Origin of the sequence: Desulfosarcina variabilis str. Montpellier, from assembly GCF_048565275.1 — a bacterium.
Taxonomy (GTDB): Bacteria; Desulfobacterota; Desulfobacteria; order Desulfobacterales; family Desulfosarcinaceae; genus Desulfosarcina; species Desulfosarcina variabilis.
Map to the genome: position 1 here is coordinate 5362733 of NZ_CP159846.1, position 57671 is coordinate 5420403.

Sequence of the window (57671 nt, forward strand, 5' to 3'; positions counted from 1 at the left end):
CAGCCTCTTGCGCAAACACAGGCCAACTGCCACCGGTGCCAAGTACCAAACACCCCCAAACCACGACTGCCCAAGTACGAATCCATCTCATCTTCCTGTTCTCCCCTCGTAAATTGTTGCAAGATTTTAATGGTCCCAACCGGCAAGACGGCATCTTAAATTGACGACGGGGCAGTTTCGATGTAAAAATAAAGAAGCTGCCCCACTACCGGGGACGCTATCCTAAAGGCAGCCTAAACGTCCTGGCGGGGATGCGGCTGCCTTTTTTCTGCCGGCCATATTCTCATCTTCAGATCCGGCTTAAATGCGATAAAAAACAGGATTGTGCTCAAAAATAAAAAAGCCACAAAACAGGACACCAATCCCTGGCCTTCGGGGGTCCCTAGCCTTCGTGGCTCATTAAGTGTAATATTCTTTAATAATAGGTTAAAACGTTATTGAATACCTATCGGGTGCTGTCGCCTTCTTGGCAAAATTTTCTTTTTCCACCTGACAGGATGTGGGATATAGCCCATATTCACTTCCGGGTCAAGCGTGTAATAGCTTACTGGATAATAGATCTTAAATCACCTTTTTTTCTCTTCTCCGGTTAAACTGCAGCCACAAAGAAAGAAAGTCTCGTTGACTGCCAAAATCGGTCTCAACTCTTGGGAACTTCAAACGTAAAGGCCATATTGTACATATACTCGTCGCAGGTTTCCGCGTCCGTGTAAGGGCAGCGGTATGACAGCACAATCATCCAGTAACCGGGATTTTTCAATGGCAACACCGCCTTGCCTTGGCCATCGGTTTGGGTTTGCAAGGGAAAATGGCGATGATGTCCTTTTTTATCCCCTTTTTTCTCTTTAGGGGCCTGCTTGTGGGGGGCAATATCTTTGGCTTCAAACCCGGCGAAGGTGGCGTTGACCTTTGCATTGGGAAGCGGTTTTCCATCAAACAGCAACTTGATAGTCAGCGGATCACCGGGCTTCAACTGCTCGAGATTGCTCAGCGGGATGATCTCAAGGGGTTGCCCGGCCACACCAGCAAGGTTCTTGTCTTTCCCACCGGCGATGAGCACGGTTTTGGCCTGGATATGGAAATTGGTGCACTTGATGGGGCTGGCAATCTCTTTCTTATTGCCCCACTTTCGGCCTTGCGGTGTGGTTGTGAAAAAACCCGACTTGATTTTGGCGGAAATCAAATACGCCCCCGGCTTGTCGACTTTAAGCTGATATCGGTCGGTCGACACCTTCGTCAAATCAATGGTCTTACCATCGGGATCCTTGGTCGTGATTTCCTCCACCCGGTCTTCCTTTATCTCCTGGTCAACCCGACTGGCCGGATACTTGTGTCCCCAGCCGATACCAATGTCAACGGTCGCGCCGACCTCAGGGAAGTGATCGCTTGGATTGAGCCATAGGTTGTGGGCCAGGACAGGCGGGCAGATTATCATCATCAAAACAGTGGCAAACAGCAGAATGATAGGGCATTTGGTTTTCATTTTTTTCTCCACGGGGTGTTGGTCTTTTGTCGGGTTTCGCGCTGCTCTACCCGACCTACGACTAAATCGCTATCGCAATCGATTTATTACGATACCGATTGCGATAGTATCCTAATTGACCTGTTGGTCACCTTTCCCATCCAGAAAATCGCCCACATAAAGCAAATACTCAAAGGGCAGTCGGTCCGGACCGACTTCTTCGAGAACCGTTCCCAGGGTACTATGCAGCACCCGCTCGCGTTCGGCATAACCGGCACTGAATACGATGGCTACCGGCGTATCCGCGGCATAATAGGCGGAAAGGCCGTCGATGAATTTCTTGAACTGCGTACGCATGGTGAAAAGCACCATGGTGCTCTGGTGCGGCGCCATTTCCGCCACCGACCATCCGGAGGCCAGGATCACCGAATGAGATGTCTTGCCTTCGGTAACACCGGCCTTCAGGGCCGCATTGGCCGCGTTGAAACAGCTGAGGCCCGGTACGACTTCGGTATCCAGGTCACTGAGCTCGGTCAGAGACCATGAGCAGGGACCGTAGACCAAAGGATCACCACTGTCGAGCATGACCACGGTCTTGCCTTCAGATACGGCTGCCCGGGTGAGCGCGGCAAACTCGGCCTGCTTTTGATGATATTCCTCACAGCTCATCCGCTCCCGGGACTTGTCAGCGGGTGAAACATCGGCGCACGACTTCCCGTAAAATGGAAACAGCCGATGATATCCGGTGATGACATCTTTACCGTCCAGGTACTCCTGAAATTTATCCTTGAGCCGCTTGTGGGCAAATATCATGTCCGCCGATTCGATGATTTTCTTTCCCCGAAGGGTAATCAGGTCCGGATCACCCGGGCCTACCCCCACCAGGTAAAATTTGCCTTTGCCGGCGCTGGCCAAGGGCACTGCCTTGCATTGCGCACGTTCCAGGCTCTGGCCCACATACACAATCGAGCGCCTGCGATCGATGCCCGACAAATCGGTGTTGAACGTTTCAACCGTTCCCAGCTTCACTGTCTGTTGGCCCGCCATGCCGGCATTGCCCACGATGGCCACCGGGGTGTCGGCATGATAAGCCTGCGCAAGCCTGGCAAACAGATCCTTCATATCCCGCGGCATGAAAATCACCATGGTGGATCGCTCATGACCAGCTAGCTGTTCGATCGTATCCTTGCTGCCTTCTTTTTTGAAAGGCGCCGTGAGAATCACTTCTCCCAGGCCGACCTCGAGGGCTGCGTTGGCTGCGTTAAAGGCACTAAGACCAGGAACGATCTTGGGCCCTAAGTCACCCAGTTCCTCAAGGCTCCAGATGTCCGGCCCATAGATGGTGGGATCGCCGCTGCTGAGCATGACCACGTGCTTGCCGGCAGCGACGAAATTTCTCACCAGTTGGGTGTATTCAGCCTGCTTTTGATGATATTCCTCGCAGCTCATGCGTGCTCTGGATGAAGTCTGTTCTTTTACCTGGCTGCAATCCTTGCCATAGTAGCGAAACAGGACCCGGTACCCGTCAATGACTTCCTTGCCGCCAAAATCTACGTAAGGGGACAGTTTTTCCCGGGTTTTCGCACTGCAGAAAACCACATCCGCATTGGTGATGGCCGTAACGGCCCGGACAGTCATCAGATCCCCATCCCCAGGCCCGATGCCCACCACCTGATAGCTTCCCGCAGGCGTGGCCGTTGACGCGTCCTGGCTGTTGGTTGCAGGCGGGGTGTGGGCTGTGCAGCCGATCATCATGCCCAACACCAGGATCAAAAGCAAACTGACACGCAACTTCTTTTTTCTCATTCGTTTGACCTTCATGTGTCTTTCTCCATTATTCGTTTAACCATCATCCGGCTAAAAGCTCAGGCGCAATGTCGCGCCCACCGTGCGATCAGCAGCCGGAAAACCGGAGGTTTCGTAATAGGTCGCATTGAGCAGGTTTTTTACATAAAGATTCAAGCTGGCCTCTTCAATCGGCCCTTTTTGCTTCCACAGGACCTGCTCGATGCCGGCATCAAAGGTATGGTAGGCATCAATTTCCACCTCTTGAAAATAATATTCATCGTTTTCAAGTTCTGTGTAGTCCTGTGTGACTTCGTCGCTTTGATAGCGGTAGTCCAGCATCAGCTTGGTATTTTCGAAAAGCTCGTATCGCAGACCGGCGCTTAATCGGTGTTTGGCCCGCTGGTCTAGCTCGGTTTGAGCCGCTTTTTCATCTCCCTGGTTGTCAAAATCCTGCCACGAGTAGGCCAGATAAAAGGAAAGTTTGTCCATGAGGTGACCATTTAACTCAACATCCACCCCATAGCGGTAAACCTCGTCCAAATTGATCTTGTAATCACTGTAATCGGAGGCTGTGTCATAAGCGCTGTTGGTGGCAATAAAGTCATTGATATCGTAAAAGGAGAAGTCAATGGAGAACTGGATGTCATTGAACAGGCGGCGGTTGAAAATCAGATCGTAGCCCATCCCGTGCTCCGGTTCCAGAAACGCACCAGCCGGTCGGCCCTGGGGATTGTAATCACCATGGTAATCCGGAGCGCGCCAGATCTTGCTGATGCCAGCCGAAAGCGAGCTGTCACGCAGCCAGGCGGCCATGTCGTCCATTCGCCAGGTGGAGAAGAATTTCGGCACAAACTCATCCCATTCACGCTCGATGTAGCGATCGAAGCTGCTATTGTGAAGCTCTCCTCGGGATTCATTGCTAACCCAGATCTTGACGGCTTCGTAGCGCCCTCCTAAGGTCAGGTCGACATTGTCCAGGATCCCCCAGCGATGTTGAAGGTAACCGCCCTTTTTGTTGATGCGTTCCGTCTTGTCATCATCGAGCCCCTCATCATAGAGTTTTGCCATGTCGAAACCAATGGTGGTCTTGTGATGCTCCGACCACTCGATCTCATCCTGAAGTTTGCCGCCTTTTTGCCACCAGTCCGTATTCATCAGGCTGGGCTCGGTGTCCCCCATGTCTTCATAGTAGGCCCGTTGGCGATTGTCTTTGCCAGTGTAGGCGCCTATTTTAAATTTGCCGATGGGGGTGGGCTGCTCAAGGTCCATTCGGTAGTGGTAGGACTCCCCATTCCAGGTCGGCTCCTGATACGGGTCAAAGGCACCATCTTCCGTGGCCGGATAGCTGCTGTCATAATCGCCATATTCTCCCCCAGGATTGTTGACCGCCACATGCCTGTCGGTATCACTACTAGACGCGCTGACGGTCACAAACCCATTGGCGGGCAAGAGATAGCCCACACGGCCGTATACGGTTTCAATATCAGTTTCGCTGTGTCGCAGGTAACCGTTGGTCTGATAGTGGCGGTAGGCGGCATCATAGGTAAAATTCTTTATGGAACCGCTCCCGGTGCCAACCATATTGACCGTCGCATAGGAACTATAGCTTGAAGTCAGAGACACATCGGGTTTCGCGGTCTCGTGGCGCTCGGGCCGTCGGGTGACCATGTTGATCACCCCGCCGATACTCTTGCTGTCAAATAAGGCTGAGTGAGGGCCGGGAAGGATTTCGATCTCTTTGATCATAAACGTGGGCAGCAGTGCATAATCGACAATATTGCTCGATTTTCGCCCGCCTGTTTTTTGAACCGTTACCGAGTCGATGGCGGCCACAAAACGCTTGGCATCAAAGCCCCGCAGAAAAATTGAATCAACCCCGGGATCCTGGTCCGTTCCGCGAAAATCCACGGCGGCCTGGGTCTTGAGCAGATCCTGAATATTGCTTTTATCGCCACCGATAGACGAAAAGTCATCGACGTCAATAACGGTTTTTTGGGGGCGAATCTCGAACCCCGGCATTCCGCTTTTTCCCGTGACTACAATATCTTCCAGTTTCTTGACCGACTCCGAATCAGTTTTCTCATCCTTTTCCAATTGTCTGGCGGTTTCGGAATCCGCATCCGCCTGCTGAGACCACGCGGGGCTGCCGCCAATCACACCAATTACAAAAACAACACTGACCCACATTGCACATGCACCTAACCATCTCATTTTTCAACTCTCCCCCTCGTCAATGGTTCACACTCAAGGTTAATGAACAACCGGCAAAACAGCATCTTGAATTGACGCCGGGGCAGCTTCGGTGTAAAAAAAAAGAAGCAGCCCCCGTTTGCCGGGGACGCTATCCGAAAGGCAGCCAAAACGTCCTGGCCGGGATGCGGCTGCCTTTTTTACTCCTCATTTCGGGTCCAGCTTAAATACAGTACAAAAACAAATAGCCACAAAAACTGAGCACCGGCACCCATCCCATACTTCCCTGGCACCAGCCTTCGTGGCATAGTGAGTGTAAAGTCTTTAATGATTAAATAAAGCGCGACTGAGAATCTATCCGGTGGTGTTGTCGCCTTCGTGGCGAATTCGTTTTTTCACCAAACAGATTGCGCGATATAACGCATATCCACTGAGGGGTCAAGCTCACAATGAAGTACAAAATCGTCGACATCGATTGTGGTTTGGGTGGGCTTGACATCAAGCCCCTGCATCCCGCTTTTCCCCGTAACGAGAATATCTTCCAACTTCTTAACCGACCCTGCATCAGAATCCGATACGGGTTCCTATTGCTCGGTTGTCCCGGATTCTGACGCGTCTTGTTGCGCATAAACAGGTTCTCTCCGTCGGCCGCAGCGTTTACGATCCATAAAAACAAAAAAGCCACAAAAAACAGGGGCACCCTTTTTCTTACCTTCGTGGCCCCCCAGCCTTCGTGGCTTAGTGAACAATCTATTTGGATAATAATTTTCTAAAACGGTACTGGCTGTCTATCGGGTACTGTCGCCTTCTTGGCAGACAGGTTCGATTTTACCCGATAAAGAACGAGATATAGCTCATATTCACTGCCGGGTCAAGTGCGTAATGGGTTACTTAACAACGGCCGGAACAGATCATTTTTTTCCTATTTGACGGTTTGTTTCTCGAGTAGTACAAAAGAATTGACAAACTAAAAAAGATCATCTAGTAGAATGCTCGTCTTTTCCCTCTCCCCGGCTGATTGACGGACAACAAAGAAAGACGCGATTGGAAAAATCATTCTTCTTTATACGATTGCGTGTGATAGATTTCAGGTCTTTGCATTGGCAGATGAGAAATTGTCATCAACGCTTTTCAAAACCCTTATTGATAATCATTGTCATCTTTTTGCTGATGGGCGGTTGTGCTGTCGTGGGACCGGACTATTTGCCGCCCGACATTTGTACACCGGATAGCTGGCAGGCGGATTTTGGCGGCGCTGAGGACGTCACGGCGCCGGATCCGTCTCGTCTGGAATCCTGGTGGGCCAATCTGCACGACCCGATCCTCTCTGATTTGATTGACCAGGCATTGGACCAGAGCCTAGACTTCAAACAGGCTGTCTCACGGGTGCGCGAAGCCCGCGCCCGCCGCGGCGTGAGTGATGCCGACGGGTTTCCCATACTGGACCTGTCCGCCGACGGCACCTGGAGCCGCAGCGGCACCCAGGCGGTGCGGCAATCCTTTGGCGGCGCCTTTGATGCCGGATGGGAGCTGGATCTTTTTGGCGGTGTCCACCGTGCCAAGGAGGCAACCCTGGCAGACCTGCAAGCCGAGGTGGCCAATCTGGCCGATGTGATGGTCTCGTTGACGGCCGAAATCGGTCTTAACTACATTGATATGCGGACCTATCAGTCACGCCTGGCCGTGGCCAAGGCCAACCTGGCCACGCAGCAGGAAACCTATGAGCTTATCCAGGGACGCTATGCTGTTGGCCTGAGCAATGAACTGGCCCTCCAGCAGGCCCGCTACAACCTGGAAAGCACCCGCAGCCGAATTCCCAGCCTGGTGACCGGGGGAGCCGCCGCACTCAACCGCTTGACCGTGTTGACCGGCAAACCGCCGGGCACGCTCAATGCGCTGTTGACCCAGCCGCATCCCATTCCCACGGCCCCCATCACCATTGCCGTGGGCATTCCGGCCGAGGCCCTGCAACGCCGCCCCGACATCCGCAAAGCAGAACGGGATCTGGCCGCTCAAACCGCCCGCATCGGTGTGGCCGAGGCTGAGCGCTATCCAAAGATTCGCCTTTCCGGTTCCATCGGCCTTGAAGCCGGCAAGCTGGCGGACCTTTTAGATGGTTCGGCCCTGTTCTGGAATCATGGACCGCGCATTTCCTGGAATATTTTTGATGCCGGGGCCATCCGCAACACCATCAAGGTCCAGGAAGCATTACAGGAACAAGCCCTGATCGCTTATGAAACAACCGTGCTGGAGGCATTGGAAGATGTTGAAAACGCCATGACCGCCTTTGCTCAGGAGCAATTGCGGCGCATGCGACTGATGCGTGCAGTGCAGTCCGCCCAGATCGCCGAAAAACTCTCGCGTGATAAATTGTCGGCCGGGCTGATCAATTTTTCCGATGTTCTGGATGTTCAACGCACCCTGCTTTCCTTTCAAGATCAACTGGCCGAGAGTGACGGAAGCGTGACCGCCAACCTGATTCGGCTCTATAAAGCATTGGGCGGCGGTTGGTCGCCATCCATGCTGGATAAAGGAGCATCAACCCCGTGAACGATCTTCGCCCCGCCCCGGATTCCGAAATTACTGAAACCCTGGCCCTTGATAAAAAATCGGGTCATCGCCGCCTTGTCGTATTTGGCTTGGTACTTCTTCTTCTCATTCTTGCCGGTGTGGGATTCTGGATCTGGCGTGACCGGAACATGCCGGATGTTCGCACCCGGTATAAAACCGAGGTGGTCAAACGCGGCGCACTGACGGTCACCGTGTCCGCCACCGGCAATCTGGCGCCCATCAACCAGGTTGAGGTGGGCAGTGAACTGTCCGGTATCGTAGAAAAAGTTGTTGTGGATTTCAATGACCGGGTCAAGATCGGGCAGCCCCTGGCCATCCTGGACACCAGTAAACTCAAGGCCAAGGTCCTGCAATCCAAAGCGTCGCTGGCATCGGCACGGGCCAGGGTACTCTCGGCCCAGGCCACGGTCGAAGAAGCCCGCAACCAGGAACAGCGTCTGCGCCGTTTTCGTGAAATCAGCGGGGACAAGGCGGTTTCACAAAACGACATCGATGCCGCGGTGGCGGCCATGCACCGTGCCCTGGCGGACAAGGCCATGGCCGAGGCGTCCGTCCAGCTGGCCCAGGCCACCCTGGAAGAGGACGAAACCGATCTTTCCAAGGCGGTGATCGTTTCTCCGGTAAACGGCATTGTTCTCACGCGGGATGTTGAACCCGGACAAACCGTGGCCGCGTCGCTGCAAGCACCGGTCCTGTTCACCCTGGCCGAGGATCTGGCCCGTATGGAACTGATCGTTGACGTGGATGAAGCGGATGTGGGCGCGGTCAAGGAAGGGCAACCCGCCCAGTTCACCGTAGATGCTTACCCCAATCGTCGTTTTCCGGCGCATATCACCCAGGTACGCTATGGCGCCAACGCCCTTGAGGGGGTGGTCACCTACGCCACGGTGCTCAATGTGGACAACTCGGATTTGACCCTGCGGCCCGGCATGACCGCCACCGCGTCGATCACGGTTCATCAGATCGACGATGCCCTGCTCATCCCCAATGCCGCACTGCGCTTTTCTCCGCCGACCGACCAGCGCGCCGGCACCAGACAACGGGGCAGCCTGATTCAAAAACTCCTCCCCCGTCCTCCTCATCGTAGGCCCAGCCGCCGACCGGCACGCAAAACAGAACAAAAGCAAAACCGGGTCTGGACGCTGCAAGGCGGTCAACTCACGCCGGTGATGATCACCATCGGCGCCACGGACGGATCCAAAACGGTCGTCACGGGAGGGAATCTGCAAACCGATAATCGGGTGGTCGTCGAGCAGGTCAGGGTAACCCGATGACCGCCACACCACTCATCCGCCTGGACAAAGTCACCAAACAGTACGGCCGTGGCCAAGCGGCCATGCTGGCCCTTAAGGGCATTGATCTTGACATTCAGGCCGGTGAATTTGTTACCGTGATGGGCCCCAGTGGCTCGGGCAAGTCCACCTGCATGAACATTCTTGGATGCCTGGACACGCCCACCAGCGGAATTTTCTATTTCCAGGGGGTGGATGTCGGCAAACTATCGGCAGATCAACGCACCCTGCTGCGCCGGCATTACCTGGGATTCGTGTTTCAGGGCTTCAACCTGCTCAATCGCACCTCGGCTCTTGAAAATGTGGAACTGCCGCTGGTCTACCGCAGCATTCCAGCCGTTCAGCGGCACCGCCGGGCCCACAGTGCCCTTGCCGCCGTAGGGCTGTCCGGCTGGGAAACGCACACACCGTCGGAGCTGTCCGGCGGGCAGCAACAACGCGTCGCCATTGCCCGGGCTCTGGTAACCGATCCCAAGGTCATTCTGGCCGATGAACCCACGGGCAACCTTGATTCGGCCCGCAGCCGGGAAATCATGGAACTGCTCACGGACCTGAACCGAGAACGCGGCATCACGATTATCATGGTTACCCATGAATCGGAGATGGCTGCTTACGCCAACCGCCGGATTCATTTTGTGGATGGGCTGATTGAGGGGGGGGTAGTTGGTTAGTTAGTTAGTTAGTTAGTTAGTTAGTTAGTTAGTTAGTTAGTTGGTTAGTTGGTTAGTTGGTTAGTTGGTTAGTTGGTTAGTTGGTTAGTTGGTTAGTTGGTTGGTTGGTTGGTTGGTTGGGTTTGTTGAGTTCTTTGGGTTTGTTGGGTTCTTTGAGTTTGTTGAGTAGTTGGTTGTTGGTCGTTTATCAATGACAGAATCCCTTCAACCTTACACCTTAAGCCTATTTTCACCGATAACCGATAACTGATCACCGATCACCGATCACCAATAACCGATCACTGATAACCGATCACCGATCACTGATAACCGATCACCGATCACCGACTCGGAGGCCCCCATGCTATGGGAAACCATCCTGCTCGCCCAACGTGAAATCCGCCGCAATGCCTTGCGCTCATCATTGACCATCCTGGGCATTGTCATCGGGGTAGCGGCAGTCATCACCCTGGTAACCATCGGTGGGGGTGCCACGGCCAAAGTAACGGCCGATATTTCCAAGCTGGGCAGCAACCTGCTGCAGGTTCGGCCGGGACAGCACATCCGTGGTCCCGGCGGCACCCGCGTCAGCGCAGACAATTTTGAAATCGCCGATGCCATTGCCATCCGCGATGAAATTTCAGGACTCGCGGCCGTGGCACCGTCCGCCAATTCAAATACCCAGGCCATTTACCGGGGCCGGAACTGGTCCACATCCATCACCGGCAGCACCGATGCCTTTTTAAAGGTCCGCAACTGGACACTGGTTCTGGGACGCAACTTCACCGATCATGAATTGGGCGCCGGTGCAGCGGTTTGCATCATCGGCGCCACCGTGCGCAAGGAACTCTTTGGCGGTCAGGACCCCATCGATGAATCCATTCGTTTAAAAACGCTTTCATTCAGGGTTGTGGGTGTGCTTGGCGCCAAGGGCCAGTCCAGCTTTGGTACGGATCAGGACGATTTCATTCTCATCCCCTTGCACACCTTCCAACGCCGTATTTCCGGTAATCGAGAGGTCAGGGCCATCTACCTGTCCGCCCACGACGGCGTATCGACAAAGGCCGTCAAGGCCGATGTGGAGCGTTTGATGCGTCAACGGCGTCACCTCCCGGAAGACAAGGATGATGACTTCCATGTACGCGATATGCAGGAGCTCATGAGCACCCTCACCGGCACCACCCAGGTTCTGACGGCACTGTTGGGCGCCGTGGCGGCGGTGAGTCTATTGGTTGGCGGCATCGGCATCATGAACATCATGCTGGTTTCGGTGACCGAACGCACCCGTGAAATCGGCATCCGTTTAGCCATCGGCGCACTGGCCCGTGATGTGCTGCTGCAATTTCTCATTGAAGCGGTGGTCCTTTCCTCTTTTGGAGGGCTGGCGGGTATCCTTATAGGATTGACGGCGGCCGCCATTGGTGCGCATGTGCTGGGCGTGCCGTTTATTTTGAATAGCGGCATTATCATTGTTGCATTTCTCTTCTCAGCTGCCGTGGGTATACTATTCGGTTATTTCCCGGCCCGTCAGGCCGCGCGGCTGGATCCCATTGACGCGTTGCGCCACGAGTGATGAGTGCTGATCTCCTTCACCGCCGACAATACCCACTTGCCCGTGCCCGGACGCGTGGAGCTAAGGCTGAATTGGACAGCGGGTTGCCAGAACCAATCATCTTTGCTAATGACAACCCATTCAACTTTTCTGCAAATAAAAACATATGGCGACCACCAAAGCACAAAAAAAGAAAACCAAACGCAAGAATAAGCTTCAGGCCCGTAAAAAAGCCCAGCATGCCGAGGCACGCTCGGACAGGGCCGACTTTTTTTACGCCGAATCCCAATGGTATCAAGACCAGGGAAATTTAGACAAGGCACTGCATTTTATTAAAAAAACACTGAAACTGGCGCCGACTGACATCGACTCCATCAAAGCCCTGGCCAATTTGGGATTCTTAATGGATGACCCGGATGTGAAGCTCGATGGTCTGACCCGGTTGTACCGCAGCGGCCAGATGGAGGATCTCCTTTTACCGCAGTTTGCCAATCTCTTGGTCGATAAAGAAAAGTATGAACTGGCCATGGAAACGATTGATCTGCTGATCGATCGGATGCCGTCCCTGAAGGTCAAAAACCGGCGGCAACTCCGGTCCGATGCAGAGCAACTCAGGCGTTACTGCCAGTATCGATTGCAAACCCGACTGGAACGGTCGACCCCGACCTCCCAGAAGGCAGCCGCCCGCCCCACGCATAAAAAAAAGCCGCCGGCGGCAAAGAAAAAAGCGCCCCCGGCGAAGGAAAAAATACCGGCAGCGCCTCCCAATCCTACCACGCCGGAGCCCTCGCTGCCGGACATTCCTGTCACCGTCGTTATTGACCGGGCGTCCTTTGAAGCGCCCCTATCCGCCGGCTTGGCTTCAACTTACGAGCAATATCAGGTCGCCTTGGAATCCCAGCGCATTCGCTTCAGGGAATCCTTTGAAAACTTGATCTGCCTGCCCCACCTTACCGGTGTCCACTCCCTGTGGTACCAGGAAGAAACCGCCCGCAAGGTGATGAGAAGCCTTCGCGGACGCGCCCTGTTGTCCGACGAAGTAGGGCTGGGCAAAACCATCGAGGCCTGCGTGGTCCTGAAGGAGTATATCCAGCGCGGCATGGTTAAAAGTGCCCTGATCCTGACCCCCACACCGCTGGTCAGCCAGTGGCAGGAAGAACTGCAAGCCAAATTCGCCCTTGATTTTCCATCCACCGACGATCCTGATTTTCGCAAGTCCAATGGGACGTTCTGGGAGCAGCCGTTTATTCTGGCCTCCATCAATCAGGCCAAATCCAAGCGTAACGTCGATGCCGTGACCGCCCGCGAATATGACATGGTGATCGTCGATGAGGCCCATCACCTTAAAAATCGCAATACCCTCAACTGGAAGCTGGTCAATGCGCTCAAGAAACGGTTTCTGCTGCTGTTGACCGCCACGCCGGTGGAAAACAACCTCATGGAGCTGTACAACCTGATCACCTTGCTCAAGCCGGGCCAGCTCAAAACGGCGTCGGCCTTTCGGGAGCAGTTCATGACCAAGGGTGATCCGACCAGTCCGCAAAACCGCAGTCGCCTCAAGGAACTGCTCGGCCAGGTAATGATTCGCAATACCCGGGCGGTGGCCAAAATCAATATCCCCCCGCGTTTTGCCGAAACCGTACGGGTCGATCCCACCAGCGCGGAAAAAGAACTTTACGAACGCATCAACACCTTGGTTCAAGCCATCAACCAGGCCAACGGCACCGGGAACAAACTGTTGCTCAAACATCTGTTGGCCGAAGCCGGATCTTCTCCACAGGCAGTGGAATTGACACTTTCACGCATGCTGGGAAAAAAGGAACTGCTGCTGGATCATGAAAAACAGATAAGGGCCATCCGCAATCTGACCCGGTCCATGGGGGATACGCAGAAAAACAAAGTTCTGCTCAAGCTCATTCGCGGCACACCGGGCAAAATGATCATCTTTGTCAAATACATGGGCACCCTGGACCATATCTCTGATTTTCTCGCCTGGCAGAAAATACCCCATGCCGTGTTTCACGGTCAGATGAAAAACGCGGAAAAAGATGCACAGATCGAGCAATTCAAGGCGCAATCCGATATTCTGGTCACCACGGAAATCGGCGGCGAGGGGCGTAACCTGCAATTCTGCCATCAGATGATCAACTACGACCTGCCCTGGAACCCCATGAAAATCGAGCAGCGCATCGGCCGGATTCATCGTATTGGCCAGGAGAAGGAGGTACGTATTTTCAACCTTTGCGCGGCCAACAGCATCGAGGATTACATCCTGGAAATCCTGGATCGGAAAATCAACATGTTCGAGATGGTGATCGGTGAGATCGAAATGGTTCTCGGCCGCGTCCGGGGCGAGAAGGATTTTTCCGACCGTGTGTACGAAATCTGGATGGATGCGGCAGTGCCGGAAGCGCGTCAAAAGGGCTTCGACCAGTTGGCCACGCAGCTCAAGCGGTCCAAAACACGCTACCACACCACCAAGCAACTGGATGAGAACCTTTTCGGAGAGAATTATGAGCTCTGATTCGAACCACGCCATAGAATCGTTTGTGAGCCGTTTTTTTGCCTGCCGGGGGGCTGTGGTCGAAAAACGGGGGACCGGTTTGGATGTGCTCGCGCCTGGGGACCTGGCAAAGCAAATCGGCATCCCGGAGTATTGCCACCTGACCGTGGAAAGCGAGTCACCGGAAGACTACAGCGTCAACTACGGTTCCCCGTTGCTGGAAACCATCACTCAGGTCGCTGGAAAGCAGATCCCCTTGACCATCGTCCAGCTTGGCTTTCACTACCTCAAAAGCCAGGGATTTGACAGACTAATCCAGGAGGGGTTCACCTTTCACGGTGCCATTGGTCGCGTTGACAACACGGCCGAAATACGCACCGATTACCTGTTGCTGACCTGCCGTTTCCTGGCCCAGAGCGATGAACAAAAAGAGGGGTTGATTCCCCTGGCCTTTAATCTTGAAACCGGTGCACCGGTCGTCAACCTGGAAGAGATGCTGGACGCCGCTGAAAAAAAATTTGAGCCGGGTGGCCCCTGCAGCCCCCTTGAAGCCGAAAAAATCGAGTCCATCGTCCAATGGGTCAACCGCCAGGCACCCAATTGGGTTGATGCCCAGATCCAGTCTTTCCGTGACAGCATGAATCGCCGTTTCAAAAGGGATGTAACCAACCTTGAAGCCTATTACACCGAATTGAAGCAGGAGATGACCGAGAACTTGAAGCGCAGCGGCCTGTCCAAAGAGTTAATCAAGGACAGACAAGAAAAAATTGCGCTGATACCAGAGGAAATGGCCAAGAAAAAGGACGACCTGTTTAAAAAATACAGTATTAAGGTAAATATCAGGCTCAGCGGCGTTATGCTGATCCGCACGCCGGCCGTCAAGTTGTACTGCCAGGCCACCATTGGCCGCCGCAAAAAACCCTTCACCCTGTTTTATAATCCCATCAACAAATCCCTGGACCCCCTGGTTTGCGACGGTTGTGGGCAACCCGCGACCAGCATCCATTTCTGCGATAGGCTACATCTGCTGTGTCCCGGCTGCGCGCCAGCATGCCCTGTCTGTGCCGGCGGTTCAAAATAGCCGACGGTGAAAGCCGGATATAAGCAATATCGCAATCAATAAAGGGTAAAGGGGGCAAACAAACCAAAATGATCGGAATCCTTCTCATTGCCATTGGCAGCCTCGGTGCCGCCAGTTTTTATGTGCCTTTTAAAAGGGATTATTTTGGGGTATCGGCGGGCGTGTTACTGAACAATGTGGCCCTTACCTTTCTCGCCGGCGTACTGTGGTTCATCCAGTTTCACTTTTTTGGGATGGGCAAAAGCCTGCTGCCGGCATCGATGGATGCTTTTGCATGGAGCATCCTGATGGCCCTGAACATTGCCATGGCCAATATTTGGGGCCTTTTCCTGAAAGAATGGAAGGGTGTGGATCGCAAGACCATTGTCGTACTGATCGTCGGTATCTTGATCCTCATCGCTTCCACATTTATCGTCAAACTCACCTGATCCGGCATCAGAAAAGTAAGGGACAGCGCTAAATATCTCAATAAGTCGCATCAAATCTGATTTTGACAAACGGAGGTTGAAGGGTTTTTCTTCTTTAACCGCTGTTTCCTTTTTTGGGGTGGCGGGTGGGCACCGTTATGTGCGGGAGGTCTACCATATCACTTGAACTGGATACTGACTGAAGGCAGCATCGCTCGTGATCACCGGTAGTTGTTCGGTAAGCCCCTGGGCAATGATCATCCGGTCAAAAGGATCCCGATGGTGAAAAACCAGATCGATTAATTTGAATAGGTGCGTTTTCTCGATGGGCAAAACCGTTATAGCATTTTGTTCCAGATGTTCCGAGATGAGCCGATCGAACGGAAGCAAAAGCTCAAGCTTGCCGATGCTTGTTTTTATGGCAATTTCCCACAAGCTGGCTGCGCTGATAAAAATTTCATTGTCCAAGTCGGCGATATGGCGGCGGGCATCGACGCTTAGCTTGTCGCTACCGGAAATAAACCACAAAAACGTGCTGGTATCTATCAGAGCACGCATTACATATAATCCTTGAAATCGTTGAGTGGTTGGTCAAAATCGTCGGGCATTTTGATCAGGCCCTTGGCTGATCCGAATTTGCGTTCTTTTTTGGTTTTTACCAGCGGAACAATTTTAACAAAGGGTTGACCGTTCTTAGTGATAATGACCTCGCCATTGCTGACGGTTTTTTCGATCAGCTCCAGAAAGATTTGCTTGGCCTGGTTGATATCGATGTTAAGCATTTTATATGCTCCTGTTTTTGTTTGCGGCTACATTCGGTGGTAATTTCAATTTTGATTTTCTTGGCATAATGCATTTCATAACATGCCTTTTTGAAAATGGTTCATTTAACCTTTGACATTTGATGTATATTACATCATTTATGTTCAAAATAAAATACATCATAAATTGTCCCTATTTTTCTTGACAATTGCCATTCAGGTGTTTGGAACTGTCTGGGACAGTTCTAAATATCTCAACAAGTCGTATCAAATCTGATTTTGACAAACGGCGGTTGAAGGTGTTCGACTGGCGTGGTCATTGCCCCCTGAAAATATGATCCAATTTATCAGATGATGGTGCCGGTGAGAATAAAGATGTATTCCACTGTCGGATAAGTGAGGCTGGATTACGTCAGAAGCCGCAAGGACCATGACAGGTCCTTTGTTCGGACAGGTCTCAAGCGGCGGCACCCTTTCTTCATTCCCCTTTTACCTTTGGATGAAGGTGGTGGCGTCAATAATCTGGATGCCGTCAAATTGCTTCAGATTCCTTCGATGGTGGTACCGGGATAGGGGTCAAGTCTGCTTTTAGCTTTTTATTAATTCAATAAGAGTCAAAAGCAGACTTGACCCCTTTATGCGGAATCTCATGGACCAAATTACAACAATGCGATCTTCTAAAAAAATAAAATTGATCAAATTTTGAAGTGGTTAAGTATTTTTAAAATTGTGAATTGAAATTAGGGTTCGCGCAAAAATAAATTCACAAATTGTCAGTGTTCAGGCGCCCGCTCAGCAAGGCGCGAAGACAAAGGAATATCAGGCATATTCCGTGTTTTCGCAACGCCGCTGAGCGGGATGGATGGGCGCTGAAAATGTGAAATTATTTTTGTGCGAGCCCTTAGTATTTTGATCAAATAATATTTGTTAAATTCTATAGAACTTTTTAAAATAATTATTGCATATGTTCATAACATTTGATAATTGAGTACTTTTCAAACTTCCAGTCCTAAAAATATAGAAAGAACCTAAAGCAAAATAAGTTTATGCCTGAGTTATTTGAAGGATAATATGCTTGCCTTCTTTTTTCTTTTTAGTGTTGTTAAATAATTGGCAAAGCAGCTTCTACTATATAAAGCAGAAAATCTACCAAAACAACTTGCGTATTATATTTATGATATCATAATGTGTTAAGTTGCTGTATGTTAGCTAATTAATATTATTTAAATAAAATTTACTATTTAGTTCCCATCCATAAATTGCTGTTTTCAGCCGTGTGACGAGAAGTAAAATTGGGGCGAAGATTCTCCAAGGCAGCAGTAGACAACCAAGCCAGTCTCAATATGGGCAAATGCTCACAGATGCGCTTCCTCGGACGCAGCTATTTACTCGCTTTTGATACCCGGCTGTTTTCAGGCGTAGCCTAAGCCGCAGTTGCCAATTGCTTTCGGGCAATCGTTAGCAGGTTGGCTGCGACAACCGATGAAAGCACGTAGCTTTTGAATGAGCGAAATCCTTTCCAGGTGCAACGGGTCAAGCCGAAACTGCGTTTGAGCCAGGATATTCCCGATTCGATTCCGGCGCGGAACTGTCGAAGCTTTTTGTAAACATAGTGACTGCGACACATGTCAGTCTCTTCGTAACGACTCACACCCCCATAGAGAATGCAATGAGGAATAGCCTTTTAACAAGACAAATTGATTTCAATCTGATATTCTCACGTTGTGAAGAATAAGCGGAAAAATCGATTTAGCCCGGATGACCTGAATCAAATCAGTATAGAATCTTTAAACCGCCTGAATAAATCGGATTTAGTCTCGCTGACGTTGAGGCTTCGTGATTTCGGGATCGAATTGTATGAGAATTTAAACCAGGATTCCAGCAACAGCTCCAGGCCTCCGTCATCAGACGATCCTTTTAAGAAGAAAGATAAAGCAGATCCGTCCAAAGAATCCAAGACCGAGGATCAAGAAAAAGACGGTGATAACCCCGCAGTCGATGATCAACCCGTTGAAGATCGAAACGCTCCCACAGCATCCGATGACAGTCAAAAACGTAACGCAGGGCGTCAACCCGGCTCACAAGGCTTTTGGCGAGCACAAAAACCTAAAGCCGATTATATCGAACATCATCATCCGCAGCAGTGCATCATCTGCGAGAAAAAACTTGCCTTGAAGGTATCGCCGCACACCGGTTTTTATACCTATGAGCTGGAAAGAAATCCAAACGGCTTGGAAATCACCTGTACCCTTCATTATTATTATAGCGCCGTTTGTGAGTGCGGGCATGATAACATCGAGCAACCCGGTGAAGGATATGTATCGATTTTGGAAGGCCGCAAACGAAACATCAAATTGAGCGAGTATACGATGGTCGGTCCGATGCTCGCCACTTTCATAGCGGCATTGAATCGCCGCTGCGGTATGTCCCGCAACAAAATCAAGGAATTTCTTCAAAACTGGTTGAATTTTGAGCTGTCCATTGGTCTGATCTGCAAATCAATTCGAGAAGTCGGCATTGCCTGTAATCCCGTGGTGGATGAGTTGATAAAGGAATTACAAAAAGAAGAGCAAGTCCATCTGGACGAGACCCCCTGGTACCAGAAGGGCATCTTTTTATGGGTTTGGGTGGCAATCAGCAAGACAACGGCAATCTATCGAATCGGTACCCGTAAAAAAGAGGTACTGTTGGAATTGATCACCGAAGCCTTTTTCGGGTGGCTGATCACCGATGGTTATGGGGCTTATCGAAGCTACTCGAAAAGACAGCGCTGCCTGGCCCATTTAATCCGAAAAGCCGTTGCGTTAACGGGCGCGGTGAACGAGGATGCTCAGAAAGCCGGGGATTGGTTCTTGAGGAAACTGCGAGGGCTGATCAAGACAATGGCCCAGGGCGAGGATGGCAAGAAAAAATGCAACCCAATCCTCGCCCGCTTAAAAAGGGCTTGCAATCTGGGATCCAAATCAGATCATGCCAAATTAAAAGCTCTGGCAAAAGAGATTTTAAATGATTGCGATGCGGTGGTGGCGTTTGTTAAAAATCCCGGCTTGCCAGCCACGAACAATGAAGCCGAGCGTGCCCTGCGGTGGGTGGTTCTATTCCGAAAAATCACTTTTGGCACCCGTACAACCGAGGGCAGCCTCTCATTTTCGGCGACGCTAAGCATCATCGAAACATGCCGGCTAAGAAACATTGATCCCTGGAACTATATCGCGGAAGTTCTTGCGCAAGGGCGCAAAGGAATTGTCATTCCTATCCCAGCTGTATAAAATGCTGCCTTTTCTATGGGGATGTAAATCGTTACATTGCCCCCTACTGAGTCTTGAGATTATCAACGACCACATTGTGGCATTTTTTGATATGTGCCTCAAAGGAGCTTCAGAGAACACCATCGAGGCCCTTGATTATCCTGAGGCCGCCTTTGAAACAACCCGCCAGGTGAACGATGATGGTGATGATGGCGATAGGCGGTTGCTTTATTCCAAGCCTTACATTTTAGTATTATACAAAGGACTTAGTTTTATTGTGTCTGGGTCCAAAGCGACAAGTTGCAGATTTGAAAGTGATTCGGGGAAGGACTCGCGGGGTTTGAAACCGGAGAGATCAGGGATTTGATCATTCTTATTGGATGAATACATTTGCTTTGGATCGATTTTCGGCATGGTCAGCGAAAAAAGATCCCTTTGGTCTTGTAGCATGTCACTGTCGTTGTTTGAAAATGACCATGATTGGATTCCTTCAGTCGCCTTGGGCGTGATGCCAATGGGCAACGTATTGGGACGAAAGGCATTGATCTTGTTGTACTCGCTGATAAACGCAAACGCACTGAATTCCAATTCTTTATTGCCGTTACCCTTTTCAATTAATTCAAAATCACTCCCTGCATGATGGCTGCGAAGCGAATAAGTAGAAATTTGAAAAGTATTCATACTGACCCATCCCTTGGTGAAATCAGAGTTCCGGGTGCTGTCAAAAAATGTCAAAAAGGCCCCGACCAGGGATTGCAGAGCAAATCCGGCACGCCCAAAATTTCGGTACTGAGCATTTGAAAGGTGGGCATCCGTTTCAATGGCCAGGCCGGAAAACGCTGCCGAAAGCTCCCAATCTTTGTCCTGAGAGGTCAGATATAAGGCATGTCCCATTTCATGGACCAAAACAGAGCTTAACGCCCCCGCCGCCACTTCGATCCAATTGCTGTTTTTGAATGTCTTCATGTTGATGCCGAAGATATTTATTTCATAGTTCGACTCAGCATGGCAAACTGACAGCTGAAAAAGCATCACCAAAAAAACAAAGCCAAAAACACATTTTTTTATCATACCGTCTGACCCCTTTTACGAAATATCGCCCAAATGTGTTGGACGATGTCTTCGCAAAATTTATCGGGTCAGTAGTAAAAGCGCTTTAACTGGCTTCACTAGTTTTACATATTTTTCTTTTTTAGTTTTCTTTTATTATGAATATTATTAGAAAGTTAAAGAATTCTCTAAAATTTGTTTTTCTACATTCAGTCATTCATTAAACATCAAAAAAAGTATAATTATTTTCAACTAGTAGTATACAAAAAAGCAAACTTAAAGCGTTTGTTCAGGAATAATCGCCAGGGCATCGTGAATGTGCCGAACAAAGATGTCCACAACCGCAGGGTGTTTGCCAAGCCCGTTTTCCTTGACCGTCACCTTGCAACCGGCATCCAAAAACGCCTGTTTCCAGGAATCCTCGTCTCCGGCAATGTCCTCTTGAAGATGGACGCCTGCCACCAGCATCAGAGGCACCAGATGCACATGCTTGACGCCGGTTTGCATAACACGATCGACCGTCTGTTCCATCGCCGACTCGCCTTCGACAGTGGCCACATGGATGTTGACGCCGGAAACCTGAATGATTTGCTGCAACGCCGGATAGGCGGTCCATGCCGGGTGATCGGTGCCATGGCCGATCAACACCGTTGCCGTGCCATCGCCTGCCAAACCATTCCCCAATATCGCATCGGTAAGCTGTCGGTAGTCGACAGGGGACGTCAACAATGGGAGTCCCATGCTGGTACGTAGGCGACTTTCTCTCACCTCATCCAGCAACCGGTAGAACTCATGACCACAAATCAGGTGCATGCTTTGCACCACGGCCCAGCCATATCCCTGACCGGAAAGTTCATCCAGAACCTGAACCGGATCTTTCATATTAGCCTGATGCTTCTTTTTCATGTGCGATCGCACCATCCGGGAAGTGTAGGCCCAACGCACCGGATGGTTGGGAAAAGCGTTTTTAACGGCAGTGTCGATAAAGCTGTAGGTATCAAGCGCCCGTGATGTGGTACCGAAGGCGGCCAGGACAATCGGTGTGTTTTTTTGCATTGGGTATTCCTCCTTGGGAAACGATGACCGGTGATCGGTGATCGGTTGTCGGTTGCCGGTTGTTGGTGATCAGTGATCGGTTGCCGGTGAACTGTGAACCGTAAACTGTGAACTGTTTTTAGTTAGAACGTCAGATTCAGCCCGGTGAGAAATCTGAAACCATCATCCGGGTATCCGTGATGAACCTCGTATCGTTTATCAAAAAGGTTATCGAGATTGACAAACCACTCTACAGCCAGTTTCTTGATTTTAAACGGCTGGATGGCTTTAAAATCCACGGTGGTGTAATCATCGAGGCTCTGGTCCTCGCGGTTTTGAGACTCGCTATACTGTTTGCTGCGATAACGCACCGTTGTTTCCAGTCGGGTACCGACAGATTTAAGGGTGTATAGCAGTGCCAGCTTGAGTTTCACCCGCGGTGTATAGGTCAGTTCATTGCCGGTCTCTTCGATTTCCGAGTCCTGGACAACCGCACTGGCATCCATGGTCAGCCCCAAGTCAAGCGCGTATTTCCAGGCCGCCTCCACCCCTTGTCGCCAGCTGCGATTGGCGTTCACCGGCCGGTAGATCAGGTCATCACCACGCTCATAAGTGATGGGATCACTGACATCGGATCGAAACAAGGTGACCAGAAATGAGTGCGACTTCCCCTTGCGGAACTCGGTTGACAGGTCGTAGGACCAGATTTTCTCTTTGTCCAGGTCCGGGTTTCCACGAGACTGATCGATGCTGCCATGGCTGGGCTGATAAAGCTGGCCAAAGTTAGGAATATTCACCGTGTAACCGGCATTGGCCTTGATGGCCCAATGCTTGGCCAAACTATAGCGCAGGCCACCGGAAAACCCGGGATTTACGTCAAAGTCACTGGTGTAATCGCCGCGGGCACCAAGGGTCACAGAAAAGGCCTGCCAGTTGCGGTCCGCTTGAGCGCCGAGCCCGGCGGTGGTCCGATGGTGGGTGCCGGAAAGGGTATGGTCCACATCGTCACGCTCCAGGATGCCGGAGAGTTGCAGTCCCCATTTTTCTTCCGCATCGGTCCAATTGTTCTCAGCTTTCAGCCCGTATTTCTGGTTGTCCAGGGTGGACACCAATTCGGACTGACTTTCATCTTTCAAATCGATCAGGTCCCCGTACAGGTTCAAGGCATAATCACCCGTCGAACCGATAATTCCACTCAGCCGACTGTCCAGAGAGCCCTTTTGATAGGATTGGCGAGCATCCGGCGTGGGATTGTCCTCCGGGCCGGCAGAACCGTATTCCGACAGGTAATAGCGCCCGTTCAGTTCAACCCGCTTTCCTGCACCCAGTTCCCGGTCCCAATGCAAGGATAAGTCTCCGCTATCCCGATCGCTGTTGGTTCGCTTGCCGTCGCGATGCTTGCCGCTGGCCGTAACCATGGCACCGCCCTTTTTCATTGAATAGCGGTGACTTACCGTACCCTCTACCTGGCCATAGGAACCACCGGCGCCACGGATACGCGTAACGTGCTTGGATTCATCGTCACGGGCATCCACACTGTCCCGGGTTGTGATCACAATGGCCCCTTCGCTTGCCCCCGCTCCCAGCCAGACCGGCACCGGCGGTTTGAAAACGGTAATCGATTTAACGATATCGATGGGAATCGAGGAGATATCCGCGCCACCGTACTGGCTGCTGTTGAGCGGCCGGCCGTTGAGCAGCACCAGAACACCGCCGGCTTTTCCGGAGCCACGAATGGAAATCCGCGAGCCGATGCCCGAGCTTTTTTTCACGTCTACGCCGGCCATGGTATTCAGCGCCTCTTCCACACTGAGCAGATTCCGTTTTTCGATTTCCTCAAGCCCCAATATAACCACCTGCTGAGGATTCTTTTCGATGAAGGCATCGATCCGTTCAGCTGTCACCACGATGCTGTCCATCGCCGTTGCATCTTTCGATTGGGCGGCATGGCCATGTCCGTGACCGTGACTCTCCTGGGCGGCAGCCATGCTCCAGGGAAGCAATAGCATGACTAAAAACATCCACCCCATCGGTGTCAATAAAAAACGAAGACGCATCTTTTTCGTGTGTTGATCGACAAACTGCTTTTGTTTCACACTTTTTCTTTTCTCCACGATTCTCCTCTTTCTTCCCCCCGGAATTCCCAACGTGACCGCATTTGGTACCTATCGAATGAACTCATTGTCGCAGGCATGGCCAGCTCCTACAAAAAGCAGGCAATCAATAATTCTCAATTTTCCATCCACCACTCACCGATTACCGATCACCGCTCACCGCTCACGGAGCAAAACACCCGTAAAAACAGCATCAATGGCCATGGCCAGCGGTGTCGGCAGGTCCTTGATATCCACCTGGGTCTTTAATCGCTCGACCTTTTGTCCGGCGATGTCACCGGCGATCGCCAGGCACCACTTTCCATACCACTCGAAGTTGTTGATCGTTTGACGGTCGGCACCGTCACTGATGGCCATGGCCGCTTCAAGAAAGCCGGCGTAGGTAGGGTCCAGCAGGACCTGTTCCACCCTTCCCGCCAGGGTGGAATCTTCGTCCCGGCAGTTGCAGTCGATTCCATGGGCCAGCCGGGAAACACTGAGTTGCCGGTCGCGAAGCCGCTGAAACACATCCCGTTTACCAATAATACCGTTTTGTTTGGCAATCGCCTCCCTGACACCGGCATAGGCAGCCCTGGCGATCAATTCACCCATCTTGCAGTGGCCGCCGGCATTGTCCACAAAAGGGCCCTGTCCATCGACCACAATGATGTTATCCGTTCCCGTTCCGGTTGCTGCCGCAGTCAACGGATTAAAGGAACTTCGGATGTCCAGGTCCTGCAGGGCGGCGCTCTTGCCTTCGGTGGCGGAAATGATCGCCCGGGTCATGGCCCGTTTGCTGAGCCGCATATTGGTCAGAAAAATCATGTTGATCGTGCCCGGCTCGTAATAATTTCCGGTATCCGTACCCATTCTCACGGCATTGCCGCGCACCCCGGCCGTGACCAGGGCGTAGACGGTCATCGCTTTGAAAGTTTCTTTTTTCACGGCCAGTTTATCCATATCGGCGCCGGTAAAAAGAAACGAACTGGTGGAGGCCTGCCTGTCGATCACCGGGTAGACCATTTGATGAAGCGGTTCCAATCCCCCCATGGGCATTAGCGGCCAGCATGGCGGTGACGAATAATGGTTACCGATGGTGAGAAGCCCTTCCCGTTCTCCTTCCAGGGTCGAAACCGCCGACAGCGGGATTTTAAAATCAACAATCAAACTCTTGTTGGTAAAATCTTGAATCGTGCTGGTGGCAACGCATGCCTTTTTCACATAGGGCAGGTCAATGCTGATCGGCCGGGTGTGGACCACTTTGCGAGGCAACACCTCGCAGCCGGGATCGGAAAAATTTTCGGTATAGATCAGTGATGCCAGCCAGGCCACGAAGTCGCCCAGGTGAGCCCCGGCCCGGCAGGTCAGATCACAAGGCAGGGTATATATTTTATGATTTTTTACCGCATCCACGCCATTCCATCCATCGCGCTGCAAAAGGGCCTTGGCTGCTTTGCCATCCGTGCCGCATCCATAAACAACCTGCGGGTTGAAAGCCGCCCACTCCATGGGGGTTACCGGGACCACCGCGCCGCTTTTGCCCAGATCAGGCGGGATCCCGCCGGCGGCTTTGATCATCTCATTTTGAAATGAGTCGTTGCCCGGCGTCATGATTCGACCCGATCCCATCAGGCGCATGACTCGCTTACGTTGCGGCTGAGGAATCGCGGCGACCTTTTGGGCAATCAGGTCAAGCATCTGCCGGTTTTTGGTAATCAGGTGATCCGCTGCCACCGGCCGGTCAAAAAGCGTGCCCAACAGCTTGATATGCCGAAACGCATCGTCCATATGACGGGTTTGCATGACCATCAGCGGCACACCGGCATCCAGTTTTTTCACCAAGGCTGAATGCAATGAGGACACGATCACTAAATCGGGCCGGAGCGCCGTGATTCGATCGGCTGCGGGCGAGAAAAATCCGCCCACAAGAATTTTCTCACCTGCACCGCGTAGGCTGGCACTATGATAGGTTATGCCGCGCAAGGCGTCTTCAGCACCAATGGCGAAAATGATTTCCGTGGCTGACGGTACCAGCGACACCACACGTTTGGGGGCTTGTTCAAAATGGATTGCCTGTCCAGCGTCATCGGTAATATCAACCGGCGATGCCCAGACAATTGACCACCATCCCGACCAAAAGACCAGGACGAGTATCAACACCCACCATCGTTTATTGTTTATTTCAAAGTTCACGGCGCTCTCCAGGTTATTTTTTCGATACGGCAGCATCAGGGTTTTGTAAGCAGCACGTCATAATCAATATTCTCATGAAACATCTTTTTACGCGTTTTGGTGGTATCCAGCACATATGACAACACACCGGGATGGTTCAATTCTTCATGTTCCCAGTTAAAATGGTGATCGTGCACCCCGGTGATCTGCGCACCTTTGTTCGAACCGGCCACCACGGCGATACCGGCCAGGGCCTTGATTCGGCTGAGCAGATAATCATTGTCACTTATGTCATCACCGCAAACGACCACCAAATCACTGCCCAGTTTGGAAAGCGTGACGGCCAGCTCCGGATGTGCGAATGCGTCCACCGGTGCCATGGCAATGGCCGCCGGTCCGACATGCTGGATCTTGAAGGGGAATTCCTTGGCGCTGGTTTGTGTCTCGGCAACATCATGCATGAACGAGCGCACCCCATCAGCGGTGATCAACACCCGCTGCGACAAGCCGGTCGATCGGCTAAAAACGGTTGCCATGGCCACATGGTATTGTTCAGCAATGGCTGTCAGCTGCGCCTCATCCGCATCGTTCTCATTGATGGTCGGCAGCACCCACAGGGCCGGTCGCTTTTGCGTATGTGTTTCAATCTGTGAAGAAAGCGTGTCAGGTGTCAGCCCTTCGTCTGTTGGTACAAGACAATGGATATGCAAAAGCCCCGGTTCGGGAAGATGATGAAAGCCGGTAAAGTCCGCCATCCAGGGCTGGAGATAAATCGGCCGGTAGTAGCCCAAATCTCTCTTCTGCATTCTTGAAACACGTTGTACATCAGCCCATTTGCCGTATGCATCCAGAGGGATATCGGCCATAAACACCCGGGAGGTCTCGTGAGCCCCTGCAAATATGGCCCGTCCCATTGGATCCAGCACACAGGATACGGCCTGGGTACAATCCATGGTCAGGTCCTTGCCGGTCCGGTTACAAGCCGCCAGGTAAAAGCCGTTTTCAAGCACCCTGGCCCGCCAGACCGTCATCGGGTCAAGTCCGCCCACTGCCGGCCAGTTGGCCGGCACCCAAAGCAGATCCACGGATTTTAGGGCCATGGTCCGGGTGATCAGACCGCTGTAACTGTCCGCACAAATGGCAATCCCGACCCGTCCCCAAGGGGTATCGGCCATGCCCTGCTGAACTGGGCTGCCTGCCCGGGCCCAGCGTCTTTCGGCGAGTATTTTTCGATATTTGGTGATTGGCTGACCGTCGGGCCCCAAAAGGACCGCGGCATTATAGAAGATATCCGTGGCTGGATCACGCTCGGCAAAAGCGATGCCGATATACACATTGTAGTTGGCGGCCACCTCGCTCATGGCACGGATGGTCGGCCCCTGGTCGGTTTCCGCATACGGGGCGATATCCTGACGGGATTTAAACGAGTAGCCACTCACGGCCATTTCGGTGTTGAGGATCAGTGACGCGCCGGATTCCGCAGCCTGACGATTCAGACTGACCAACGCGGCGAGATTCTGATGAGGCTTTTTATGGTCTGCGGCAAAATGAATCAGAGCCAGTTTCATGCTGGCCGGTTGCTGGTCAGACGCTTGATCCACCATGGTAAAAAGACGGTTGGCGCATCCTTGGACCATTGTCCCGCCAAATAAAAAAATTAAAACCATCAGGAGTGTGCGGACGCCAACAGTTTGTGTTCTACCTTTCACAACGGCTCCTGTTAAGGGTGAAGAAATTGAATCCGAACGTTGAATAAAAAACCCCGAACCGACACACCTCTCGATCCGGGGATATCCCTTTTTTATCCTCAAAAATCATTCGCTTGCACCCTGTTTCGTGGATGATCTGCGATGCTGATCCGGCAGGTCTTCTGACTTTCGGATCACTCTACTCTCCGCACCTTCCCATTTTATCAGTCAAACAGTGGTGTATTACGGATTTCGTCCCCGATCACAGCAGCGGGCCTGTCTCCGATTTCAACGGAGTTCCCTTTTAAGCTCAAATGAGCACCTGGACACAAATGTAAAGTTTTTTGTCTAAGCCAAAATGGCATCAGCGGTCAAGGAAAATATAAAACCGTTCGCCTTAGTTTTTATTATCCGGCACGTAAACCATGGCGCCATCCTCCAGCCGGTAGGCCACCCCCAGACGCGCACCCATGCCCTTGGCCTTTTCTCCGCTTATGCGGGTGGCCTTGATTTTTGTACCTTGCTTGGTGATGATTTCCATTTCACCGGATGCCTTTTGCTTCATGATGGTCATCTGAGAGGTCTGATCAAACAAATCCTGAAGCCGATAGGCACTGAAAAGCGTCATCAGCAGCCCCACGATAAAAACCAGGCCGATGTCAAACAGGTTGGCCACGCCGGTCATGGGATCATCGTCCCGGAAGGCCGGATCGCCAAACCCCTTGCTGCGATTACTCATTCGCCGCTGTTTTAAGTATTTCATACCCGCCTCGTTTTTGGTCGTTCATGATCAGCTCGGTGGCCAGCTCCATGTTTTTTACATCCTCTTCGATCCAGCGTCGCCTGATCGTGTAGATGAAAAAAGCCAGGGTACCGATGGCCAGGCCGACAACCGTCGTCGTAAAAGCAATCACCAGATCCGTGGTCAGTTTGGTCATATCGCCCTGCCCCAACGCGGCCAGCCCCGTACCCATGGGAATCAGGGTCCCGATCAGGCCCAGGGACGGCGCCGCCCGGACCAGAATCCTCAGGCGGTCCATGGATCTCCAGAGTCTCAGGGAGGTCTCCTGCAACAGGTTCTCCACGATCGTATCGGTATCATCATCTTTTGTTCTGGCTTGCTTCAGATCCCCGAGATATCGGTTAACGCGATGGGAAACAACGTCTTTGCATGCGCCTGATTTAAGAAGCGCCGGAAGCGCTATCGGGGAGGCATCTTTCAGGCGGATGCGGGACAGCCATTCGGCAAAAAAAGATCCGCCATAGACGATGATCACCAGCGTCAACACCACGAGCAACAACAGCACCGGATAAAGCAGAGAAGAGGAAATCAGGTAGATAAAGGTTTTGAGCAGGGCGCCCAGGTCAATCATGTCAGTCTCCTTATCTTTTTTATTGTTACCCCGAAACCGGCACCAAAGGTCAGGGCAGCGACAGCGACCATCCCCATCAGATGGGATAGGCGCGTTGACGGTTCCTCACCCGGACAGCAGGCCAGGCGATAAACCTTATCCAGATCGCCAAATTGGGGCATGACCGTCACCGACACCAGAAAATAGGTTGCCACCAGCAGCATGGCTGAACCCAGAAAAGCCTCGGAGGACACCATTGCCCACGCTTGGAAGCGGCTGACCAGCACCATGCTGGCAAGGCCCACAACGAGAAAGGCCAGGTAAAGGCTAAATACGATAATCTTCGGATGATCCGGAAAACAGGTGATCAGAAAAGCCGATGAGATCAGGATCACCGTTATGCACACCGGGCAGGGCAGCGCCAGAATCAGCCAGGCCCGGCTGCGGCCCGAATCGATGACCGACGATGGTTTGTCACCTTTGAGCAATACCACCCCCCAGACCAGCATCACCGCGGCCAGGGCCAGATGAACGATCATCCCGGACCCAATAAAGGCCTGAATGGCGGCCAGGTGGCGAACCGGATCAATACGGGGCAGAAAGCGCGCGGCAATGCCGAAAACAACGCCATAGGCCAGGGCGTAAAGCAAGACAACCCAAAGGATCTCCCGTGCTCTTTTCTTCTGCCCGGCCACATAGGCAATCCCTACCCCGCTTTTAACGGCAAAGATACCGATGCTGAACAATACGCCTAATATGAGACTTTTATAGAGCACCTTTCCTCCTCACCCCCCACACAAACAACCCGATAATAAAAAGTACAAACACCGACGCGACCCACTGAACCCCCGATGATGTCAGGTCGGTGGTCTCATCCTGGGTCTTGACGTCTTCCATTTTGTATCCTTCAACGGTTTCAGCCTTGGCCGGTCCGTCTTTTCCCTCGGCGCTGTTTTTCTCCTTACCGGCCTTGCCCTGATCGGCCGCTTTTTCACGGCCCGGGCTTTCTTTCAATTTTTCGAGCAGGACTTTCCGATCGCTGGTCTGTTGTTCCAGTTTTTTGGCGGCCATCTGTTCGATGGCCAGCTTGAATTTTTCCACCATTTCTGGCGACAGGACACCGGGCAGGGAAATCAGGTTGACCACCATCTGGTTGAGCATGGGGTTGTTGCAGGTATGATCGCAGCAGGCCACGCCTTTTTCCACCACGTTAACGGCGTATTCGGCGGCCAGCTTGCGGGTCACCGTTTCTTCGGGCTGCCAGTACCCTTTGCGCACGGTTTCCAGCATACGGGCGGTCATGGACTGATAGGCCCAGGGATTATGCTGATTGAAGAATTCGTCCAGTTCCATGCCGTATTTGTCTTCCACGTAAACCTCGAATACCTGCTGCCATTTGTCCGCATCCACAGCCGTCGGCACGGTCACCTGCCAACCCCAGAGGTTTTCGGCAAAGTCCGCCATCTGGCGCGCACCGCCATAGTTGTCGCGTTGCATACCCTCGATCCACTGAGGATTGAGATAGCGGGTGCGCATCTCGCGGCCGATGGTTTTCTCGACATCTTCCACCATCAGCTCGTCCTTCTTGCGGTGCATGGTCACCATGGTGTCGGGCGCCGTGCCCCTGACATTTTTCACCGCCAGGCTCATTCCGCCCAGGTACATGAAAAAATCGTCCGTATCGATGATGCCGATCACGTTGGTAGAACGGGAGTGCACGGCCACATCCACATCGCGCAGGTTTTCCTTAAAGGCCGACTTTACCGGCACGGCCCAGCGCCCCTGGCCCACGGCAAACTGAGCGCGGTTGAGATAAACATTGCTGATGGCATCGTCCGCTTCCCACAGCCCTGACGCACCAACCATTTCCTCGACTCCATTGCCGTAAGAACCGGGCTTTTCAGTAAAAATCCGGAAACGCGATTGGGTGTCAGCCTCAGCAGGGTCCATACCCGAGGCGACCAGGGCATCTTTGATGCGCCGTTTATTGCCGGCCAGAAAATTCTCAATGTCGGTCTGGGCCATGGCTTTTTGCACGGCCTTGTCCAGAAAGACCAGCTTTTCCGGGAACATGTCCCGATACAGCCCGGACGGATTGATCAGTACATCGATGCGCGGACGCCCCAAGCTTCTGCCTGGAATCACCCTGCAGCCGGTCACCCGCTCGCTTTTGTCCCAGACCGGTTCGACGCCCATCAGCGATAAAATCGTGCTTTCGTTGACCCCTTCGTTGCGCGTGGTTTCCGTGGCCCAGAGCACCACACCCACCTTCTGGGGATAGCGTCCCTCTTTTTCCAGCTTGGCCTGGATCATCTGCTCAGCAGCCCGCTTGCCGATCTCCCAGGCGGCCCTGGACGGCACCTTGGCCGGAGAAAACCCGTAAAAATTCCTGCCCGTGGGAATGGCCGCGAGATTGCGTAAGGGATCATTGCCTTCTCCAGCCGGAACGTAGCGGCCAGCAAGGGCACCAATGAACCGATCCATTTCAAACCCGGCCGAGCCGATAAGATCTTGCTTGATCTGCTTTGGGTCCGCCTTGGGGTTCTGCTTTTCGATCAGCTCGAGTGTGGATTGGGCCGCATCGTCATCGTAAGGTTTGCCGAAGGTGTGCAAACCGTAAGGCAGCGAATTGGTATCGATCTCGTGAAGGTAAAGATGAATCTTCTCCATGGCTTCATCGGTCATCTCGGTAATGCCAAGATCATTGGCGATACCGGTTTCATTGACCAGCGCGTGGATCGATCGCATATATTCGGCGGCGGTTTCACTGCCGTTTTTATGGGCGATTTCATACTGGTGAAACAGCTCATGGATTTTTTTGTATTCGCTGTATAGGTCAGCCTCTTTCATAGGCGGGGTCAAATGGTCAATCATCACCCCCCGGCCGCGCCGTTTAGCCTCGATCCCCTCACCCACATCATCCACGATATACGGATAAACATTGGGAATGCTGCCGGTCATGATCTCCGGCGGATCCCAGGGTGCAAGACCGGCCTGCTTGCCCGGCAACCATTCGTAGGTAGCATGGGTGCCCAAATGCACCATGGCATCGGCCGAAAATTTTTTTGACAGCCAGAGATAGGCGGCAATGTATTGATGATGGGGATAAAGCGTGGTGTCGTGGTAGAGCTTCATGGGATCATCGGTCCAGCCCCGGGCCGGCTCGGGCAAAAGCACCACGTTGCCCAGGCGAACCATGGGAAAAACCAGCCGGCCGCCCTTGGTCATGATCGCTGAATCGACCGGATCGCCCCACTGGTCGACAACCGGCTTTTTAAAGGCATCGGGCAGTTCATCGAACCAGGTCTGATATTCCTTTAGGCTTACGCTTTGGGCCTCGCCGGCCGCCAGCAGCGCATCCAGTTCGCCCGGTGCCCATGAGCCGATATTGCGGCCGGATGTGAGCACCAGATCCTGGATTTTTTTCTCGGTTAGCGTATCGGCGCCGTCAATACGATAGCCTTCTTTTTGCATGCGCGCCAGAATTTGCTCAAGACTTCTGAAAACATTGAGATAAGCCGCGGCGATATTCTGTTTGCCCTGGCTGTGGTTGTAGTAAATGATGGCCACCTTTTTCTCGGCATTGGCCTTTTTCTGCAGCACGGCCCACTTCTTCAGACGCGGGATGAGGAAGTCGATGGATTCCTGGATGGTTTCGTAAACAAAAAGCCGTCGCCCGATCTCAGGGTCGACGATGGCCTTTTTTCCGATCAGCACCGTCGGCTCGATACTGCCGGACAACTCGGGCGTGGCCACGGCCCAGGCCGTTTCCATGGTCCCCAGACCGACATCGCTTTCGCGCCACGCATCGGTGGTTTCAGCAAAGGGCCGGATGACATTGAAAACCGGTATATCCAGCCTTGCCAGCGCCTCACGGATCCCGTCGTTGATGCCGGATTCGAACTTCATGCTAAAGGCCAGCAGCATGTCCACTGGGGATTTTCCGTCAACCGGTTTCAAATATTTATCAAAAACCAGCCGGACCGGACCGAAACAGGGCACCACGCTAAACCCGGCGCCTTCCAACTGGCGGATCAGGTCGTCGATTGCCTCCACCTGTCCTTCCTTAAGGGTGTTGGCATAACACATGATGCCCACCCGGGGATGGCCGGCATCGAAGCCGTCGCGTGCCTCGAGCCAGCGCTGATAATCGTTGATGTTGTTGAAAGGCTGGTCCGCGTCTGGATGGTGGATACAGGTCTCGGGCAGCTTTACCAAGGGACTTACCGAGACGTCCGGATCGATGTGCCGCTTGACACCCAGCCGCACCATGCTGACCAGGTTGGCCACACTCTGATGGTGGTAGTACGCCATTATGGTTTCATCAAACCGAAAACCTTTCCTGGACAGGTCTTCCGGGTCGCCGGCCGCGTTCAGCGCATATACCACGCGCCCTTCCATGAGACCTTCATCGACCATATAGTTGGCCAGCGCCGACATCATCACATGGACAAAAACCACGTCCGCACCGGTAATAAATGCCTTGGCGGCCTCATCTGCATTCAGATCGGCCAGGGTGAAAAAGCGGGTTTGAATCGATTGGGGCAGATCGAGTCTGTGTATGGCCTGGTTAACCTGATAACTGTTGATATCGACTTCTAAAATCGCCACCTGCCCAGCGTGGGCGGATGCCGCCGGCACCAGTATCATCAGCATGATCCACAACCAATATTCACTTAAACGGCGCCAGTACCTGTGCATCGGTCCTCCCTGAAAATAAAAATCCCCGGATCGATATTCTTCGATCCGGGGATATCCCTTTTTATACCCACGGCATTTCTATATCGGTTTTACACCGTCCTCGTGCACCCAACCAAACTCCATTCAGGCAGGTCTTCTGACTCTCGGATCACCCTCCCGGCCGCGCCTTCCCAACAATATCTATCGTCAGTGGCAAAGTGGCGGCGGTCGTCCCCGATTACAGCGGCGGGCCCGTCCCCGATTTTAACGGGGTTCCCTTTTCAGTTCATTATGAGCACCTGAATAAATACAACATCGTTGAATAGACAAAATTGTGCTGGGGGTCAAGGAAAAATTAAGGATTTGTGTCTCAATCAAATGTCATAACGCAATCCCAAATAAAAACTCCGTCCGGGCATGGGGTATCCACTGATGTAGGCATAGTCCTGGTTGAATAGGTTGGAGATGTTTCCTTTGAGAGTAAGCGATCCCCACCGGTCGGAAGTGAGAAGGGTCTTCGAGATCGTCAGGCTGCCCACGGTTGCAGAACCGAGGGTAATGATTTCCGGATCATTGGGCCAAACCTGATTCTCCCAGTCTTCTACCGACTGCTGTCCGGTATAAGCAATGTTGAAGTTCACACTCACCCCCTTCCAGTTGGTGAAGTCGATCCCATAGGAAGCGTTCCAATCCGGCGTGTATTTGAGGTCTTCTCCAGTCGTATCATCCTCGTATTGGGTCAGGTAGGTAAACCGGATATACGGACGCAGTTGAAATTCCCAATTGTATATTGCGCCAACGTCGATATTGAGCTCACCCTCGATGCCGGCGATGGTAGCCTCACCCAGGTTGTCCCAGGAACTGATCCCCCCCGGAAGGGAAACGTATTCGATCTTGTCTTTATAATCGGTATAAAAATAAGTCGCACTGACGGAAACGCCACTGTTGTAAAAATCGATACCGCCCTCCCAGGTTGAACTCTCTTCGGGCGAAAGATTTGGATTGCCTTGGATTTGGGCACCGGTAAAGACGTCAATGTAATCCGCCGCCAGCTGATTGGCGCCGGGCATCACAAAAGCCTGGCCGTAGTTGGCCCTGACCTTTAACGATTCGGTAATCAGATAGGCCAGCCCTAAATTGGGTGAGAAATGGCTATCTTCCTCTTTTCCGCCCTGTCCCCTCTTGATCTGCACCTCATAGCTGTCGTAACGCCCGCCTGCCGAGATGATCAAGCGCTCGTCCAGCAATAGTCCCTTGGCCAGCAGAAAACCGGCCGGATTGTCGTAAGTGGACAGTTCGGGTGTCGCCGTCGACTCGATGTCGTAATTCACCCAGTCCACGCCACCGGTGATCGTGACGAAATCCAGGTCGGCCGACAGCTGAGCCTGGGCGCCCTTACGTTCGGTGATCGTGTCGTTGATATAAGACCATGCCGGAGAAGTATATTTATCTTTGTCCTTACCCGCAAAATAGCGCAGCTTCCATGAAAAACGCTCTTTTGCAGTCTCTCCGTCATAGATGGCGTCCACCGTGTAGTTGGATTTGTCCAGGTAGCTGTCCAAATCGTTCTGGCTGAGATAGGAAGGCGATCCGGTTTCATCCACCGTGAAATTGGTGTAGATCATCCCCAACCGGTGGTTGGGATTGAAACGGTACCCCACATTGACACTGATACTTTCCTCTTCATCAAAACCGGTATTTTTGTATGTTTCGCCGTCGGCCGTCTGGTAATCCTCCATGGTTGCGCGGGAACCTGCGACGGAAAAATCCAATCCGTTGCCTTCTCCTTGGATACCAAGCGAGCCTTCCTCGTAACGCCAGCTGCCCAACGTCCCCTCTACGAAGCCCGCGTTGGGGCCCTCACCTTGACGGGTAATGACGTTGATGACGCCGCCCACCGCGGCCGATCCATACTGTACCGAAGCCGGCCCGCGAATAATTTCCACGCGCTGAACGTTTTTGGTCATGATCTTGGCCACGTTGCCGGTCCCGGCACGTCGGCCATCCAAAAGAATCAGGACCTTGCTGGTCAGGTCGTTTCCAGTGGTGTCGGTACGAAATCCGCGAATGCCGACAGAGGTGAGTGCCCCCGGGTATTGCCTGACGGCAAATCCCTGCTCGGCCAGCAGTTCTCCCAAATCCCTGGCGGGGGACTGGTCGATGTCTTCGCTGTCGATAATGGTAACATCATTGGTCAGCGTCTTCTGCTCTTCTTCCACCCGCCCGGCAGTGACCACCATCTTTTCCAATGTAAAAGCGGTTTCGCTGAGGTTCTCCCCTTCGTCGGCCAGGGCCAAGCCAGTCATCAGTACTGAAAACACCAAGCCTAATCGGATACAACGCGTCACCATGTCTACTCCTCCTTTGGTTTGAGCTCATATTACTGTCCGGAGGAACAAAAAAAACCCCGGACCGATGAATGCATAGATCCGGGGATATCCCTTGTTTTACCCACGGTGTGTTGATATAGGCCTGACACCGTCCTCGTGTACAAAACCCCATCTGGTTCAGGCAGGTCTTCTGACTCTCGGATCACCCTCCCGGCCGCGCCTTCCCAACAATATCTATCGTCAGTGGCAAAGTGGCGGCGGTCGTCCCCGATTACAGCGGCGGGCCCGTCCCCGAATTCAACGGGGTTCCCTTTTCAGCTCGTTTTGAGCACCTGAACAAAACATTTCTGATGAACTCGTAAAAAGTCGCCAACATGCTGTTTTTTCTGCAAATTGCCAACTTTTCGTCTCAGATGGGACAACCGTCGAAAACTGAACATTTCGACCTTTTACGAGGATATGCTAATTTCATAAATAAAAAAGGCTTTGGCAGTCAAGAACAAAATGGTCATCCTCTGTTGAAAAGGATATTTCTGATTTTTCTCAATCTTTCTTATGCAACAGTGAGGCTAAGCAGTCGACAACGGCCAGTTCTTCCTTTGCCTTGGTTTCAAACAAGACGCGATCCGGACAGACAACCGCACTTTCCCCGGCGATTGGGTTGCCGTTGTAGGTACCGACTCTTGATACTTTTACGACGACTGCGCCATGTTTCGCCGCAATACGCTTGGAAACGGGGTGGCCGGAGGGGCCTGAATGCGGCGGTTGGATCAAGGCAACGGTGGGCAGGAAAACCATCTTTTTTCCAGAGGCGATCCGGTCGGTCGTTTGTTCATGAAGACAATCGGCACAGATCATAAGTCCGGCCCGTCCGAAAGGTGTCTGAAACGAAACAATTTCCGAACCGGGCAGAATCCCCATGTCCACTTCATCCGGAGTGATATGAATCTTTCGATACTTGGCCACCATATCACCGTGATGAAAAACGAAACAGGTATTGTAAAACCCTTGGGGGGTTCGTTCAAGAACGCTGCCCCCGATGATAAATCCCTCAAAATGAGCACTGGCATCACAGAGCATCTCCAGCGCCGGCTGGCCCGTTTCGCGCCAATGATCCACCAGCGCCTGGTGCTGAAAATAATCGCCGCCCGGCATAGCAAACAGTTCAGGAAGGACGAAAAAATCCGCCGGCTGGCGCACGATGGCATCATGGACATGTTGGATATTTTTTGAGGCGTCTCCCTTGTCCGCAGTTTGAAAAATAGCAATTCGCATGGTTTTTTGCGTTCCTTTTTTAAAGTGAATCGATCTTCCATTTGGGCTGCCATTTCTCCACATCCTTGGCGGTCATCACATCCACCTTGGCGCCCTGGAACGCCTCGGTGACCTCGCCCATGGCCTCTTCCATGTCGCCTTCGATCATCAGGGCAATTTCCTGGACGTCCGCCAAAAGCTCGTCATCGGCCGCCCACAGGCCGCGGCTTTCGGCTTCCATCAGCCGCCGGGTGATCTCCGCAAGGGCGTATGGGTTGTTTTTCCGCAGCCACTCGAGATTCTCCTTGTCACGGATGTAGGTTTGAACCACCTCGTCGAAAAACCACTTTTCCACCTGATGGGTGGTGGCACTCCACTTGAACAGGTTGTTGACCCGGCTCGATACGCCGCCGGCGCCCTTGTAGCCGTGATCTTTCTGATTCTCGATCCAGTTCTTGTTGAACAGCTTGGCGCGCACCGATGTGGTAATGTCGTCTTTAAGATCACGCACGGACAGGTCGCCCTGGGCATTGGTGTCGGCCCAGTACAGTTTGGCCCGTTTGCCGCTGACCGCCTTGGCGGCCACGCTCATGCCGCCCAGAAAACCGGTGTAGCACCCACAATCCACCAGATCGTATTCGGGCGAGTATTGCCGCATGTAGGAGACGTCCAGACGCTTGAGGATTGGAAAATACAAATATTGTTAATACCATCATTTGACGATCAGTATTTTTTGGTCGCCATGATTTGGTACTTTTTGGTGGTTCGCCACTGAACAGGAGAAAAACCGACCTCACCTAATATTGAGAATAGCTCGGACGCGGTATGGCACATTTCCTCAGAACCGTTCACGGCATTTTTCATATCCCATAACAGTGCGGCCACCGGGCCTTGACGCTTGTGGTCCAGCATGCTGCGCACACTGACCAACAGCCCACCTGGCGCCAGGGCGTCATGGATGCGGGTAAAATAGTTAACCAGATGGGTTTTATTGCCAAAAGAGATAAAGGACTCGAAAACAATATCGAAACCGTGGGCAAAACGATCGACGCCTTGCTGCCCGACGGCCGTGGTGATTCTGTTTGGCATACCGTAGGCGGCGATATACTTGGCCGTTACATCGGTCATCCCGGGTTGATCGAACACCACTGCCGACAAACGGGGATTCTCTTTGCACATGGCGATGGCGAACAGACCGTGGGCGCCGCCGATATCCAGCAAACGGCGCGCGTTGTCGAACCCGGGCAGCGCAGTCACAAGGTTGACCATCTCCTGTAGCCGGCCCACCAAACGGGAGTTGGCCATCGTATGGGTCATCTCTGGCTTATAGGTGCGTGCTTTCTTTTCAACTAGTTTCGGGCTATTGATGATGCGATCAGTTGCCCCTGAAGACAGTTGGGCATTGCCCCTCAGGTAGTCCAACGAACCGCTGGGGAAATAGTCGTCTACAGCTGTAAAAAAGGCCGTTGTTTCCTCGGTATTGCAATAGCCTTTGTTAGTTTTGACGACAAAGCCCAAGGTCTCGAGCACGTCAAGCAGTTTTTGGGTCATCCCGGCATGGGTCCCGGCGCGTTTGGCCAGCAGTGCGGCAGACTGTGGCGTGGTCAGCCTATCGAACAGTTTGAGTTCGATAGCGGTCAAAAACACCCGATACTTCATAAAACGACGATTTGTAAGACGGGATTCTTGTACAGGGTTCTTCATCAAAGGGAGTTGCTCTTTCAATTGTCTCATCGTTTCCTCATAAAAAAACCCCGTTTCCTTTATGGGCACGAGGTTTCCATTATTTATCCCAGTAAAACTGACAACATTATAAATGGCTCTACTTATTAGGCATTTTATACAACTTACGTCACAGTCAGGTTTTTCTGGTTCAACTCCCTTTTCAACGACCTTCCCATTCAATCCAGCAAGAGCACCTGTGGACAATTTCTCATATCAACAAATTGAGTTTTTAGAAAAACAAACCCATATTGTCAATACCATCCTTTTGGCAAATCGTTTCCATGTGGAAACAGGTAATTTTTTCGGGAAACAAAAATGTCGGGCTAATTGAGCATTTTTGGATGGACATTAGAGACGGATGGCTGCGCCCAGTTTATCCGTTACGCATCGTCATCTCCGATTCTTTCAAGTTCGCTTTCCGCCTCAAGGTAAATATCCCGCAGCTTTTGCAGCGTTTCCTGATCCGTCTCCCAGAATCCGCGCTCATGCGCTTCCAGAAGGCGTTCGGTCATTGCATGCAGGGCCTAAGGGTTGTTTTCTTCGATCCACTGTCTGTTTTTTTCATCAAAGAGAAAATGCTCAGCAAAGGCCTGGTACTGCCAGTCATCGGCCGCGTCGGAGGTAGCATCCCAACCAAAAGTATATTCGATGATTTTCGTTATTTCCTGGGCACCACGATATCCATGGGGTTTCAATCCTTCCATGAATCGCGGATTTAAGACGCGGCTTCGATAAATATATCTCATCTCTTCCGCCACCAGACGGTTTTTGACCCGTTTCGGATCGGAGGCGTCACCGATAAAGGAAACCGGATCTTTCCCGCCATAGGCCTTCACGCAGACATTCATGCCGCCCAGGAGCTGGTAATAGTCAGCTGCTGAACCGGTGTTCTTTTCAGTGTGATCCAACGCCTGGCCATGTCGGCAATTCATTCCGGGCGTCCGGGTATGGGCATCGCGACGCGTTTTGCCGCATCATTTATCCTGATGGTGGACAGCGCAATGGTAATGATCTGTCATTCAAATTCCGGCCAGATGATTCCTGCCATAATGTCCATGGCATTGAGGCCGACAAGGTCGTTTTTCCAATGCTCATGGGTTCTGTGGACCGTTATCGCATGAAGCAAGGGTGTTCATGCCTTTTGCTTCAATGGCCTCGATCAGGGCGTTTATCGGAAGGGAATTTCTATCCCGCTCCGGCATGAGTATCCCATATGTATATAATCTTCATTTGTTCTCCATGAGTCGAAGCAATCACCGTCATGCCCGCATTGAATCGATTTTCCATTTGGGCTGCCATTTTTCCACATCCTTGTCGGTCATCACATCCACCTTGGCACCCTGGAACTCTTCGGTGACCTCGCCCATGGTCTCTTCCATGTCACCCTCGATCATCAGGGCGATCTCCTGAACGTCCGCCAAAAAGTCCTCATCGGCGGCCCACAATCCGCGGCTTTCGGCTTCCATCAGCCGCCGGGTAATCTCCTCCAGGGCATAGGGGTTGTTCTGCCGCAGCCACTCAAGGTTTTCCTTGTCGCGGAGGTAGGTTTGAACCACCTCGTCGAAAACCCACTTTTCCACCTGATGGGTGGTGGCGCTCCACTTGAACAGGTTGTTGACCCGGCTCGATACGCCGCCGGCGCCCTTGTACCCGTGATCCTTCTGATTCTCGATCCAGTTCTTGCTAAACAGTTTGGCACGCACCGATGTGGCGATATCATCCTTGAGATCACGCACCGACAGGTCGCCCTGGGCATTGGTGTCGGCCCAGTAAATCTTGGCCCGTTTGCCGCTGACCGCCTTGGCGGCCACGCTCATGCCCCCCAGAAAACCGGTGTAGCATCCGCAATCCACCAGATCGTATTCGGGCGAGTATTGCCGCATGTAGGAGACATCTAGGCGCTTGAGGTTGTCGGCATAAATCTGGTGGGCCTGCATGCCGGCCACCCGCGATCGTTTGCCGCCGTGGTCCGAGCCATAGGCGTACCCGGCCCAGTTGATGTAAGTTTCGGCCAGATCGTCATCGGTTTCCCAGGCCGACGCGTCGATGGCCAGCCCCACTCCGGTGCCGGCCGTGCCCGGCGCCGACGAAAACACCCGGAAACTGGCCATACGCCGGATCTCGCTTTCGGACAGGTCGCTGCCCACATCCTTGAGCAGTTCGTCCATGCGCTCCCGGGTGTGCTTGAGGATAGCGTTGCGCTCATAGGGTTCGTCCAGGCGCCCGGCCGTGTAGGCGGCCTCGTCAAGCAAATCAGCGAAATGCGGCACCATGTCCCGCAGGATGCTGCTGGTCTGGATGACCACATCCACCCGGGGCCGGGGGATGGTCCGGCCGTCGTCAAGATCAATGGTGAGATCGTCCAATTCGATAGGTTCCACACGCACAATCCTGCCGTTGGTTCCCCATCGCGGCGCCATGCCCATCAGGTACAGAATCTGGCAAAACACCTCACCGTCCGATTTAAATGCATCGATGCTCCACAGGCTGACACCCACGCTTTCCGGAAAGGTCCCCTCCTCGGCCAGATACTTGCGCAACAGGTTGTCGGCCAGCTGCCGTCCCACCTTCCAGGCGGCCCGGGTGGGCATGGCCAATACATCGCTGGTGAAAAAATTGCGGCCCGTAGGCAGGGTCTGAGTCTTGCCCAGGGCCAGTGATCCGGACAGCCCAGGCTCGATGAACTGCCCGTCCAGGGCACGTAAAAGCTGGGGAATCTCGCGCGTACTCATGGCAATGCGGCCGCCCACGTCCCGGCACCACGTGCCGAGGTTGGCAACCATTTTCTCGTCTGCATGGATCGTCTTTGTGGATGCCTCGGGGTCCAGGAGCGACTGGATCACGTCCCTGGCCCCATCGAAAGATTCGGCCTGACCCTGGCCATCGCTCCACCCAGCGATCTCATCCAGAGATGGACGCTCGTCGGTAGGCTTGATCAGAATCGTGGCCAGCATCGTGGCGATCCCCTCGGAATCGGGCGCCGTGCCCAGAAGATGCATGCCCTGGGGTGCCAGCGTTCTTTTGCAACGGGCGATCTGGCGTGAGAGCAATTCGGATTTTTCCGCGAAATTCTCGCCGTCATCGGTTTCGTCAGCGAATCCGAGTTTTTTCATCAGCGGCAGCATGGTCTCTGAGACCACGGTCTGCCGCTGCTGCTCGCCGTTTTCCACGGCCTTACGGTACTGACCCAGCAGATTCTCCAGCTCGGTCATCTCATCATCCAGTACCGCCGGCCGCTGGACCGGCGTCAGGTGGGTGACCATCTCGGCGCTGGCCCGGCGCTTGGCCACCAGCCCGTCACCGGGAACGTCCATGACATAGAGATATATGTTGGGCAAATCGCCCAGGGTGACCTCGGGAAAACAGGCGCTGGACAGGGCCGCCCGTTTTCCGGGCAAAAACTCCAGTGCGCCGTGGGTACCGAAATGAATCACCGCATCGGACGTTTCCCGGATATACTGGTAGGTGGCCAGCCAGTGGGGCGGCGGGGACAATTCCGGGTCGTGGAGGATGCGGCAGACCTCGCCGTTGCACTTGGCGCCGTAGCAGCCCCGTTTGGGCTGAACGATAATCTTGATGTTGCCGAAGGTTAATCCGGTCACGAGTAAGGTCGATTCACCGTCCTCCTGGTAAACCATGCCTTCTCCGGGAAACGGCCCCCAGTCGTCTAAAATGCGGGTTCGTGCCCGGGCCGGCAGATTTTCCAGAAATGTCTCGTACTCGCCCTGCGTGGTGCGATGCAGCACCCCACCCTTTTTTACGATTTCGTCCACCGTGGTCCAGCGAAACTCGGAAATGGCCTTTTTCTCCAGAAACATATTCAAAAGCGCCTCGCCGTCGTCCGGTATATCCCTCACATCGTAACCGTCTGCCTTCAGGGCCGACATGAAAGCGACCAGACTCTCGAAGGTATCCAGCCCTGCGGCAAGGCCTAAAGTGGCCTCCACCCCCTTACAGGGATTGTTATTCAAAACGATGGTCAGCTGTCGCTGGGCCACCGGCATTTCCTTTAAACGATGCCAGCGGGTCAGCCGGCGGCACAGATGGTCGATGCGCTCGGTCATGGGCACATAGCGCCGGTAGTTGAGCCCGCTGCGCACGTCGGTCTCGGGCAGCGATGCCGCCACCAGGGTCGGCTCGATGGCCCCGGACATTTCCGGTTGGGCCAGGGAATAAACCATGCTGTGGGAGCCGGGGCCCAGTCCGCCGGGATCAGCGTCCCAGTCTTCCGGGGTCTGGTGGTACAGCCGGATCAGTTGAAAGATGGGAACGTTCAAGGATTCAAGGACCGGGGTATCCTCAGCCCTTGAAAGCAGCCGGCCGGCCATGAGGTTGAGCACAAAGGCAAAATCGTCACCGACGCTTTTAAAAAGGTCGATCCACGGGTAGCGTTTGTCCAGCGGGAGCGTGCTGTCGGCCACGCCTTCGCAGAACACGCAAAGGGGAATGAAAGCGTACCGCTCCAGTGCGTGGATCACCGCATCGACCTCGGCGCAGTTTTTCTCCATGATTTGACCGTAGTAACACAGGATGCCAACAATGGGTCGGCTCTGGCCATCGCCGATTTGCTCGTCCCGCCAATCCCGATACGCCTCTATGGTGTCATAAAACGAAGGCGCATCCGGATGATAAATGCCGCTGGTCTCGACCGGTTCAGGCTTCTCATAATCGATCTCCAGGCCACTGCAGGCCGCGAGAAATTTAATCCCGTTGACATAGTTATCGACGGAAACGCCTTTCATGTAAGTTTCGAATTGAAGCGTCTGTTCTGCCGTGAAGCTGGAAAATCCGGGCGGCATGTCCATGCCCAGACCGATGCGGCCGGCGGCCTTTTCGGCAATTTCCAAAAGCTTTTCGTGCAGGGGAAGATCATGAAACAGGTGGCCGATAAAAATGTCCACAGGACCTTGCTCGAAATACGCCAGGATGTCCTCTGCCGATTGCTGTTGGGAAAAAAGATGCAGGGTAATGCCGTCGGCCTCGAGCCGATCGCAGGCCCTGGACCATGTGTTTATATTGAATACGTAGCCGTGAACATAGACGATATTCATTGTAATGCTCCTTTTGCTATGGTTCATTGCAGTTCGTAAAAATAACGATACTCGGGTGTTCCAAAAATTTCCGGATGCAGAATCGCCGCCATTTCGAGCAATCGATTCATCACGGTTTCTCTGCCGCGATGATCTGATAATCCCCCGACGATCGCTGTGGGTCGCCGGCAAAATGAATACCGGAAAATCCGACTTCGCCCAGAATCGAAAACAACTCAGATGTGGTGTGATACATTTCCTCACCGCCGGTCATGGCGTTTTTCAGATCCCACAGCAGCGCAGCCACCGGGCCTTGACGATTGTCGTCCAGCACACTGCGCACACTGACCAACAGGCCGCCTGGAGCAAGGGCATGGTGGATGCGGGCAAAGTAGTCGGCCAATCGAGTTTTATTGCCAAAAAAGGTAAAAGATTCGAAAACAAGATCGAAACCGTCGCCAAACCGGTCCACCCCGTGATCCCCGTTCACCGTGGAGATTCTTTTTTGCATGTCGTAAGTGATGATATACTCGCTCGCCATATCAGTCACCCCGGGCTGGTCGAAAACCACCGCTGAAAGGTGAGGATTTTCCTGGCACAGGGCAATGGCGAACAGACCGTGAGCACCGCCGATATCCAGCAAGCGACGCAAAGTGTCAAACCCGGGCAGCGCAGCCACGCTACCGACGATTTCCTGAAGCCGACCCAACAGGCAGGTATTGGCCATCATGCGGATCGTATCGGGTTTGAAGGTGTATTTTTTTTTCTTCACCATTTGCGGTCCCTGGATGATCTGATCGGTTAACCCGGCAAACCGTTCGTAATTGCCCTTAAGATAATCAACCGACACGGCAGAAAAATAGGCCCCGCCCTCGGTTAAAAAAGCGGTGGTCTCCGCGGTGTTGCAATAGCCGTCCGCAGTGCTCACCACAAAGCCTGATGCGGTGAGTACATCGAGCAACTTTTGGGTGAGGCCGGCATGCGTTCCGGCGCGCTCGGCCAGCTTCGCGGCGGATATCGGCTTTCTAAGCTGGTCAAAAAGCTTCAGTTCGACAGCGGACAGGAAAACCCGATATTCCATGAAGCGCCGTTCCATCAGGCGATATTCCCGGCCAAGATCCTTCATCAAAGGGTGCTGGTCCTTCAAATGATTCATTTGGACGTTCCTCCCAAAAAAAATCCCCGCATCCATACGGGTGCGGGGATACCGTTTTTATCCCTGTTTACGTGGCAACAATATAAATTACTCTACATCACGAGAGCTCTTTTACAACTGGCGTCACAGGCAGGTCTTCTGGCTTAACTCTCTTTTTGACGGCCTTCCCATTCAAACAGCAATGAATAGTGGCGAGGGTTGTCAAAAAGAGTCTCTTTCAGTGAATCCTGAAATCGATAGTGTCACAGCGGCGGGTCCGCTCCCGATTTGCACGGGATTCCCTATTCTCTCCGATGGAGCACCTGTTGACGATATTTCAAAATAGATTTTTAGAAAAACACACAAACATTGTCAATACCATCCTGGCTTAACAGCAGGGTAACCGCATTTGGATCGATTTATATTTTTCGCGGCCATGGACCGCTCCTACAGGTGCCCATGATATCACCATTTATCGGTCTTTTGCTGTAGGAGCTGGCCATGCCTGCGACTTCGGAGCCTCATATTGATTGTTAAATGCGGTTACCCTGGGCTTAACAGGCAATTTTCGATGGACCATTATATGAATGCATATTCTTAAAACTTGTGCTTGACAATTCTAAAGAATTGAAGCACTGAATACTCTCAGTAAGGTGCCGAAAGGCTTAATAGAGAATCCCGTGCGAATCGGGAGTGGTCCCGCCGCTGTAATCGGGGACGAAATCTGCTGCTACCACTGTCCACAAAAACCAATCGGACGGGAAGGTGCAGAAAGTAGGATGATCCGAAAGCCAGAAGACCTGCCTTGCCGATTACCGACCAGCTGCGGTGTACAGTGATGGGACGGATTAAGCGGGTTTTATAGGATGCATAGCCAATACTAAAACTGTGTTTGTCCGGTTATTGGCGACTACCAGGCAATATAAACCCGCTAATGCCTTACCATTATTTCACCATTCAATCTATCCCTTCACTGTGTTCCTCGGTAATCTCACCTCGACAGACGAAATATTTTTGTAGCATTTGAATGAATTCAAAAAAACGTTGAATCGCCATAAAAATAGAAATGAAACCCCCAACACAGATGAGAAAAAAATCGGATGTAGCAATTCCGGCGGAAAACCTGCTTGCATTCCTGAGGGAGTGGGCAGACGGATTCGAAGCCGGTCAAATCTTTTTAACCGCTCTGGAGCTGGACGTCTTCAGTGAATTGGTAAGGCCTTCCCGCGCGGACGAACTGGCCGCCAAACTTGGAATCCATACAGAGTTGACCGATAAACTGCTTAATGTGCTGGTCGGCATGAAGATGTTGGAACGGACCAAGGAAGGATACCGTACCGCATCAACGGTTGCGCCTTATTTAGCTAAGGATTCTCCTCGGTTTGCAAGATATCTGAATCATTGTATTCAGATTCGAGAATCCATAAGTCATTTAAAAGATTTCCTTTATGCTGGACCGAAATTACTTCCCGAATCGGAACCACATTCAATTACCGTTGACGATATGGATTGGCGGGAGCGGATCAGCATGGCCGTTCATCATGATGATGTCATGCGGCATATTAAAACGATGCCGGAGTTTCAAAAAGCCCGCACACTAATGGACCTGGGCAGCGGAAACGGCCGCTTCGCGATCGCTTTTGCCCTGGAAAACCATAGCCTGAAGGTAGTTGTATTTGACAGACCCTATTTTATTAATAGCACACGCGACAATATTGAAAAATACGGATTAAGCAAACGTGTTCAAACGATGGCTGGAGATTTTATGTGTGATGACGTTGGCACGGGGTATGACATCGTTTTTGAAGCGTGTGCCTTCGATGGCGATGACGTGGATTTCAGGCTATTTTCCCGTAAAATCGCATCATCTTTGAACATCGGTGGCCTTTTTATTTGCCTGACCTTTAGCATAGACGATGATAGAAATGGACCGTTGTTGCCGCTCATTTGGAATCTGAAAAATTATCTGACCGGCAGTAGTCATCGATTGATAAGGTCAAATGCCGCGATCGTCCAAATGCTCGCCTGGGCAGGATTGGAAACCAAAGAGATCATTGACATGTCATCGTGGTGCAATACTCCCGTTCGCCTGTTCATAACCAGGAAGGTATCTCGGATTTGATTGAAGCCGTCCTCGCCTATAGTGTTTAACCTAAAGTAGGCGATTTACAGAAAAAAAGAGTCCTCAAAAGTTGGATAACATGCTATAATGCTTGTTAAAAATCACCAAATTGACAACAAGCCAAAGCACACCCAACAGGTGGAGGACTCTATGAGTAGACATAGCAAAAACTACCGGCAAAATGAACTCAAAATCCGACGTATCGAAGCCACCACTGACCGATTGACCGGCAGGGCAGGATTGTCCCTGTTCGTAGCCTATATGCACGGTATCCAAGTTTTCAGTTGGTTGGATCGCTGGTTCGGTTCCATCCGGAAGAGTAAAAAAGGCCTCAATATTACAGAGCTTTTCAAGCAAGCGCTCTGTTTCTTTGTTGACGCTACCAGTCGACGACTGACCTACTTCGATCAGATTTCTCACGATGAAGGTTATGCTGGTAGCATCGAGACGCCAATAGAAAACATGGCTTCTTCGGATCAAATGAAGCGTTTTTTCAAAGCATTTGCCTGGACACGGGTATTTTTGTTCCGGCGTCTTCTGCAGACCCTTTTTATCTGGCGTTTGCGGATCAAGCAACCCGATGTCATCGAATTGGGCATCGACACGATGGTCATGGACAATGATGATGCAAAATGCCGGCATGGCGTCAAACCCACCTACAAAAAGAAAAAGGGTTTCCAACCGCTGCAGATGAATTGGGGGCGCTTCATCGTTGATGCGGTATTTCGAAGTGGGAACAAGCATTCCAATCATGGTGATGCAGTGCAGAATATGATCAAGCACATGGTCTTGAAAATCAGATTCGAGTATCGGGGTGACGTCCCAATCATTATCCGAATGGACAGCGGGTTTTTCGACCAGAAAATCTTTGCGCTTTGTGAATTGCTTCACATCGGCTACGTCTGTGGCGGTAAAGTCTACAAAGACATCAAACAAATGGCAGACAATTGGGACAAGTCCAAATGGAAGCGGTTTGAATGCGGTAAGAAAAAGGCCTGGCAATATGTTGAGTTCGGTTGCAAACAGGGCAACTGGCATAAATTCCGCCGAGCGATCTTTTGCCGGTTGATGCATGACGACAGCAAGCAACTCTATCTTCCCGGGTTCCGTCCTGATACCGTCATTATCACCAATATCGGTCAGGGCGAGGCAATTGATGGTATGCTGAAAAAGGCCGGGGCGATGGATTACATGACCACCCAAGGGCTCGTTGCCTGCTATCATGAACGCGGCAGCGACGAATTGGCCAACCGGGCGTTGAAGGACTTTGGGCACGAGCAATTGCCCTTCAAACGATTTGCCCCCAACGCTGCCTGGTATTATACAATGCTGGTCGGTCATTTTCTGCTTGAATCCTTTAAAGAGGACGTTAGCGCTCCGGTTTTACCGATTGGCTCCTATGCTTCTACAGTACGCAGGCGCCTGATTGATATAGCCGGCAAGATTGTCTTTCACGGCAAAGAAACAGTCCTGAAAGTATCCAAGGCCTACTTGGAAAGCCTTCGTTTACCGGAGTTGTTCAGGCGGTGTGAAGAAGTTCCGATTATCGCATAACTGTTAAACAAGGCAGAACGGCATAGCAAAACTGATGGTGAGGTGCGTGCGAAATCTGGAATAAAAAGCATATGATCATATGCTTTGAGTCCGTCAACGGTTCCCGTGAGAATTTAAGCCCGGAAATTGCTTGTTCTCACTTTTCTGCCAGGTTTCTTCTTGAGATACGGCTGTTAAAAAACAGAATCGCCTACTTTAGGTTTAAGATAATATTTTTGGCAAGGCCAGAGGGAGGAAGCCATATTGTCATACTGCGACGACGGATAACGCAGCCCAAAAACATTATCTTGAATGTTATAGAACGGTTCCTCCCGGTCCCACTCAACTATTGGGTTTGGCTATGCTGCATGCAACAGAAATTCGACTTTAACAGCTTCGAATGGAAAGACAATACGCCTGTCGTCGGTACGAATGAGTATTCCAGCGTTTAGAAGTGCAGTAACATCACCGTGAACGGCCTTTACATCACGCCCAACACGTCTCGCTGTTTCGCGAATTGATACAGGACCAGCTCCGCAGAGAACCTTGAGCAACTCCCACCGTTTTGCGGTTAATACTTTCCAAAGCAATTCCGGAGTTGCAAAGCTGATGCGTGCGGACTTCTGGGCTTTTCCTGTTTTCCATGCCTTTGTAAAATCTGCCATCGAATCGGCAGGCTTTCGTACATCAAGAGTTACAGTTTTCATTTTTCAACCTCTCTATATCATGCTGGAAATCAGCAACCAACTGTTCCGGAGTCGTGAACACATAGGCACTTTCTTTTCCATCATAATGCCGATGATCACCCTTCCCAGCCTCGTTGTCATAGCGTAAAATACATTCGCCACGCACTATGTACGCAAGCCTGTACTTGAATTCTTGCAAAGATCCACTCAGCGGTTTTGAAAGTCGCCACAATACCAACTCCGCAAATGCCGATTCAGAATAGACAATACGAGTGCTAATGAGCTTAACGGCTTTCATGTTGGAGATAATAACAACACCCATGTCCGTTGTCAATAACTCCAACAGTGGAAATTAGGTGAGGTACATGCCGAACGTTTGAGTCGAGACGCGCGCGTTTTTTGGGCGTCGATTCTCAAACGATTTGTTCGGCAAAGCCGATTTAATGATTAGGCACTCAATAGTTTTACTTTATCTAACGCCCACTTAACAAATTCAGGATCGAAGCCTTCCTTTGACCGTGCGAAATCTGCAGTTCTTTTGTAATATTCTATAGCCTTTTCACTATCACCACGAGCTTCGTAAACCATTGCATAACGTTCTAAGCCGTCAACACTATCCGGATAATTTTTTAACAGTTCGATACATGCCTGTTCGGCATCGTCTAACTTTCCTTCATGAATAAGATCAACTACACTGTTGGAGAGATTATCTAACGCCTCACAATATGCATATAATTCCTCAAGATCTTGAAATGATGATTCTTCAGTTTTTTGTGAAGGTGCTCGTTGACTGATTGATTTGGTTTCATCTTTTTGCAGACAGCATTTCTTATATTTTTTCCCACTTCCACAAGGGCATGGGGCGTTTCTTGATATTTTACCCATAATTTTATTAAACCTCACATAAAGTGAACTTTGGTGGCCGAAATAAAAGTTCACTTGCCGGGAACCCAATGCGGATATGGTTTAAGGAAAGGTTGAAGGCTGAATAGCGATTGGAAAAATCGCCGCTTTGGGTTCCCGGTCAAGGTGAAACGGCAGGTTCGAATACTATGCGGCAGTGGATTTGTTTAATCTTTCAGCAAGCCAAATTTTAATAATCGACTGCCGAGGAACACCGAGACGTTTGGCTTCTTTATCTAATGACCGAATCATCCAAAGAGGGAAATCGACATTAACCCGTTTTTGCTCCTGGTTTGGCCGTCTTGCTTTTGAGAGATCCAGATGTTCTATGATACTTTTCCCCTCATCAAATTTTTTGTCTAATTCTTTAGCTTTCATAAAGCTCTATCTCCTCATTTCTAGCACGCCGCACTGAAATAATACGTATGTTATCATTTCGATATGTAATAATCCCAGTCCAGTGTTTTTCATCTATCTTTCCAATCACCAAAAATCTTGCTTCATCGGTTGTTTTAGCCGGAATTTCTAATAAATCAATATCATTCCATAGCTCTTGGGCCTCAACAAAATCAATCCCGTGCTTAATTTTATTGTTTTCCGATTTTTTTGGGTCAAATTCAAAGTTCATGGTATATAAAATATACCTATTGGGTATACCATGTCAATCTTAATGAAAAATATTGATGAATTCGAACTCCGCTGCAAAAGCCTTGTTCGGTGGAGTTGGCTACAATTATTCAATACCAGCTTTATAATCATTTATCCACTGGGCTATTTGTTTTTCAAAAATTTCCATCTCTTTTTCGTTTAAATCCTCAGGAACAAAATCCATTTCTAGCCAAAGAACAATATGATATTTTAGAATTTTAATATCAGCTTTGCTAATTGAACTTATTTTTAATAAGCTTTGGTCAATACTGAGTCTCTCACCGTCAGACCAAATGATCTTTCGATTATTTATATCTACGTTTGCATTATCTAAAGCCATTTGAATATCATCAATTGCTTGCGATGCAGCTTCATATTCTTAACCTATCTAAAAAATCGTCATAAATCATTAAAATATGTCCTTGGTATCCGCCACCGAACGTCCGCGAGATGAGCGGGATTTTTTTTGCAAAATCATGTGCGAACGCATGGAGACTCATGATATTCGAAAAAAATTTCTGCTCTATTGAGTTGTTCGTGACGCCTCTGGCGGCGCGGGCAACTTAACACCTGAATCCTTCACGATATTTTATAAGCAGTATAAAGCTATCTGAGAAATAAATCATAAACAGAGAATTTTAATGGGATGTACCATTGGGGATACATTCGTGCAAAATTGAATAATAAGTATATCATAAAAATTTGAGATCAGTACATTCAATTTTTCTTGGATGTACTTTAAAAATCAGCGGGTGAAAAATGAAAATGAAACAAAAACCGAAACTTCTGGACCAAGTAAGGGAAAAAATCCGGGTCAGGCATTATTCGATCAGGACCGAAGAGTCCTATGTCAGGTGGATTCGGCGGTTCATTTTATTTCATGGGAAACGGCACCCGAAAGAGATGGGGACAGCCGAAGTGGAGGCTTTCCTCAGCGATTTGGCCGTGCGTGGCAAGGTGGCCGCTTCTACTCAGAATCAGGCCTTTTGTGCACTGTTGTTCCTTTATAAAAACGTCCTCAACATGGACATTTTGGGAGAGATCAATGCCCTGCGTGCCAAGCGGCCTTTACGTCGCCCTACCGTTCTATCCTTCGATGAGGCGATCGGCCTGATCGATGCTATGAGCGGTGTATTCCAGCTTGTGGCTAAAATTTTATATGGCTGCGGATTGCGTGGGATCGAAGCTGTACGATTAAGGGTCAATGACCTCGATTTCGGTCTCAATCAAATCATGGTAAGGGACGGCAAGGGGCAAAAGGATCGCGTGACCATGTTCCCGGACAATGTCAAGGCCGGAATCCGCGAGCACTTGAAATACGTGAAGCGCTTGCATGAGAACGATCTGAAGAACGGTTTCGGCGCGGTGTATTTGCCCGGTGCCTTGGCGAGAAAGTACAAAAATGCCGACAAACACTGGGGGTGGCAATACGTTTTCCCTTCAAAGACCCTGTCTGTGGACCCGCGCAGCGGTATCAAGCGTCGTCACCATCTTCATCTGGCTTCGCTGAACAGCGCTATCAAAAAGGCTGCCGGCATCGCCGGCATCAATAAAAACATCAGTAGTCACAGCTTTCGCCATAGTTTCGCCACCCACCTGCTGGAAGACGGCTACGACATTCGAACCGTGCAGGAGCTGTTAGGGCACAAAGACGTTTCGACAACCATGATTTATACTCATGTGCTCAACAAGGGTCCCAAAGCGGTTCAAAGCCCTTTGGATCGACGACCGATGGATTAGCTTTTCTGTTCTTCGCGGGCATGGCCCGCTCTTAAAGCCTGTTTGAGAAGTAGTGATGTTCTGCACATGTAACTGTGAAGTCTCTTGAATCATAAAGACGGTAAATAATTTTTCTTTGGGACTAAAAAAAAAGGAAGTGCCGGCCCAACCCTTCCTTTGATAATCACCGACAGCTCCTGGCAATGCTGAAATTCCTTTATGTAAACGAACAGCGACACCAAAACCAAACCCATATGCAGATCCGGAGTAAGGGCGCAGGCAAGAAATAATTCCACCATCTTGCTTGTCATGAATTGGACTGTGTTTCTTCCAAGAAGCCTGGTGCCGCTTAGGGTTCGCGCAAAAATAAATTCACAAATTGTCAGTGTTCAGGCGCCCGCTCAGCAAGGCTCGAAGACAAAGGAATATCAGGCATATTCCGTGTTTTCGCAACGCCGCTGAGCGGGATGGATGGGCGCTGAAAATGTGAAGTTATTTTTGCGCGAGCCCTTAGTTCCCACTCGACTACTCCATGTTCAAAATACCCAGATAATCTCGACCACCGATAAAAGGTGCCATCCATTCCGCCTCGCGATCAGCGGCAGGCTGTTTGCGGCGAAAATTGACTGCCCAGCGATCTTTGGGTTTTACCTGCTTCACACCAAACTGGGCCACTGGCATCCGGATCTCCACTGACCAGGATTGGTCCGTTTGTTGGGTGGCGACCTGGCAATCCAGGTTCCAGTCCGTCTCATATACTCGGTCATGGCCGCCGGTATCGATCAATTTCAGATCCCTGATGGCCCCGTCCGGATTCACAATGATCCGATAAGCGCGATATGCTTTGGCGTCTTGTTCGGGAGGCGCCAGAAGAATGCCGATATGGTCGTCTTTGTGTACGGCACCGTCTCGTTCTCTTTTCTGCGACAGTCTTTTGTCTGGCTGGCTTTCATGGCAAACGGCCGAGATATAAAGGTTATCTTCATCATAAGCAAGATAAACGGTAAAATCATCCGCCATGGACGCCGGCTTGCCCTTTGGGTTAAAAAAAACGGTTTCCCCATATTTACGAATCGCTTTTTCATCGACCACACCGTCAATCTCAACATTGGATTCGACTCGTGGGCATACCGCCCGCCGCTTGAGATAAACCCCGCGCCCCAGTTCATATGTCTTTCCAGGCGCATATGGCATATCCAGCGTGAAGCGGGGGACCGGATACAGCGGGCCTTTACAGCTTGCCGTTACGCTGATGGATCCGGTTTCGCCCGGCTTCAGTTTAACCGGTATCGAAGACGGTTTCAGGGTCCACCCGTCGGGAATCTCCCACTGCATCTCGGCATCCACAGCCAATGTCGAATGGGGATTTTTGATGGCGAACGACCATGGGGTTGGATTAATTTTCAGGCGATCCCCAATTTCAATGGGAGATTTCAGTTGAAATGCATCTGATTCGATCGTTTTGACCACTGTTAAATTCCGGGCGGTCAGCACATCGTGCGGCAACACCGAATCTTTTTTGATCGGGGCGATATGGATGCCCTCACGATCGATCGTCACCCAGGCAAAATGATATTTGAAGTCGGTCAGCCGGGAATAGGACGAGCCACCGGAACTGCCCATGCTGGTATAGACAATGCCATCGTACCGGCCTGAAAAATACAGATGATAATGGCCGGTGAATACGGCATCCACACCGTAGCGCTTAAAAAGCGTGTGCAACCGGTCGGGTTTTCCGGCGGCGATTGACTCGAACCAGAATGGCTTATGGGTAAAGACCAGTGTATAGGAGGCATCCTCTCCTTCTTTCAGGACCTTTTCAAGCCACTTGATTTTTTCTGGCGTCAGTTCTTCGCTGCTTTCCCAGCGGCTGTTTTCCATCACCACGATATAAACCCCGCGATAGTGGAAAGTATAGTTTGCCGGGCCGATGCGTTTTTCGTACAGCCGATAAGGCGCCTCATTGTCCGCGCCCCAGATGTCATGGTTTCCGGGCGTATGATGGATCGGCGCGCTCAAGGGTTCGATAAGGGTGAGGTATTCTCTCCATTGAGCCTGGATTTGCTCCACATCGTCGGTATACCCTTCGATCATGTCCCCCACGGTCATGGTGAAATCCGGCTTTAACCGTTCGATCTCGGTAATTATCTCCCCATAAATGCCGGGTGAATGGCCACCGGTCCGATCGCCGATGACCGCGAAACGAACCGGCCCCTCGAATCGCTGCTGCCCGAAACAGGCCATGCAGGATGCCATCAACCAAACGATGGAGAAAAACACGGCTTTGAAAAAATCGGCCCAGTGGCTGAAACAAAGATGATGGTGACGTGTCCTGTTACAATGGTTAGGCTTCATATCGGTTAACCGTCCTTCCTTGGAAGCTTGCGAAAATAACGCGGTTTGCTTCTTTTCATGGCGATAGTTTAAAAAAAAGGTTAAGCACATGTCCCGGGAACAGCTCTGGGTGAAGAATCGCCGCCAGGTCCGCCACAATCTCATCGCTCCGGTCCAGGGCCTGCCACCACCAGGGCTGAAAGCACCAGACCGCACCGGCCCGGACAGCCTTGAACTCGGCCAGGGCGCTGTGCTGGGAGGTAATCGGCATACTGCCGGTCACGCTCAGGTTCTTGAAGACAAAATCCCCACCGGCCATGCTGATCATACGACAGACATACGAATCGCCGCCGGCCGCCGAGGTGGTTCCATCATAAACATAGGCCTACAGTACCTCGGGAACCGTCCGCACCGTGGCGGTTTTACGCCTGATGGTGTCGAGCTTGTGTTTGATCCGATCGATGTAAGCTTGGGCGGCCTGTTCCTTATTTTAAAAGGCGGCCACAAATTTTATCCATTCCAGCTGTCCCAACGGATCTTTCTCCAGATAGCCGCTATAAAACGCGACGGGCAAGCCCGTGACATCGAGTTTGGTCCCTGCGGCATAACTCCCGATAAAAACAATAAGGACTAAAATGAACATGATATACTACAGCCAAACGTGACATCCGTCATGGGATATCCCCGTTCGTCTTCATATTCTTCATCAAAAACATTTTTTGAATAGACTTTTAATTTAAGGTCATGAAAATAGGTGCTTTTACGTATCAGTATCTGCTCGATCGCCATATCAAACACATTAAAGCTGTCCATATCATTTTCGTAGGCTATAAAATCACCAGATAGAGGCGGGTCCTCTTCATTGATGTAGGCTGTCTGCTCCGACTGATATGAATAATCCACCATGAATAGGGTGTTTTTGAAAATCCTGTAGCGAAGGCCCGCGTTAACACGATGTTTGGCCCTGTCGCTTAATTCTTCGATGGCCGAAGGGTATGGGCCGTCATAATCCCAATCCTGGTAAACATAGCCCACATTAAAGGAAAAAGCTCGCCAGATAGTACCGCTAAGATTAACTTCAACACCTTTCTTCTCTACATTATCAAGGTTACGCGGCCTTTGACTCCAATCCCCTTCTTGAGCATAATCCGTTTCGCTATGCGCCCAAACCACATAATTATCGAAATCATAATAATAAAAATCCATCCTCAAAACAATGTCACCCCACAACCTGCGGTTAAAGATCAAGTCATAACCAATGCCTTCCTCCGGCTCGGATTCGACCAGGGCCCCCCTCTTGTAAAGCACCCCCATCTGCCGGGGCGACCAGATCTTGCTTATCCCCAAAGAAACCCTTGTGTCCCTCAGGATTCTGGCCAAGTCATCTAATTTATAGGTGAGAAAAGATTTCGGAACGATCTGGTCGTGTTCTCTTACGATGTAATCCGCCTCCAGGTCAGTGTAATAGGATCCATCATCTTTTAAAATAGAACTGGTTTCGCATTCACAATCTCCTTTCGATTTTTTCCATCAACTTCAGATCGGCGCTGCTCACAAATTCCGTGGTGCGGTCCAGGCCATATACGTAAATCTGGGCAATTTAACCTTAAAATGTTAGATTAAAGCCGCCGTAAAAACCAATTCCCGGCGCCGTGTACCCATACATGGATTGATAGGACAAGTCGGTTAAATTACTGATTCGGGCGGTCAGCTCGAGCCATTTCGTTACGTCATAAGAAGCGGCTGTGCCCAGCACCAACTGCTCCGACACGATCGGATACCGGTCCCCCAGTTTCGCTGCGTACCGTTCCCCCATGTACTGTGCGGACACGTTCCAGTTGAATTTGTCGGTGGGGCTGTAATTGATCGATCCACCTCCGGTGTGATAGGGGATGTGCGTTCTTTGCTGCTGGATGGACTCGTCTTCTGAGTCCTGGTATGTGTAATGAAGGTTGAGGGTCACCTGACGGTGCGGACGCCAGCTCAAAGTCGTCTCTACCCCTGTCGTTTTAACGGAGGCGACATTATAAAACCGCGTCACCCCGCCAACATTGTCCGTACCGATCATGTCTTCAATATCGTTGTGGAAATATGTGACCGACAGGGTCAGCATGTCATTGAAAAGGTTCTGATCGATACCGATGTCAACCCCCTCGCTCTCTTCCGGTTGCAAATCCTGATTTCCGTATACGGGATAATAGAGTTGCAGGACGCTGGGGGCGCGGAACCCCGTGCCGTAGCTGCCCCGGATCTTCGTTCCCAGGGTCTCGAAGAGGTAGGCGGCCCCGGCCCGGTAGGTCGTATGCGAGCCGAAGTTCTGGTGATCGTCGTAGCGCAATCCGACGGAGATATTCACATTTTCCAGCGGCATCCAAAGGTTATGGATGAAGAGGCTCTTTGTGCGGGCCTGTATATCGTTGAGAACCGCCGACGTACCCTGCTCATACGAGCCGGTCTCATGCAGATAGTCAAAGCCTGCCGTCAGCGTATCCGTGTCACCCAAGAAAAAATCGTTCTGCCATGAAGCAGTCTTCGTGTTGCCGGTATAACTGTACAAGAACTCCTTTATTTCCGGGGCTTCTGTGAAATAGTCCCGATCTGCGTCGGTGTTGCCGACTTTCACGGAGGTATTCCACCAGTCGGTCACTTCCTGATCCAGGTGCGCGGTCAACAGGAG

44 protein-coding genes, 1 pseudogene and 5 riboswitches (2 of these 50 running past the window's edge) are annotated in these 57671 nt (G+C 51.5%); of the genes and pseudogenes, 11 read left to right on the forward strand and 34 right to left on the reverse strand.

All coding sequences use genetic code 11. From position 1 onward, the window contains the following. From Dvar_RS24250 to Dvar_RS24265, 4 genes are all read right to left on the reverse strand, one after another. Nucleotides 1-91 carry the 5' portion of a TonB-dependent receptor gene (locus tag Dvar_RS24250; RefSeq protein WP_419655700.1) on the reverse strand. 2015 nt of this gene lie to the left of the window's left edge, so only the first 91 of its 2106 coding nucleotides appear in the window; the start codon lies at nt 89-91; its stop codon lies beyond the left edge, outside the window. Between the two features lie 549 nt (nt 92-640). Next, the gene (locus Dvar_RS24255; protein ID WP_419655701.1) at nt 641-1483 is read right to left on the reverse strand and encodes a DUF4198 domain-containing protein; all 843 of its coding nucleotides are present in this window, start codon (nt 1481-1483) and stop codon (nt 641-643) included. 111 nt (nt 1484-1594) lie between these two features. Next, nucleotides 1595-3283 carry an SAM-dependent methyltransferase gene (locus Dvar_RS24260; RefSeq protein WP_419655702.1) on the reverse strand — a complete coding sequence of 563 codons (1689 nt, stop codon included), beginning with the start codon at nt 3281-3283 and terminating at the stop codon, nt 1595-1597. Nucleotides 3284-3319: 36 nt separating this feature from the next. Beyond that, nucleotides 3320-5461 carry a TonB-dependent receptor gene (locus Dvar_RS24265; protein ID WP_419655703.1) on the reverse strand — a complete coding sequence of 714 codons (2142 nt, stop codon included), beginning with the start codon at nt 5459-5461 and terminating at the stop codon, nt 3320-3322. Between the two features lie 1086 nt (nt 5462-6547). On the opposite strand from Dvar_RS24265, the gene Dvar_RS24270 reads away from it, so the two are divergent. From Dvar_RS24270 to Dvar_RS24300, 7 genes are all read left to right on the forward strand, one after another. Next, nucleotides 6548-7990: an efflux transporter outer membrane subunit gene (locus tag Dvar_RS24270; RefSeq protein ID WP_419655704.1), complete on the forward strand. Its 1443-nt coding sequence runs from the start codon at nt 6548-6550 to the stop codon at nt 7988-7990. Next, entirely contained in the window at nt 7987-9285 is a 1299-nt protein-coding gene (locus Dvar_RS24275; RefSeq protein WP_419655705.1) for an efflux RND transporter periplasmic adaptor subunit, read from the forward strand. The genes Dvar_RS24270 and Dvar_RS24275 overlap by 4 nt, the downstream gene beginning before the upstream one ends. Next, complete coding sequence (locus Dvar_RS24280) at nt 9282-9974, forward strand: ABC transporter ATP-binding protein (RefSeq protein ID WP_419655706.1); 693 nt, start codon at nt 9282-9284, stop codon at nt 9972-9974. The genes Dvar_RS24275 and Dvar_RS24280 overlap by 4 nt, the downstream gene beginning before the upstream one ends. Before the next feature lie 340 nt (nt 9975-10314). After that, complete coding sequence (locus Dvar_RS24285) at nt 10315-11526, forward strand: ABC transporter permease (RefSeq protein WP_419655707.1); 1212 nt, start codon at nt 10315-10317, stop codon at nt 11524-11526. Nucleotides 11527-11671: 145 nt separating this feature from the next. Next, a complete protein-coding gene (locus Dvar_RS24290; protein ID WP_419655708.1) occupies nt 11672-14029 on the forward strand; it encodes an SNF2-related protein in 2358 nt (785 codons plus the stop codon). After that, nucleotides 14019-15089, forward strand: coding sequence for a hypothetical protein (locus tag Dvar_RS24295; protein ID WP_419655709.1), 1071 nt, complete (start codon nt 14019-14021; stop codon nt 15087-15089). Before Dvar_RS24290 ends, Dvar_RS24295 begins: the two co-directional genes overlap by 11 nt. 68 nt (nt 15090-15157) lie before the next feature. Then, the gene (locus Dvar_RS24300) at nt 15158-15517 is read left to right on the forward strand and encodes an L-rhamnose/proton symporter RhaT (RefSeq protein ID WP_419655710.1); all 360 of its coding nucleotides are present in this window, start codon (nt 15158-15160) and stop codon (nt 15515-15517) included. 150 nt (nt 15518-15667) lie between these two features. Here the strand turns inward: Dvar_RS24300 and Dvar_RS24305 are convergent, their stop codons facing one another. The 3 genes and pseudogenes from Dvar_RS24305 to Dvar_RS24315 all read right to left on the reverse strand — a co-directional run. Next, complete coding sequence (locus Dvar_RS24305; RefSeq protein WP_419655711.1) at nt 15668-16054, reverse strand: type II toxin-antitoxin system VapC family toxin; 387 nt, start codon at nt 16052-16054, stop codon at nt 15668-15670. After that, nucleotides 16054-16278, reverse strand: coding sequence for a type II toxin-antitoxin system Phd/YefM family antitoxin (locus Dvar_RS24310; RefSeq protein ID WP_419655712.1), 225 nt, complete (start codon nt 16276-16278; stop codon nt 16054-16056). Before Dvar_RS24310 ends, Dvar_RS24305 begins: the two co-directional genes overlap by 1 nt. A 1402-nt stretch (nt 16279-17680) precedes the next feature. Then, nucleotides 17681-17887, reverse strand: a pseudogene (locus tag Dvar_RS24315) (transposase); the annotation flags it as partial. Between the two features lie 223 nt (nt 17888-18110). Here Dvar_RS24315 and tnpC point away from each other — a divergent pair. After that, the gene (gene tnpC, locus Dvar_RS24320) at nt 18111-19526 is read left to right on the forward strand and encodes an IS66 family transposase (protein ID WP_419655713.1); all 1416 of its coding nucleotides are present in this window, start codon (nt 18111-18113) and stop codon (nt 19524-19526) included. A 219-nt stretch (nt 19527-19745) separates the two neighbouring features. On the opposite strand, the gene Dvar_RS24325 is transcribed toward tnpC, so the two are convergent. The 17 genes from Dvar_RS24325 to Dvar_RS24405 all read right to left on the reverse strand — a co-directional run bounded on the left by Dvar_RS24325 (nt 19746) and on the right by Dvar_RS24405 (nt 45070). Continuing rightward, complete coding sequence (locus Dvar_RS24325) at nt 19746-20576, reverse strand: hypothetical protein (RefSeq protein WP_419655714.1); 831 nt, start codon at nt 20574-20576, stop codon at nt 19746-19748. A gap of 255 nt (nt 20577-20831) precedes the next feature. Next, nucleotides 20832-21611, reverse strand: a complete 780-nt coding sequence (locus tag Dvar_RS24330) for a sirohydrochlorin cobaltochelatase (protein WP_419655716.1) — start codon at nt 21609-21611, stop codon at nt 20832-20834. 122 nt (nt 21612-21733) lie between these two features. Beyond that, a complete protein-coding gene (locus Dvar_RS24335) occupies nt 21734-23704 on the reverse strand; it encodes a TonB-dependent receptor plug domain-containing protein (RefSeq protein ID WP_419655717.1) in 1971 nt (656 codons plus the stop codon). A gap of 156 nt (nt 23705-23860) precedes the next feature. After that, nucleotides 23861-25876, reverse strand: a complete 2016-nt coding sequence (locus tag Dvar_RS24340) for an adenosylcobinamide amidohydrolase (protein WP_419655718.1) — start codon at nt 25874-25876, stop codon at nt 23861-23863. A gap of 35 nt (nt 25877-25911) precedes the next feature. Continuing rightward, nucleotides 25912-27492: a carbon-nitrogen hydrolase family protein gene (locus tag Dvar_RS24345; RefSeq protein ID WP_419655719.1), complete on the reverse strand. Its 1581-nt coding sequence runs from the start codon at nt 27490-27492 to the stop codon at nt 25912-25914. Nucleotides 27493-27697: 205 nt separating this feature from the next. Continuing rightward, nucleotides 27698-27884: riboswitch (cobalamin riboswitch) on the reverse strand. Nucleotides 27885-27940: 56 nt separating this feature from the next. After that, on the reverse strand, nt 27941-28306 hold the full coding sequence (locus tag Dvar_RS24350) for a DUF2149 domain-containing protein (RefSeq protein WP_419655720.1): 366 nt from the start codon (nt 28304-28306) through the stop codon (nt 27941-27943). Then, nucleotides 28275-28916 (reverse strand): MotA/TolQ/ExbB proton channel family protein, encoded by a 642-nt coding sequence (locus Dvar_RS24355; RefSeq protein WP_419655721.1) that lies wholly within the window; start codon nt 28914-28916, stop codon nt 28275-28277. The genes Dvar_RS24350 and Dvar_RS24355 overlap by 32 nt, the downstream gene beginning before the upstream one ends. Beyond that, nucleotides 28913-29671, reverse strand: coding sequence for a DUF2162 family putative transporter (locus Dvar_RS24360; protein ID WP_419655722.1), 759 nt, complete (start codon nt 29669-29671; stop codon nt 28913-28915). The genes Dvar_RS24355 and Dvar_RS24360 overlap by 4 nt, the downstream gene beginning before the upstream one ends. Further along, complete coding sequence (locus Dvar_RS24365) at nt 29661-33596, reverse strand: cobaltochelatase subunit CobN (RefSeq protein ID WP_419655723.1); 3936 nt, start codon at nt 33594-33596, stop codon at nt 29661-29663. Before Dvar_RS24365 ends, Dvar_RS24360 begins: the two co-directional genes overlap by 11 nt. Before the next feature lie 108 nt (nt 33597-33704). Then, nucleotides 33705-33893, reverse strand: a riboswitch (cobalamin riboswitch). 56 nt (nt 33894-33949) lie between these two features. Continuing rightward, nucleotides 33950-35926 carry a TonB-dependent receptor plug domain-containing protein gene (locus Dvar_RS24370; RefSeq protein ID WP_419655724.1) on the reverse strand — a complete coding sequence of 659 codons (1977 nt, stop codon included), beginning with the start codon at nt 35924-35926 and terminating at the stop codon, nt 33950-33952. Nucleotides 35927-36067: 141 nt separating this feature from the next. Continuing rightward, a riboswitch (cobalamin riboswitch) is annotated at nt 36068-36256 on the reverse strand. 192 nt (nt 36257-36448) lie between these two features. Beyond that, a complete protein-coding gene (locus Dvar_RS24375; protein WP_419655725.1) occupies nt 36449-37180 on the reverse strand; it encodes a carbon-nitrogen hydrolase family protein in 732 nt (243 codons plus the stop codon). Nucleotides 37181-37199: 19 nt separating this feature from the next. Next, on the reverse strand, nt 37200-37856 hold the full coding sequence (locus tag Dvar_RS24380; RefSeq protein WP_419655726.1) for a cobaltochelatase subunit CobN: 657 nt from the start codon (nt 37854-37856) through the stop codon (nt 37200-37202). Nucleotides 37857-37882: 26 nt separating this feature from the next. Continuing rightward, a complete protein-coding gene (locus Dvar_RS24385) occupies nt 37883-38893 on the reverse strand; it encodes a methyltransferase (protein WP_419655727.1) in 1011 nt (336 codons plus the stop codon). Between the two features lie 371 nt (nt 38894-39264). After that, nucleotides 39265-39396 carry a hypothetical protein gene (locus tag Dvar_RS24390; protein WP_419655728.1) on the reverse strand — a complete coding sequence of 44 codons (132 nt, stop codon included), beginning with the start codon at nt 39394-39396 and terminating at the stop codon, nt 39265-39267. A 12-nt stretch (nt 39397-39408) separates the two neighbouring features. Beyond that, entirely contained in the window at nt 39409-39816 is a 408-nt protein-coding gene (locus Dvar_RS24395; RefSeq protein WP_419655729.1) for a cobaltochelatase subunit CobN, read from the reverse strand. A gap of 327 nt (nt 39817-40143) precedes the next feature. Continuing rightward, a complete protein-coding gene (locus Dvar_RS24400) occupies nt 40144-43935 on the reverse strand; it encodes a cobaltochelatase subunit CobN (RefSeq protein WP_419655730.1) in 3792 nt (1263 codons plus the stop codon). Between the two features lie 109 nt (nt 43936-44044). Beyond that, nucleotides 44045-45070 carry a methyltransferase gene (locus Dvar_RS24405; RefSeq protein WP_419655731.1) on the reverse strand — a complete coding sequence of 342 codons (1026 nt, stop codon included), beginning with the start codon at nt 45068-45070 and terminating at the stop codon, nt 44045-44047. Nucleotides 45071-45180: 110 nt separating this feature from the next. Then, nucleotides 45181-45391, reverse strand: a riboswitch (cobalamin riboswitch). Nucleotides 45392-45683: 292 nt separating this feature from the next. Further along, a riboswitch (cobalamin riboswitch) is annotated at nt 45684-45872 on the forward strand. Nucleotides 45873-46133: 261 nt separating this feature from the next. On the opposite strand from Dvar_RS24405, the gene Dvar_RS24410 reads away from it, so the two are divergent. Further along, nucleotides 46134-47171: a methyltransferase gene (locus tag Dvar_RS24410; RefSeq protein WP_419655732.1), complete on the forward strand. Its 1038-nt coding sequence runs from the start codon at nt 46134-46136 to the stop codon at nt 47169-47171. Between the two features lie 150 nt (nt 47172-47321). Beyond that, nucleotides 47322-48725, forward strand: coding sequence for an IS1380 family transposase (locus tag Dvar_RS24415; RefSeq protein WP_419655733.1), 1404 nt, complete (start codon nt 47322-47324; stop codon nt 48723-48725). A 338-nt stretch (nt 48726-49063) separates the two neighbouring features. On the opposite strand, the gene Dvar_RS24420 is transcribed toward Dvar_RS24415, so the two are convergent. The 6 genes from Dvar_RS24420 to Dvar_RS24445 form a co-directional block, all read right to left on the reverse strand. Continuing rightward, a complete protein-coding gene (locus Dvar_RS24420; protein WP_419655734.1) occupies nt 49064-49411 on the reverse strand; it encodes a DNA-binding protein in 348 nt (115 codons plus the stop codon). Further along, the gene (locus Dvar_RS24425) at nt 49392-49712 is read right to left on the reverse strand and encodes a toxin-antitoxin system TumE family protein (RefSeq protein ID WP_419655735.1); all 321 of its coding nucleotides are present in this window, start codon (nt 49710-49712) and stop codon (nt 49392-49394) included. The genes Dvar_RS24420 and Dvar_RS24425 overlap by 20 nt, the downstream gene beginning before the upstream one ends. A 125-nt stretch (nt 49713-49837) precedes the next feature. Beyond that, nucleotides 49838-50275 (reverse strand): SEC-C metal-binding domain-containing protein, encoded by a 438-nt coding sequence (locus Dvar_RS24430; protein ID WP_419655736.1) that lies wholly within the window; start codon nt 50273-50275, stop codon nt 49838-49840. Between the two features lie 165 nt (nt 50276-50440). Then, nucleotides 50441-50671 carry a type II toxin-antitoxin system BrnA family antitoxin gene (brnA, locus tag Dvar_RS24435; protein ID WP_419655737.1) on the reverse strand — a complete coding sequence of 77 codons (231 nt, stop codon included), beginning with the start codon at nt 50669-50671 and terminating at the stop codon, nt 50441-50443. Continuing rightward, on the reverse strand, nt 50661-50921 hold the full coding sequence (locus tag Dvar_RS24440) for a BrnT family toxin (RefSeq protein ID WP_419655738.1): 261 nt from the start codon (nt 50919-50921) through the stop codon (nt 50661-50663). Before Dvar_RS24440 ends, brnA begins: the two co-directional genes overlap by 11 nt. Nucleotides 50922-51026: 105 nt before the next feature. Continuing rightward, entirely contained in the window at nt 51027-51281 is a 255-nt protein-coding gene (locus Dvar_RS24445) for a hypothetical protein (RefSeq protein WP_419655739.1), read from the reverse strand. A gap of 425 nt (nt 51282-51706) precedes the next feature. Between Dvar_RS24445 and Dvar_RS24450 the strand changes: the two genes are divergently transcribed. Continuing rightward, the gene (locus tag Dvar_RS24450) at nt 51707-52681 is read left to right on the forward strand and encodes an integron integrase (RefSeq protein ID WP_419655740.1); all 975 of its coding nucleotides are present in this window, start codon (nt 51707-51709) and stop codon (nt 52679-52681) included. 504 nt (nt 52682-53185) lie between these two features. On the opposite strand, the gene Dvar_RS24455 is transcribed toward Dvar_RS24450, so the two are convergent. The 4 genes from Dvar_RS24455 to Dvar_RS24470 all read right to left on the reverse strand — a co-directional run. Beyond that, nucleotides 53186-55015: a metallophosphoesterase gene (locus tag Dvar_RS24455; protein WP_419655741.1), complete on the reverse strand. Its 1830-nt coding sequence runs from the start codon at nt 55013-55015 to the stop codon at nt 53186-53188. 55 nt (nt 55016-55070) lie between these two features. Continuing rightward, nucleotides 55071-55322, reverse strand: a complete 252-nt coding sequence (locus Dvar_RS24460) for a hypothetical protein (RefSeq protein WP_419655742.1) — start codon at nt 55320-55322, stop codon at nt 55071-55073. 302 nt (nt 55323-55624) lie between these two features. After that, entirely contained in the window at nt 55625-56482 is an 858-nt protein-coding gene (locus Dvar_RS24465) for a TonB-dependent receptor domain-containing protein (protein WP_419664154.1), read from the reverse strand. A gap of 118 nt (nt 56483-56600) precedes the next feature. After that, nucleotides 56601-57671, reverse strand: partial view of a TonB-dependent receptor plug domain-containing protein gene (locus tag Dvar_RS24470; protein ID WP_419655743.1) — the 3' portion only. It continues 990 nt past the right edge of the window; only the last 1071 of its 2061 coding nucleotides appear in the window; the start codon falls outside the window, past its right edge — the gene reads right to left on this strand; its stop codon occupies nt 56601-56603.

Excerpts from the sequence above, each read along its gene's own strand:
- Dvar_RS24255 (WP_419655701.1), bottom strand. The coding sequence starts at position 1,483 with ATGAAAACCAAATGCCCTATCATTCTGCTGTTTGCCACTGTTTTGATG.
- Dvar_RS24260 (WP_419655702.1), bottom strand. The coding sequence starts at position 3,283 with ATGAAGGTCAAACGAATGAGAAAAAAGAAGTTGCGTGTCAGTTTGCTT.
- Dvar_RS24265 (WP_419655703.1), bottom strand. The coding sequence starts at position 5,461 with ATGAGATGGTTAGGTGCATGTGCAATGTGGGTCAGTGTTGTTTTTGTA.
- Dvar_RS24270 (WP_419655704.1), top strand. The coding sequence starts at position 6,548 with ATGAGAAATTGTCATCAACGCTTTTCAAAACCCTTATTGATAATCATT.
- Dvar_RS24280 (WP_419655706.1), top strand. The coding sequence starts at position 9,282 with ATGACCGCCACACCACTCATCCGCCTGGACAAAGTCACCAAACAGTAC.
- Dvar_RS24285 (WP_419655707.1), top strand. The coding sequence starts at position 10,315 with ATGCTATGGGAAACCATCCTGCTCGCCCAACGTGAAATCCGCCGCAAT.
- Dvar_RS24290 (WP_419655708.1), top strand. The coding sequence starts at position 11,672 with ATGGCGACCACCAAAGCACAAAAAAAGAAAACCAAACGCAAGAATAAG.
- Dvar_RS24295 (WP_419655709.1), top strand. The coding sequence starts at position 14,019 with ATGAGCTCTGATTCGAACCACGCCATAGAATCGTTTGTGAGCCGTTTT.
- Dvar_RS24300 (WP_419655710.1), top strand. The coding sequence starts at position 15,158 with ATGATCGGAATCCTTCTCATTGCCATTGGCAGCCTCGGTGCCGCCAGT.
- Dvar_RS24305 (WP_419655711.1), bottom strand. The coding sequence starts at position 16,054 with ATGCGTGCTCTGATAGATACCAGCACGTTTTTGTGGTTTATTTCCGGT.
- Dvar_RS24310 (WP_419655712.1), bottom strand. The coding sequence starts at position 16,278 with ATGCTTAACATCGATATCAACCAGGCCAAGCAAATCTTTCTGGAGCTG.
- Dvar_RS24325 (WP_419655714.1), bottom strand. The coding sequence starts at position 20,576 with ATGATAAAAAAATGTGTTTTTGGCTTTGTTTTTTTGGTGATGCTTTTT.
- Dvar_RS24330 (WP_419655716.1), bottom strand. The coding sequence starts at position 21,611 with ATGCAAAAAAACACACCGATTGTCCTGGCCGCCTTCGGTACCACATCA.
- Dvar_RS24345 (WP_419655719.1), bottom strand. The coding sequence starts at position 27,492 with ATGGTCCAAGGATGCGCCAACCGTCTTTTTACCATGGTGGATCAAGCG.
- Dvar_RS24350 (WP_419655720.1), bottom strand. The coding sequence starts at position 28,306 with ATGAAATACTTAAAACAGCGGCGAATGAGTAATCGCAGCAAGGGGTTT.
- Dvar_RS24355 (WP_419655721.1), bottom strand. The coding sequence starts at position 28,916 with ATGATTGACCTGGGCGCCCTGCTCAAAACCTTTATCTACCTGATTTCC.
- Dvar_RS24365 (WP_419655723.1), bottom strand. The coding sequence starts at position 33,596 with ATGCACAGGTACTGGCGCCGTTTAAGTGAATATTGGTTGTGGATCATG.
- Dvar_RS24370 (WP_419655724.1), bottom strand. The coding sequence starts at position 35,926 with ATGGTGACGCGTTGTATCCGATTAGGCTTGGTGTTTTCAGTACTGATG.
- Dvar_RS24375 (WP_419655725.1), bottom strand. The coding sequence starts at position 37,180 with ATGCGAATTGCTATTTTTCAAACTGCGGACAAGGGAGACGCCTCAAAA.
- Dvar_RS24385 (WP_419655727.1), bottom strand. The coding sequence starts at position 38,893 with ATGAGACAATTGAAAGAGCAACTCCCTTTGATGAAGAACCCTGTACAA.
- Dvar_RS24390 (WP_419655728.1), bottom strand. The coding sequence starts at position 39,396 with ATGACCGAACGCCTTCTGGAAGCGCATGAGCGCGGATTCTGGGAGACG.
- Dvar_RS24395 (WP_419655729.1), bottom strand. The coding sequence starts at position 39,816 with ATGAATTGCCGACATGGCCAGGCGTTGGATCACACTGAAAAGAACACC.
- Dvar_RS24400 (WP_419655730.1), bottom strand. The coding sequence starts at position 43,935 with ATGAATATCGTCTATGTTCACGGCTACGTATTCAATATAAACACATGG.
- Dvar_RS24405 (WP_419655731.1), bottom strand. The coding sequence starts at position 45,070 with ATGAATCATTTGAAGGACCAGCACCCTTTGATGAAGGATCTTGGCCGG.
- Dvar_RS24410 (WP_419655732.1), top strand. The coding sequence starts at position 46,134 with ATGAGAAAAAAATCGGATGTAGCAATTCCGGCGGAAAACCTGCTTGCA.
- Dvar_RS24415 (WP_419655733.1), top strand. The coding sequence starts at position 47,322 with ATGAGTAGACATAGCAAAAACTACCGGCAAAATGAACTCAAAATCCGA.
- Dvar_RS24420 (WP_419655734.1), bottom strand. The coding sequence starts at position 49,411 with ATGAAAACTGTAACTCTTGATGTACGAAAGCCTGCCGATTCGATGGCA.
- Dvar_RS24425 (WP_419655735.1), bottom strand. The coding sequence starts at position 49,712 with ATGGGTGTTGTTATTATCTCCAACATGAAAGCCGTTAAGCTCATTAGC.
- Dvar_RS24430 (WP_419655736.1), bottom strand. The coding sequence starts at position 50,275 with ATGGGTAAAATATCAAGAAACGCCCCATGCCCTTGTGGAAGTGGGAAA.
- brnA (WP_419655737.1), bottom strand. The coding sequence starts at position 50,671 with ATGAAAGCTAAAGAATTAGACAAAAAATTTGATGAGGGGAAAAGTATC.
- Dvar_RS24440 (WP_419655738.1), bottom strand. The coding sequence starts at position 50,921 with ATGAACTTTGAATTTGACCCAAAAAAATCGGAAAACAATAAAATTAAG.
- Dvar_RS24445 (WP_419655739.1), bottom strand. The coding sequence starts at position 51,281 with ATGGCTTTAGATAATGCAAACGTAGATATAAATAATCGAAAGATCATT.
- Dvar_RS24450 (WP_419655740.1), top strand. The coding sequence starts at position 51,707 with ATGAAACAAAAACCGAAACTTCTGGACCAAGTAAGGGAAAAAATCCGG.
- Dvar_RS24455 (WP_419655741.1), bottom strand. The coding sequence starts at position 55,015 with ATGAAGCCTAACCATTGTAACAGGACACGTCACCATCATCTTTGTTTC.
- Dvar_RS24460 (WP_419655742.1), bottom strand. The coding sequence starts at position 55,322 with ATGATCAGCATGGCCGGTGGGGATTTTGTCTTCAAGAACCTGAGCGTG.